46 protein-coding genes are annotated in these 57,671 nt (G+C 36.5%); 34 read left to right on the top strand and 12 right to left on the bottom strand.

The window, feature by feature from the left end:
- The first annotated feature begins 135 nt into the window (after nucleotides 1-135).
- The 8 genes from ACTWP4_RS16260 (at nucleotide 136) to ACTWP4_RS16225 (ending at nucleotide 11,036) form a co-directional block, all read left to right on the top strand.
- Complete coding sequence (locus ACTWP4_RS16260) at nucleotides 136-1,077, top strand: ABC transporter permease (protein ID WP_443129839.1); 942 nt, start codon at nucleotides 136-138, stop codon at nucleotides 1,075-1,077.
- Nucleotides 1,078-1,089: 12 nt separating this feature from the next.
- Nucleotides 1,090-1,962 (top strand): carbohydrate ABC transporter permease, encoded by an 873-nt coding sequence (locus ACTWP4_RS16255; RefSeq protein ID WP_443129838.1) that lies wholly within the window; start codon nucleotides 1,090-1,092, stop codon nucleotides 1,960-1,962.
- Between the two features lie 110 nt (nucleotides 1,963-2,072).
- A complete protein-coding gene (locus tag ACTWP4_RS16250) occupies nucleotides 2,073-3,710 on the top strand; it encodes an ABC transporter substrate-binding protein (protein WP_443129837.1) in 1,638 nt (545 codons plus the stop codon).
- A 278-nt stretch (nucleotides 3,711-3,988) separates the two neighbouring features.
- Nucleotides 3,989-4,690 (top strand): YesL family protein, encoded by a 702-nt coding sequence (locus tag ACTWP4_RS16245; protein ID WP_443129836.1) that lies wholly within the window; start codon nucleotides 3,989-3,991, stop codon nucleotides 4,688-4,690.
- Nucleotides 4,691-4,722: 32 nt separating this feature from the next.
- Nucleotides 4,723-8,127 (top strand): glycoside hydrolase family 2 TIM barrel-domain containing protein, encoded by a 3,405-nt coding sequence (locus ACTWP4_RS16240; protein ID WP_443129929.1) that lies wholly within the window; start codon nucleotides 4,723-4,725, stop codon nucleotides 8,125-8,127.
- Nucleotides 8,128-8,146: 19 nt separating this feature from the next.
- Nucleotides 8,147-9,301, top strand: a complete 1,155-nt coding sequence (locus tag ACTWP4_RS16235) for a Gfo/Idh/MocA family protein (RefSeq protein WP_443129835.1) — start codon at nucleotides 8,147-8,149, stop codon at nucleotides 9,299-9,301.
- Between the two features lie 502 nt (nucleotides 9,302-9,803).
- On the top strand, nucleotides 9,804-10,325 hold the full coding sequence (locus ACTWP4_RS16230) for a D-lyxose/D-mannose family sugar isomerase (protein WP_443129834.1): 522 nt from the start codon (nucleotides 9,804-9,806) through the stop codon (nucleotides 10,323-10,325).
- A 57-nt stretch (nucleotides 10,326-10,382) separates the two neighbouring features.
- Nucleotides 10,383-11,036 (top strand): SGNH/GDSL hydrolase family protein, encoded by a 654-nt coding sequence (locus tag ACTWP4_RS16225; RefSeq protein ID WP_443129833.1) that lies wholly within the window; start codon nucleotides 10,383-10,385, stop codon nucleotides 11,034-11,036.
- A 381-nt stretch (nucleotides 11,037-11,417) separates the two neighbouring features.
- Here ACTWP4_RS16225 and ACTWP4_RS16220 read toward each other — a convergent pair whose 3' ends face one another.
- Nucleotides 11,418-12,263: a lysophospholipase gene (locus ACTWP4_RS16220; RefSeq protein ID WP_443129832.1), complete on the bottom strand. Its 846-nt coding sequence runs from the start codon at nucleotides 12,261-12,263 to the stop codon at nucleotides 11,418-11,420.
- Nucleotides 12,264-12,282: 19 nt separating this feature from the next.
- Nucleotides 12,283-13,680, bottom strand: coding sequence for a Na+/H+ antiporter NhaC family protein (locus ACTWP4_RS16215; protein ID WP_443129831.1), 1,398 nt, complete (start codon nucleotides 13,678-13,680; stop codon nucleotides 12,283-12,285).
- 145 nt (nucleotides 13,681-13,825) lie between these two features.
- Between ACTWP4_RS16215 and ACTWP4_RS16210 the strand changes: the two genes are divergently transcribed.
- Nucleotides 13,826-14,713, top strand: coding sequence for an RluA family pseudouridine synthase (locus ACTWP4_RS16210; protein WP_443129830.1), 888 nt, complete (start codon nucleotides 13,826-13,828; stop codon nucleotides 14,711-14,713).
- A gap of 115 nt (nucleotides 14,714-14,828) precedes the next feature.
- Here ACTWP4_RS16210 and ACTWP4_RS16205 read toward each other — a convergent pair whose 3' ends face one another.
- The gene (locus tag ACTWP4_RS16205) at nucleotides 14,829-15,080 is read right to left on the bottom strand and encodes a YkuS family protein (RefSeq protein ID WP_443129829.1); all 252 of its coding nucleotides are present in this window, start codon (nucleotides 15,078-15,080) and stop codon (nucleotides 14,829-14,831) included.
- Nucleotides 15,081-15,225: 145 nt separating this feature from the next.
- Here ACTWP4_RS16205 and ACTWP4_RS16200 point away from each other — a divergent pair, with 145 nt between their 5' ends.
- From ACTWP4_RS16200 to ACTWP4_RS16170, 7 genes are all read left to right on the top strand, one after another.
- Nucleotides 15,226-15,435, top strand: a complete 210-nt coding sequence (locus ACTWP4_RS16200) for a hypothetical protein (protein WP_443129828.1) — start codon at nucleotides 15,226-15,228, stop codon at nucleotides 15,433-15,435.
- 92 nt (nucleotides 15,436-15,527) lie between these two features.
- The gene (locus ACTWP4_RS16195; RefSeq protein WP_443129827.1) at nucleotides 15,528-15,695 is read left to right on the top strand and encodes a hypothetical protein; all 168 of its coding nucleotides are present in this window, start codon (nucleotides 15,528-15,530) and stop codon (nucleotides 15,693-15,695) included.
- On the top strand, nucleotides 15,685-15,816 hold the full coding sequence (locus tag ACTWP4_RS16190) for a hypothetical protein (protein ID WP_443129826.1): 132 nt from the start codon (nucleotides 15,685-15,687) through the stop codon (nucleotides 15,814-15,816). Before ACTWP4_RS16195 ends, ACTWP4_RS16190 begins: the two co-directional genes overlap by 11 nt.
- A 199-nt stretch (nucleotides 15,817-16,015) precedes the next feature.
- A complete protein-coding gene (locus ACTWP4_RS16185) occupies nucleotides 16,016-17,032 on the top strand; it encodes a dienelactone hydrolase family protein (protein WP_443129825.1) in 1,017 nt (338 codons plus the stop codon).
- A gap of 124 nt (nucleotides 17,033-17,156) precedes the next feature.
- Nucleotides 17,157-17,774 (top strand): hypothetical protein, encoded by a 618-nt coding sequence (locus ACTWP4_RS16180; protein ID WP_443129824.1) that lies wholly within the window; start codon nucleotides 17,157-17,159, stop codon nucleotides 17,772-17,774.
- Nucleotides 17,775-18,304: 530 nt separating this feature from the next.
- Entirely contained in the window at nucleotides 18,305-19,300 is a 996-nt protein-coding gene (locus ACTWP4_RS16175; protein ID WP_443129823.1) for a hydroxyacid dehydrogenase, read from the top strand.
- 15 nt (nucleotides 19,301-19,315) lie between these two features.
- Complete coding sequence (locus tag ACTWP4_RS16170) at nucleotides 19,316-20,092, top strand: sugar phosphate isomerase/epimerase family protein (RefSeq protein ID WP_443129822.1); 777 nt, start codon at nucleotides 19,316-19,318, stop codon at nucleotides 20,090-20,092.
- Nucleotides 20,093-20,101: 9 nt separating this feature from the next.
- Here the strand turns inward: ACTWP4_RS16170 and ACTWP4_RS16165 are convergent, their stop codons facing one another.
- Entirely contained in the window at nucleotides 20,102-21,085 is a 984-nt protein-coding gene (locus ACTWP4_RS16165) for a LacI family DNA-binding transcriptional regulator (protein ID WP_443129821.1), read from the bottom strand.
- 136 nt (nucleotides 21,086-21,221) lie between these two features.
- Between ACTWP4_RS16165 and ACTWP4_RS16160 the strand changes: the two genes are divergently transcribed.
- From ACTWP4_RS16160 to ACTWP4_RS16120, 9 genes are all read left to right on the top strand, one after another.
- On the top strand, nucleotides 21,222-24,323 hold the full coding sequence (locus tag ACTWP4_RS16160) for a glycoside hydrolase family 2 TIM barrel-domain containing protein (RefSeq protein WP_443129820.1): 3,102 nt from the start codon (nucleotides 21,222-21,224) through the stop codon (nucleotides 24,321-24,323).
- Nucleotides 24,324-24,384: 61 nt separating this feature from the next.
- Complete coding sequence (locus tag ACTWP4_RS16155) at nucleotides 24,385-24,567, top strand: cold-shock protein (protein WP_443129819.1); 183 nt, start codon at nucleotides 24,385-24,387, stop codon at nucleotides 24,565-24,567.
- 313 nt (nucleotides 24,568-24,880) lie between these two features.
- The gene (locus ACTWP4_RS16150; RefSeq protein WP_443129928.1) at nucleotides 24,881-25,915 is read left to right on the top strand and encodes a LacI family DNA-binding transcriptional regulator; all 1,035 of its coding nucleotides are present in this window, start codon (nucleotides 24,881-24,883) and stop codon (nucleotides 25,913-25,915) included.
- 166 nt (nucleotides 25,916-26,081) lie between these two features.
- Nucleotides 26,082-26,717, top strand: a complete 636-nt coding sequence (locus ACTWP4_RS16145) for a YesL family protein (RefSeq protein ID WP_443129818.1) — start codon at nucleotides 26,082-26,084, stop codon at nucleotides 26,715-26,717.
- Between the two features lie 768 nt (nucleotides 26,718-27,485).
- Nucleotides 27,486-28,784 (top strand): ABC transporter substrate-binding protein, encoded by a 1,299-nt coding sequence (locus ACTWP4_RS16140; protein WP_443129817.1) that lies wholly within the window; start codon nucleotides 27,486-27,488, stop codon nucleotides 28,782-28,784.
- Nucleotides 28,785-28,853: 69 nt separating this feature from the next.
- Nucleotides 28,854-29,777: a carbohydrate ABC transporter permease gene (locus ACTWP4_RS16135; protein ID WP_443129816.1), complete on the top strand. Its 924-nt coding sequence runs from the start codon at nucleotides 28,854-28,856 to the stop codon at nucleotides 29,775-29,777.
- A gap of 13 nt (nucleotides 29,778-29,790) precedes the next feature.
- Nucleotides 29,791-30,636 (top strand): carbohydrate ABC transporter permease, encoded by an 846-nt coding sequence (locus ACTWP4_RS16130; protein ID WP_443129815.1) that lies wholly within the window; start codon nucleotides 29,791-29,793, stop codon nucleotides 30,634-30,636.
- A 36-nt stretch (nucleotides 30,637-30,672) separates the two neighbouring features.
- Nucleotides 30,673-31,707, top strand: coding sequence for a LacI family DNA-binding transcriptional regulator (locus tag ACTWP4_RS16125; RefSeq protein WP_443129814.1), 1,035 nt, complete (start codon nucleotides 30,673-30,675; stop codon nucleotides 31,705-31,707).
- Between the two features lie 10 nt (nucleotides 31,708-31,717).
- A complete protein-coding gene (locus ACTWP4_RS16120) occupies nucleotides 31,718-32,320 on the top strand; it encodes a YesL family protein (protein ID WP_443129813.1) in 603 nt (200 codons plus the stop codon).
- 400 nt (nucleotides 32,321-32,720) lie between these two features.
- Here the strand turns inward: ACTWP4_RS16120 and ACTWP4_RS16115 are convergent, their stop codons facing one another.
- Genes ACTWP4_RS16115 through ACTWP4_RS16100 form a run of 4 tightly spaced genes read right to left on the bottom strand, consistent with a single transcriptional unit; the run spans nucleotide 32,721 to nucleotide 38,191 of the window.
- Nucleotides 32,721-33,668, bottom strand: coding sequence for a substrate-binding domain-containing protein (locus ACTWP4_RS16115; protein WP_443129812.1), 948 nt, complete (start codon nucleotides 33,666-33,668; stop codon nucleotides 32,721-32,723).
- A 14-nt stretch (nucleotides 33,669-33,682) separates the two neighbouring features.
- Nucleotides 33,683-35,188: a response regulator gene (locus ACTWP4_RS16110; protein ID WP_443129811.1), complete on the bottom strand. Its 1,506-nt coding sequence runs from the start codon at nucleotides 35,186-35,188 to the stop codon at nucleotides 33,683-33,685.
- A gap of 2 nt (nucleotides 35,189-35,190) precedes the next feature.
- Complete coding sequence (locus tag ACTWP4_RS16105; RefSeq protein ID WP_443129810.1) at nucleotides 35,191-36,924, bottom strand: sensor histidine kinase; 1,734 nt, start codon at nucleotides 36,922-36,924, stop codon at nucleotides 35,191-35,193.
- A 25-nt stretch (nucleotides 36,925-36,949) separates the two neighbouring features.
- Nucleotides 36,950-38,191 carry a HAMP domain-containing protein gene (locus ACTWP4_RS16100; protein WP_443129809.1) on the bottom strand — a complete coding sequence of 414 codons (1,242 nt, stop codon included), beginning with the start codon at nucleotides 38,189-38,191 and terminating at the stop codon, nucleotides 36,950-36,952.
- Between the two features lie 290 nt (nucleotides 38,192-38,481).
- On the opposite strand from ACTWP4_RS16100, the gene ACTWP4_RS16095 reads away from it, so the two are divergent.
- From ACTWP4_RS16095 to ACTWP4_RS16070, 6 genes are all read left to right on the top strand, one after another.
- A complete protein-coding gene (locus ACTWP4_RS16095) occupies nucleotides 38,482-39,564 on the top strand; it encodes an ABC transporter substrate-binding protein (RefSeq protein WP_443129808.1) in 1,083 nt (360 codons plus the stop codon).
- A gap of 84 nt (nucleotides 39,565-39,648) precedes the next feature.
- Nucleotides 39,649-41,163, top strand: coding sequence for a sugar ABC transporter ATP-binding protein (locus ACTWP4_RS16090; protein WP_443129807.1), 1,515 nt, complete (start codon nucleotides 39,649-39,651; stop codon nucleotides 41,161-41,163).
- Between the two features lies 1 nt (nucleotide 41,164).
- Complete coding sequence (locus ACTWP4_RS16085; protein ID WP_443129806.1) at nucleotides 41,165-42,208, top strand: ABC transporter permease; 1,044 nt, start codon at nucleotides 41,165-41,167, stop codon at nucleotides 42,206-42,208.
- Nucleotides 42,205-43,191, top strand: a complete 987-nt coding sequence (gene yjfF, locus ACTWP4_RS16080; protein ID WP_443129805.1) for a galactofuranose ABC transporter, permease protein YjfF — start codon at nucleotides 42,205-42,207, stop codon at nucleotides 43,189-43,191. The genes ACTWP4_RS16085 and yjfF overlap by 4 nt, the downstream gene beginning before the upstream one ends.
- 146 nt (nucleotides 43,192-43,337) lie before the next feature.
- Nucleotides 43,338-45,551, top strand: a complete 2,214-nt coding sequence (locus tag ACTWP4_RS16075) for a family 43 glycosylhydrolase (RefSeq protein ID WP_443129804.1) — start codon at nucleotides 43,338-43,340, stop codon at nucleotides 45,549-45,551.
- Nucleotides 45,548-49,417, top strand: coding sequence for a family 43 glycosylhydrolase (locus ACTWP4_RS16070; RefSeq protein ID WP_443129803.1), 3,870 nt, complete (start codon nucleotides 45,548-45,550; stop codon nucleotides 49,415-49,417). Before ACTWP4_RS16075 ends, ACTWP4_RS16070 begins: the two co-directional genes overlap by 4 nt.
- Nucleotides 49,418-49,517: 100 nt before the next feature.
- Here the strand turns inward: ACTWP4_RS16070 and ACTWP4_RS16065 are convergent, their stop codons facing one another.
- From ACTWP4_RS16065 to pxpB, 3 genes are read right to left on the bottom strand one after another with little or no spacing between them, the layout of a single operon-like run.
- Nucleotides 49,518-50,246: a 5-oxoprolinase subunit PxpA gene (locus ACTWP4_RS16065; protein ID WP_443129802.1), complete on the bottom strand. Its 729-nt coding sequence runs from the start codon at nucleotides 50,244-50,246 to the stop codon at nucleotides 49,518-49,520.
- Nucleotides 50,234-51,205, bottom strand: coding sequence for a biotin-dependent carboxyltransferase family protein (locus ACTWP4_RS16060; RefSeq protein WP_443129801.1), 972 nt, complete (start codon nucleotides 51,203-51,205; stop codon nucleotides 50,234-50,236). Before ACTWP4_RS16060 ends, ACTWP4_RS16065 begins: the two co-directional genes overlap by 13 nt.
- Nucleotides 51,195-51,875 (bottom strand): 5-oxoprolinase subunit PxpB, encoded by a 681-nt coding sequence (gene pxpB, locus ACTWP4_RS16055; RefSeq protein ID WP_443129800.1) that lies wholly within the window; start codon nucleotides 51,873-51,875, stop codon nucleotides 51,195-51,197. Before pxpB ends, ACTWP4_RS16060 begins: the two co-directional genes overlap by 11 nt.
- A 253-nt stretch (nucleotides 51,876-52,128) precedes the next feature.
- Between pxpB and ACTWP4_RS16050 the strand changes: the two genes are divergently transcribed.
- Entirely contained in the window at nucleotides 52,129-53,853 is a 1,725-nt protein-coding gene (locus ACTWP4_RS16050; protein ID WP_443129799.1) for a methyl-accepting chemotaxis protein, read from the top strand.
- Between the two features lie 203 nt (nucleotides 53,854-54,056).
- Nucleotides 54,057-55,787, top strand: a complete 1,731-nt coding sequence (locus ACTWP4_RS16045; RefSeq protein ID WP_443129798.1) for a methyl-accepting chemotaxis protein — start codon at nucleotides 54,057-54,059, stop codon at nucleotides 55,785-55,787.
- Nucleotides 55,788-55,823: 36 nt separating this feature from the next.
- Here the strand turns inward: ACTWP4_RS16045 and ACTWP4_RS16040 are convergent, their stop codons facing one another.
- A complete protein-coding gene (locus tag ACTWP4_RS16040; RefSeq protein ID WP_443129797.1) occupies nucleotides 55,824-56,864 on the bottom strand; it encodes an FUSC family protein in 1,041 nt (346 codons plus the stop codon).
- Nucleotides 56,865-57,072: 208 nt separating this feature from the next.
- On the opposite strand from ACTWP4_RS16040, the gene ACTWP4_RS16035 reads away from it, so the two are divergent.
- Entirely contained in the window at nucleotides 57,073-57,525 is a 453-nt protein-coding gene (locus tag ACTWP4_RS16035; RefSeq protein WP_443129796.1) for an IDEAL domain-containing protein, read from the top strand.
- Nucleotides 57,526-57,671: the final 146 nt, after the last annotated feature.

Below are 57,671 nucleotides of genomic sequence, written 5' to 3'. Positions count from 1 at the left end.
GTTATACTAGAAAATACTAATGTAGAAGTTGTTTTTAGCATGATTATGTAAGCCTTTTCTTTGTTGAGGAGGAGAATTAGAAACCTTTTCTTCTAGATAATTATTCCAAAAAAATGCAGAAGGGGGAAGTAGTTAATGGAAGCAACTAAAAAGGCAAAAGAACTTAAAATTCCCAAAAATGAATTATGGACTAGTATAAAAAAAGATTGGCAACTGTATTCTCTGATTTTATTACCGGTAATGTATTTGATCATTTTTAAATATGGTCCGATGTTTGGTAACATTATCGCTTTTAGAAGGTTTATTCCTGGTGGAAGCATTATTGGGGAAGAATGGGTCGGATTACAGTACTTTCAAATGTTTCTGAATGATCCAACCTTTTATAAAGTTTTTGCTAATACATTTATTTTAGCTTTTTTATTATTAGTGATTACTTTTCCAGCACCAATCATTTTTGCCTTGCTATTAAATGAACTGAAAAATCAATTGTTTAAGCGATTTGTACAGACGGCATCTTACCTGCCACACTTTTTCTCGGTAGTTGTGGTAGCAGGTATGGTATTCGAAGTATTAGCTCTTAACGGTCCTGTTAACAGTTTGTTAGCAAGTTGGGGCTTTGAAAAAATCAGTTTCATGCAACTACCAGAGTGGTTTAGAACGATATTTGTAGGTGTTGACTTATGGCAAACGTTAGGTTGGGGGGCTATCCTTTATCTTGCAGCGCTAACAGGTATTAACGAAGAACTGTATGAAGCAGCAAGAATAGATGGAGCAAATAGATGGAAACAAACGATCCATATTACTCTCCCGGGGATTTTACCCACTATCGTCGTATTATTGATTTTAAACATTGGTAACTTCTTGCAAATTGGCTTTGAGAAAGTTTTATTACTTTACAACCCGTTAACATATGAAACAGCTGACGTAATTGCTACTTATGTATACCGGGTCGGTCTTCAATCAGGTAGTTTCAGTTACGGTACAGCTATTGGGCTATTTGAATCTGTCATTGGGTTAATATTAGTGTTAGGTGCAAATTATCTTTCTAAAAGAATTACAGATAACAGCTTATGGTAGGAGGGATAAATCATGAAGGAATCATGGCAATATAAAGTCTTTAGAGTTTTTAATATCAGTTTTTTAATATTTATTGTTTTTGTAACGTTGTTTCCTTTCTTTAACATCGTTGCACAATCCTTTAGTTCAGAAGCATATATAAATTCTGGTCAAGTTAGTTTATGGCCAAAAGGTTTTAATATCGAAACATATAAAGTGATTATGTCCGATACCATGTTCTGGATTAACTATAAAAATACAGTAATTTATACGGTTGTTGGGACAATAATTTCATTAATATTATCGACAATGATCGCTTATCCATTAGCTAAAACTAGATTAAGAGGTAGAAGATTTTTAACTTTATTCTTCGTATTTACCATGTTTTTTAACGGTGGTTTAATTCCTAACTATGTGCTTGTCACATCTTTAGGATTTGGGAATAGTATTTGGGCGATCGTCATTCCGAATGCGATTAGTGTATTCAATATGTTGATTATGAGAACCTTCTTCCAAAACATCCCGGATGAATTAGAAGAAGCAGCAATTATGGATGGTTCGAGTACTTTCGGAATTCTATTCAAAATTGTGTTACCGTTGTCAAAACCTATTTTAGCAACTATGATGCTATTTTATGCAGTTACACACTGGAATTCTTGGTTCCCCGCATTTATTTTCTTTACAGAAAAAGAATTATTTCCTGTTTCTATTTATTTAAGAAACATGATTAAAGGTGCGGAAGCGACAGTGGGAACTGGTGCAACAGCAGCAGATAACATGGTTCAAATTTCAGCAAATATAAAATCTGTAACAATGGTATTGACGGTTTTACCTATCTTAATGGTATATCCGTATATTCAAAAATATTTTGTGTCAGGTGTTATGTTAGGTTCAGTCAAAGGATAATAGAATGATAGGCATTTTAAGGAGGTGGTGGCTAAACAAAATAATTGGCCAAAACTGATAAAGTGCGATTATTTTACTTATGTTCAAATACGAATAGAGGGGGAAGTACCATGACAGAACAATGGAAAAAAGTGATGTTAGCAATCATGCTAGTATTTGTAGTTGGTGTATTAGCAGCTTGTAATGACTCTAGTTCATCTGATGACGTTGAAGAAGGTGATGATTCATCAAGTGAAGGTGCATCAGGAGTAGCAATGGAAGATTATAGTGTAGGTGATACATTTAAAGCAAAAGAACCTGTTACATTCTCTACGCTTTTCAGTGATCACCCGAACTATCCTTTGAAAGAAGATTGGATGTTTTTTGAAAAATTAAAAGAGAAGACGAACGTAACGTTAGATATTACATCAGTACCAATGAGTGATTATACGGATAAACGAAGCTTATTAATTAGTAGTGGTGATGCTCCATATATTATTCCGAAAACATACCCGGGTGAAGAAACACAATTCGTGTCTTCAGGTGCGATTTTACCAATTAGTGAGTACGTAGACATGATGCCGCACTATCAACAAAAAGTAAAAGAATGGGGAATTGAACCATTTTTAGAAGGTTTACGTCAACGTGACGGTAAATACTATGTACTACCAGGTATTCATGAAAAGGTATGGCCAGATTATAGTTTAGCAGTCAGAACTGATATTTTAGAAGAGCTTGGCCTTGAAGAACCAACTACTTGGAAAGAAGTAGAAGAAATGCTTGTAGCAATGAAAGAAGCATATCCTGATAAATATCCATTCTCTGATCGATTCAAGTTTAAAAGTACGTTAAATATTGCAGCAACTGGGTTTGGCACAAGAGCTGGTTGGGGACTAGGAAATATGTTGGAATATCAAAAAGATTCCGATGAATTTATTTTCGCACCTGCGACAGATGAATATCGTTCGATGGTTGAATATTTTAATGGTTTAATTGAACAAGAATTATTAGATCCTGAAAGTGTTACACAAGAAGATGATCCAGCAATTGAAAAGTTCACTTCTGGCGAATCTTTTGTTATTAATACTAATGGTCAAACGTTAACACAATATCGTAAGACAATGGATGAAACATTAGGCAAAGATAACTACTCTATCAAGAAAATTGTTGTTCCAGGCGGTCCTGCTGGACAATTAATGAATGGTTCTAAATTAGAAAACGGTATCATGTTCTCTGCGAAAGCAGCAGAAGACCCTAATTTTGAAGCAATGCTACAATTCATTGACTGGTTATTATACAGTGATGAAGGCTTAGAGTATGCTAAATGGGGTGTCGAAGGAGAAACATATACTAAAGAAGATGGAGAGCGTAAGTTAGCGGAAGATATTACATTCCGTGGAATGAATACAGGCGCTGACAATCACCTCCAAATTGATTACGGTTTCTCTCAAGGTAACTGGTCTTACGGAGGTTCAACTGAATTACTTCACTCCATGTTTTCTGAGGAAGAAATTCAGTTCCAAAACAAAATGCATGAAACTAAAGAACTAGTATTACCAGATCCACCAATTCGTTATGATGCAACACAGTTAGAGCGAGCTTCATTAATAAGCACTCCATTAAAAGACACAGTTGAACAAAACACATTGAAATTCATTGTCGGTGACAGAGATATGTCAGAATGGGATGCTTATATAAAAGAACTAGAAGCCAAAAATATGCAAGGGTATGTAGATCTTGCTAATGAAGTTTATCAAAACAATAAATAATTGAATAGTAGACATATAACACGGGGACTAAATTTCTCCGTGTTATGTTGCTTTTCTTTATCACGGTGGTTAATAAGTGTAAGAAAGACAAAATGGAAAACGTCAGGATATCCAAAATCAGCATATATAGAGGGGAAGCATTTAGAAGGCTCTTGCTAAATCTGCCTACCTCATTTCTTTCATCAGAAAAATAATATAGAAGAATTTGCGTATAACTTACCAATTCGAATAGGAATCATAGTAAAATGGGTGTAAATAGACAGAGAAAGGGTTTTTTGATGGATTACAATCAAGGTGGATTTTATCGTTTTTCAAATTATGTTTATTGGTTATTAATTTTAAATTTTTTGTTTGTTATCACCAATATTCTTTTATTTGCTGCGTTTATTTTGTTAATACCTAGCATCTCTAATGCTATCCTTTATTATATAGCAATTATTCCTTCTGGTCCGGCTTTTGCTGCTTTGCTTCACAGTTTGAGTGTATTGGCAAGAAACAACGAAGTCGCTCCAGTTGAAGAGTTTTTCAAAGCATATAAAACAAATTTCTGGGATGTATTAAAAGTGTGGTTACCAATTATAACTGGCTTTTTTATTCTAATTATCGATATTCAATATTTTAATCAAAATCCAACTGTATTGTATCAAATTTTAAATGGTATTTTTCTAGTGATATTGTTTGTTATGGTCATTTTTGCATTCTATGCTTTAGTTATTACCACTCACTATAAATTCAGATTAAGAGATATTTACCGGTTGTCACTATATTATTTTTTTACATGGATAAAAAGAACAACAGGAAACATGGGGATTCTGTTTCTGACGATTGTACTGATGTTTTTTACCTCTGATTTTATTATTTTGTTTATTAGTAGCTTGGTTGCTTGGTTATTAATACTAAATACAAAACCGATTATACAAGATATAAAAACAAGCTTTGTAAAAGATGGAAGTGGTCAGGATGACAGTATACATAATTAAATTTTCAAGGAAGTGACGGTGGAATCAAGATGATCAATCGAACGGAATTATTTAACGACAATTGGTTGTTTGCCAAAGGCGACTTAGATACAAAAACAAGTGTACAACTTGATTTTCGACCAGTGGAAATTCCACATGATTGGCTTATTTATAATACGAAACAACTCTATGAGAACAGTATCGGTTGGTATAAAAAAACAATAAATTACCAATCGATCCCTGAGCTTGATGTATTGTTATGTTTCGATGGTGTTTACATGGATTCGCAGTTATATGTGAACAATCAATTTGCTGGTGAGTGGAAATATGGATATTCGAAGTTTGAACACAATATTACGAAGTTCCTTCTCGAAGGGAAAAATGAGATATTACTAAAAGTTACTTATCAAAGTCCAAACAGCAGATGGTATACGGGTGCAGGTATATATCGTAATGTGTGGTTGAAAGAGCGAAGTCCTAATTTTATAGAAACAGATGGCATTTACGTATCTACCTTTAAGCAAAGCGATCATTGGAGAGTTGAACTAGAGACGAAGCTACAAGTGACTGAGTCATTACTAATAACACATTCTCTTGAAAGAGAGGGAGAAGAGGTTTCTACCGTTTCCGATCTAATTGAACAAGGGCAATCTTTCAGCGAATTATCGTTAAAGATAGACAATCCAGATTTATGGAATACCGATTCACCTCATTTATATAAGTTAATTACTACTTTACAGAAAAAAGATAGCTATGAAATAGTAGAGTCCCATACTCAGGATATTGGCTTTAAAGAGGTAACACTTGACCCAGATAAAGGTTTTTTCCTAAATGGGAAGCATATGAAATTATATGGTGTCAATGAACACCATGATTTGGGAGCATTAGGGGCAGCCTTTAATGTTCAAGCTTTAAGAAGAAGAATGCAAATTTTAAAAGATATGGGAGTTAATGCGATACGTACGGCGCATAATATGCCGGCAAAAGAGCTGATGGAGCTTGCGGATGAAATGGGATTTCTTGTCGTGACAGAGGCATTTGATATGTGGGAAAGATCAAAAACCTCTTACGATTATGCCAGATTTTTCAAACAATGGTACAACAAAGATATTGAGTCATGGGTAAAACGTGACCGAAATCATGTTAGTCTTTTGATGTGGAGTATCGGAAATGAAATCTACGATACCCACGCCGATAAACGAGGACAACAGCTAACACGGGATTTAATGGAAGCGGTTTATAGATTTGATCCAAAGCAAAATGCGGTGGTTACCATTGGTTCCAATTATATGCCTTGGGAAAATGCACAAAAATGTGCAGATATTATCAAAGTGGCCGGCTATAACTACGGCGAAAAATATTATGAGAAGCATCATCAAGAGCACCCTGATTGGGTGATTTACGGTAGTGAAACGATGGCCATTGTACAAAGTAGAGGTGTTTATCACTTTCCGTATGATCAGCCAATTTTAGCAGATGATGACCAACATTGTTCATCTCTTGGGAATAGTGCTACAAGCTGGGGAGCGAAGTCTGTTGAATCAGCATTAATAAAAGAACGAGATACGCCATTCTCTTTAGGTCAATTTATTTGGACTGGTTTTGATTATATTGGTGAACCGACACCATACCATACTAAAAATGCTTACTTTGGCCAAATTGATACAGCTACGTTCAAAAAAGATTCGTACTTTATTTATCAATCAGCATGGACGAATTATAAAAAGGCACCAATGGTTCATATTTTCCCATACTGGGATTTTAATGAGGGTCAAATAATTGATGTAAGAGTGGCAACAAATGCACCAAAAGTCGAACTGCTTTTAAATGGTACATCACTTGGCACACAAGAATTAGACCATCAAAAGGGGAATACCATTTCGGGTTGGTGGAAAGTTCCTTATCAACCTGGAAAATTAGAAGCGTATGCACATGACGAAAATGATGAGGTAATTAGCTATGATCAAAGACAGTCTTTCGAGGATCCAGCTGAAATTACATTAGGTACTGATCTAGAAGTACTACGAGCAAATGGTACAGACTTAGCTTTTGTTAAAATCGGCATGAAAGATAAGCAGGGCAATCCGGTCGAAAACGCAAACAACAGAGTTTACGTCGATGTATGTGGTGCGGGGAGATTGTTAGGTTTAGATAATGGCGATCAAACTGATTATGACCAATACAAAGGAGTAAGCAGACGATTATTTAATGGGAAATTAATGGCCATTATTGGATCTACATTGGAAGCTGGCCCGATTACCATTAAAGTATCTTCGCCTGGATTAGCCACTGCTTCTATACAATTGTTCGCACATGAAACGTCTAAGAATAACAAACAATCGATCATAGCTTGTAACGAACCAACAGAAGTAATAACAGGAAAAAGTGAAGAGATTCCTGTTCGGAAAATTGAGATTAGTTCAGATAGTGGTCAAACTTTAAATGAAGAGAAGCAACAGCTCAACGTGATTGCGACATTATATCCAGCCAACCCCGATTATACCGATGTGGAATGGAGTGTTGTAAATGACGTTGGAATAGCATCGAATATTGCGACGATTGAACCCAATGGCAAGAGAGCAAAAGTTACTGCATTTGGAGATGGTGATTTTAGAGTCCGTTGTACAAGTAAAAATGGAACAGACAAGATCAACTTAATTTCCGAATTAGAATTTAAGGCAGAAGGATTAGGTACTGCCTACAAAGATCCTTATTCCTTTATTTCAGCAGGCTTGTATGATGATAGTAAAGGAGAAGTGACAAACGGTAACGAGCGTGGGATAGCAACCAGCCGAGACGGTGAAACACAAGTAGGGTTTCGTAATGTTGATTTCGGTAAAGAAGGGTCAGACATTATTACCATTCCCATTTTTGCACTTTCAAGTGAATCATATGACCTCCAGATTTGGGAAGGAATGCCAGGTGAGCCAAAAAGTGAACTGTTAGCGGATACCATTTATCAGAAAGAATCGAAATGGAATGTTTATCAATCGGAAACATTTAAACTTTCCAAAAAACTAAAAGGCGTTACATCTATCTCTTTTGTAACAAATAAAAAGATGCATATTAAAGGATTTTCTTTTGAAAAACATAACCGTGCCTTTTCAAAAAATTACGTAGCAGACGCAGATAAAATTTATGGTGATACGTTCAAGAAGTTATCAGACAGAGTTGAACAGATTGGAAATAATGTATCTTTTGAGTTTGATAACTTTGACTTTGGAGACAAAGGTGCTAGCCAGTTAGTCATTAACGGGCATTCGCCAATTGATAAAAATTCAATTCATGTTCGTTTCTTTGATGGAGAAGAGGAAAGAGCTGAAATGGTTGAGTTTACACATACAGATAGTTATGAAGAAAAAAGATTTGAACTAGAAAAGATCAAAGGTGTGCAAAAGGTATCAATCATCTTTTTACCAGGATCTCATTTTAACTTTAGCTGGTTCCAATTTAAATAAGAAAAAGGAGAGAAGTGTCATGCTAAAAGTAGCAATTATAGGTACAGGAGCAATCTGTCCCTCCCATGTGAAAGGTTATTTGCAATTTCCAAGAAAGTGTAAAATCGTTGCATTATGTGATATTTATCAGGAAAAAGCTGAAAAAATGAAAGAGGATTTTAACCTTGATGCGAATATCTATGACAATTATCAGGATTTAATTGCCAAGGAAGAAATTGATTTAGTATCTATTTGTACACCACCGTATACACATGCAAATATTGCGATTGATAGTTTGGATGCAGAAAAACATGTACTCGTAGAGAAGCCGATGGCGTCTTCTTTGGAAGAATGTGACGCGATGGTGGATGCTGCAAAACGGAATAACAAAATTCTATCGGTTGTGGCTCAGAATCGTTTTACTACCCCAATGATGAAGTTGAAGCATGTGCTAGAAACAGAATTAATGGGACCTATCTTGCATACCCAAGTTGATTCATTCTGGTGGAGGGGACATAGCTATTATGACTTATGGTGGCGAGGGACGTGGGAAAAAGAAGGTGGTGGATGTACGTTAAATCATGCGGTACACCACATTGATATTTTCCAATGGATGCGGGGGATGCCTGCAGAAATTACCGCTGTAACTAGTAATACGGCCCATGATAACGCCGAAGTGGAAGATATCTCAGTTGCGATTGGTCGTTACCAAGATGGCAGTTTAGCACAGATCACAAGTTCTGTCGTCCATCATGGAGAAGAACAACAGTTAATTTTCCAAGGTAAGAAAGCCCGTGTTTCTGTGCCATGGAAGGTAAAAGCATCGACATCAAAGGAAAACGGCTTTCCAAACGAAGATCCGCAACTGGAACAGCGGTTGACAGAAGCTTTTGAAAGTAAGCCCGATTTAGAGCATGAAGGACATCAAGGTCAAATCGAAAATGTACTCGATGCGATTATCGAAAATAAACCAGTGTTAGTCGATGGGGTACAAGGGCGTCAAACGTTGGAGCTGATTACAGCAATCTATGAATCTGCCAATTACCAACGTACGGTGAAATTACCGTTGACGAAAGAGAGTCCTTTTTACTCGAGAGAAGGAATCTTAAAAAACGCGAAACACTTCTATGAGAAAGGTGCATCGATAGAGAATTTCTCTGATACAGAAATTACAACAGGTGGGAAATACGAATAAATTATTATTATAGTTAATAATAAAGAGTGTATGAAAGAAGGAAAGTCAATTAAAGTAGCACAGGTAAAAAGCGATGAAAATTGAAGAACATGTGTAAGTCCCTTGGAAAATACTATTTCTCCAAGGGTTATTTTTTATAAGACAAAAAAGTATATAATCGTTGGTATCACAGCCTATTCACTTTCACAGGGATAATAACCCAAGCTGACAAATGTTGTAGCGCATGCATGAAGCGCAGGGACAAAACCCCACAGAAAGGGGAGTGGGCAGCCGGAGTGGTGGTCAAACTGTCGATATATTACTTAATGGCTACTAATAGCACTCACCTTAGCATAAGTTGAGCTGGGTGGGTTTTGCCCGTTTTTTGTAACTTAGAGAAACATAGATAATTGGACAAACTATATCATCAAAACAATATTGGATTAATAAGGTTATTATGCTACTATCATATTATGTAAGCGTTTTGTTCTTTGCATTCCATGTTAGTTAGGTGGTGATAAAAATGGATCAAAAAGCAGCTCAACTTCAAACAATTGAAGCCTTAACAAAGGCAGGATTAGTGTTAACAGAAGATGAAAAGCAACGAGTCGAAATTGCTGATTTCGGACTGGACCGATTAGAGCAAGAAGGATTACAGCTGATTACATATGAAAATAATCATCATTATTGTGCAAAAGAACTTGTCTTGTTTCCAAATCAAACATGTCCAGAGCATAAGCATCCACCGATAGGTAAAACAGAGGGCAAGCAAGAAACATTCCGTTGCAGAGTGGGGAAGGTATATTTATATATAGAAGGAGAACCTACAGAGTCGATCAAAGCAACAATTCCGAAAGAAAGTGCAGCATACTATACCGTATTTCACGAAATCGAATTGAACCCGGGTGAACAATACACAATCCCACCAAATACGTTACATTGGTTCCAAGCGGATGATCAAGGAGCAATTGTTTCCGAGTTTTCAACGACCAGTCGTGATGAGTATGATATTTTTACCAATCCTGAGATCAATCGGGTACCATAAAAATGTCAAAGATTACATTTGGCTAATACCCAATAATTCATAACGGGAGGACAAAAAATGAAGCTGGAAAAAAATCAAAAATTGTTGTTCATAGGAGATTCCGTAACAGATTGTGATCGAGCAAAACCAGAGGGGGAAGGGTTATTTCAAGCATTAGGTACCGGGTATGTATCAATCGTCGATGCATTCTTACAATCGACATACCCTGAATTAGGAATTCGTGTGGTAAACAAAGGTATATCCGGAAATAACGTAACAGACTTAAAAGCGCGTTGGCAAGAAGATGTACTTGACCAAAAGCCGGACTGGTTAGTCATTATGATCGGCATTAATGATGTCTGGCGTCAGTTCGACTCACCGTTTATTCCAGATCGCCATGTTTATATTGATGAATATGAGAAGACTTACCGAGAGTTAGTGGAGCAAACACAATCAAAAGTAAAGCAGTTAGTCCTGATGACACCATATTATATTGAACCAAACCCAAATGATTCCATGCGTAATAAGATGGATCAATACGGGAAAGTCGTCGAGCAAATTGCTAATGAACATCATACATTATTTATTGATACGCAGGAAGCATTTAATATAGTTACAAAGGATCTTTATCCGGCAGCAATTGCCTGGGATCGAGTTCATCCGAATCAAACCGGACATACGTTGTTAGCGAAAGCATTCTTAAACGAAATTGGATTTGACTGGAGAAAATAAGAAAACCCAAGCACGGCTCTGATAGCTGATTAAAAGTACTGCGATTCCCTCCATAATATGGGTTAGGGACCACTCAGTAAGAATGCTATGCGGACATTTGTTCCGTTATTTGGTAAGATAACACCCTTTTTTAGAGGTTGGCGGACATCTAATCCCTTATTTGGCCACTTATGGTAAATTTTATCCGAATTTTGGGTGAATAGTGGAATAGATGTCCGCAAACCTCATCAAAACGACCATTTTGTCACAAATAGCGGAACAAATGTCCATCTTCGCTCTGATTACACAAACAAAGTATCTTGCAGGAGCGTATAAAGCTCGTATACCCATTTCACGTTACTTCGTATATTGTGTTTTTTATGTGTACTATTTTCAACTTCTTTATAAACGATGATCAATCCATTTTACGATATCGGATATTGTTGTTTCGTGATAATCGGGATGTAATAGGTGATGAAAACCGTCGTTAAATGATAACCATTTTTTATCCAATACATCTAACTTGTCCAAAAAATCTTGAATGATGACAGGCTGCACAATCGGATCCTTTTGGTCATAGACACAAAGCACCGGGTAGCGGAATGACGTTGCATCCGTTAGCGCAGTGATCCCGTTTTGTAGCAATTCTACCAGCCATTTAGGTGTAATCTCAGCAGTCATATGAGGGTCATATCTTAATGATTTTTCTTGTGGTAAGTATGGCGCTAACTGGCCCATTCGGCTAATAATTGGTTTCCATTTCATAGGATTAATTGATAATGTTGGTAAAATTCTTGAGGAAATTTCTAATACTTTTTTACCGATCATAGGTATTTTAAAACGCAATGCCAATGCAGGTGCGGATAAAATTACACCTTTTGTCTCATACGCATATAGTTGACTGTATCGGATCACAATTAAACCACCTAAACTGTGGCCGAATAAAAAGATGGGAAAATGTTCGAACCTTTTAGATACCAACTCGATTAATTGATGGAGGTCGTCTACATAATCCCGAAACGAATTAACGTGCCCCCGCACACCTTCTGATTGCCCAAATCCCCGTAAGTCAGGAGCAACTACAGCAATATCTTGTTTTACACATTGTTCACTAATTGGTTGATATCTGCCGGAATGTTCACCGGCACCATGAACAATGATAATTACCGCTTTCGGTTTGGGAGGAATCCATGTTTGATAAAAAAGGTTGATGCCATCTTTTGATTGGATAAAATTGCTCGAATGCATGATATACCTCCCCTTTAGATTATAAGATATATGTCATCACACCATATAAAACAGCAGAAATAACTAGTGCGATTAAAGCGGGAACTAATTTATATCTTGCGTATTGCATCGCATTAATATTCAACAATCCAGCAATCGTATTATTATTGTCACTTAATGGTGAAGCGATGGAACCAAATGATCCACTAGCAAATACCGCACCAATTACTAATGGTAAGGATGCATCTGCAGCTTGTGCTAAAGAAATACCAAGTGGCATCAGGATACCCCATGTTCCCCAGGAGGACCCAACAAAATAGGACACAAATGCACCGATTAAAAACATAACAGGAGGAATAAACATGGCAGGTACCCAATCTACGTTATTCGTAACAAACGTCGAAAAACCAAGGTCTTCTGTAACAGAAGATAACGCCCACACTACGGATAATAATAGGATAACTGACATTAAATTATTTCCAGCTTCAATAAATTCATGAATAATGGTTTTTAATGAATTTTTCTGGATGATTTGCATGACAATCGTTATTAATAAAGTGATAAATAATGCAACAACCATCGCCTGTAAGACATCGGCCTCAATAAATGCTTGGAAAAATCCATATCCTTGTTGGTTTCCATCCCACCAGGTAAGGAACAAAGTCAACAAAATCACCAATGAAACAGGGATGATTAAATTCCACGGCTTCGGAGATATATCATCATCAGGTTCGGCGTTGTTATTTTCATCTTCAATTTGCTCCGGATCTCGTTCACGTTGGTCAACCTCTTTTTGATGACGAAATATGACAAACAATGTACCAATCACAATCATCGAAATCGCAAAAAAGTTAAATGGAATACTGCGGATAAACAATGAATAAGGATCTGCTTCAATTCCTTGATTTTGTAATCCCATTTCGATGACGGAAACCATATAACCGACAAAAGCAGTAGCAATCGGAATTAAGACAATGACAGGTTGTGTACTTGTCTCAATCATAAAGGCAAGCTCTTTGCGAGTCATGTTAATTTTTTGTAATAATGCCTTCATAATTGGTGCTACCGTTACAATTCGAAAACTAGGAGCACTGAATGTACCTAAAGTGGACGCCCAGGTTAATAACAATGCTTCCCTTTTGGAGTTAATTTTGTTGGAAGTTAATTCGACAAAACCTTTAATGCCTCCAGAAGCTTTCATAATACCGACTAAACCTGAAAACATATATAAGAAAATGATAATTTTTAAGTTGTTGATATCTGTTAGGCTATTAACAATATATTGCGTCGCTTGTTCAATACCTCCAATTAAGGATGGTTCAACAATGTAAGCTCCAACGACTAATCCAAGCGTCAATCCTGGAAATACTTGCTTTGTTTTCATTGCTGTAACAATGACAACAAGAAAAGGGATAATTGCAAGCCAACTACCTTCCATATATAATTATCTCCTTTATCGAAATAGTATTGCCATTAGCTTGCTTTAAAGAAGAAAAAGTATACTTCATGTTTTTTAGCCATAACATATCATATCGATGATAAAAGGGGTATAATGAAATATAGAACGGAGGTAATAATAAATAATGAGTAATCAAAGACAGAACCCCAACATGGAACAATACAAGGTGGACAAACCAGCAGAACTCCTTCCTTTCTTACTCGCTATCATGTCCCAACGAAGCCGAAATTCTGTAAAATCAATCCTTACCCGTGGACAAGTATATGTAAATAATCAGGAAGTGACCAAACATGATTTTAAACTCGAACCTGGTTATACGGTCACGATTCAAAAAAATAAAGCAGCAAAAGCTGCCACTTTTGAAAAAATGAATATTCTCTATGAAGATGATTCGATTATTGTTATCGAAAAGGATACAGGTTTGTTATCGGTGGCAACCGAAAATGAAAAATCAGTTACTGCTTATAAGCAATTGATGACGTATGTTCGTAAAATCAATCCTAATAACCGTATTTATGTTGTACATCGACTAGATCGAGAAACTTCAGGAGTAATGTTGTTTGCCAAAAGTGAAAAGGTAAAGGAAACATTACAAAATGGATGGAAGGATATGGTGAAGGAGCGTTCCTACGTAGCTCTGGTTGAGGGCGTATTGAACAAACGAGAAGACACGATCACTTCTTGGTTATTGGAAAGTAAAACGTTTAAAATGTTCTCAAGTGACAAACCGAATGATGGAAAAAAGGCGATTACACATTACAAGGTAATTAAATCCAACAACAACTTGTCGCTGCTTTCTGTTTATCTAGAAACAGGGAGGAAAAATCAAATTCGAGTTCATATGTCTGACATCGGTCATCCGATAGTTGGTGATAAAAAATATGGCTCGAGAATAAATCCAATTGGCAGACTTGGCTTGCATGCAATCGTCTTAGCGATTAAACATCCAGTTACAGGAGAGTTATTGCGTTTTAAATCAGATATTCCAAAAGTGTTTTTGAAAAGAAGATAGATTAGTTTTTTCGATAAACGTAAACCAGCAGTCTCGGGGGAAGAGAACTGCTGGTTTTCTATGTTTCGAAAAATAAATATAGTTTGAATAATCGTAATTGTTTTCAGTATTAAAATTACTGTTGTTGTTGTAATCTTTTTTGTACTTCCTGACCAATGTCATTTGCACTTAGTCCTTGTGCGCTAATAACAGCACCTTGAATAGCTGTGTTTTGCATTCCCATTACATTTTCGTCTTGACCGGAAATGATGCAGCAATCACAGCCATTGGCATCTTCTTCTTGTCGTAACGGTATAACTTCATGACCATCTTCTTGTAATTTTTGTTGAACATCAGTTAAGGACTCTTCTACTCCAATACGTGCCATTTTTTGACCTCCTTGAATTATCGTCACTTCATACACAGTTTATTTTTAACTGAAACATAAATACTATTCCTAATTGGAAGCAATTTTTGTGTAACTTCTGCATGAAAACAGTCGGAAAGTAAAAGATAAAAGAGAGGTGATTATAATGAAAAAAGAAAGAAAAAAGAGCTTTCACATGCCCAATCAAGCAAATCAGGTTGGTGAAATTGGAATCAGAGTAGACATAGATCCAGCACATCTTGAAGATACAGTTGAGCGTTATGCAGGGGACTCCGTCAATGAGCATAAACAATTGGAAGAAGCAAACGAATATCTTGCTAAAAAAGAGATAGAACAAGTAAGAAATAACTCGTAATCAAGGGGATGTGCTTATAAGAAATTGATTTGATTGCAAAGGCCTAGTTTCACCTCGATAACTAAATCTGAAGTGTTAAGGGGGATATATAAATGAACGATAAGGAAAGAAAAAAAGTCGAAATTGAACAAGAGACAATACGTGAAATCAATCATGAAACACACCATCCTGATAGGGAAGAAACCAGACTTCAACAAACATCAATTGAACCTGGGAATGATTATCAAAATTTGGATACGGGTGTTCAAGATGAAAGATAAAGGACGATCAAAAAAAATAAAAAACAAGAAAGAGCATGAATTCGCTGAAGAACTTTCAGATGGCGGAGAAAGAGATATAATGGTGAGAAGACAAACTGGCAGAACTTGCGGTGGTTTATAAAAAGAGAATTCCTCCCGTCAAGTAAAAATATTTTAGGCCGACTTTTAATAATGAAGGTTGGCCGATTTTTTTAGATTCAAAAACTAACTTAACATTTTTTATTTTTTAAAAGAACAAAAATCGTATATAATAGAATTATATTTAAAACGTTTTCATACTACGTATATATTTAGCTAAGTTACTAAAAGGAGTTGGACATATGAATCAATTGGATCGATTGTTTAACCAATTTTATGACAATGCATTAGAAGAAACTGTTAAAGCGGTAGGCCCGGTCGAAAGAAAACTTACACTAAAAAGTAGTTTACTAGAGCTATTAGGTGACTTCTCTTATTTAGATGAAACGAGAGTGGAGATGAAACCTACTGTTATCGAAACAAAAGAATTTGAAGACTATACAAGGGAATTGATATCTCTCCCGGTGACAGATTTAATCTACATACCTGTCTACGTGTTAACACCTAAACAGGAACAACATACATATCCATCTGTATTAGCACTTCACGGTCATGGTTATGGTGTGAAAGAAGCGGTTGGACTGACTAAAGGTGGAGAAGAAGAGCAAGGAGAACCAGGTATCCACAATCAATTTGCAGTAGAGCTGGTCAAACGTGGTTTAAAAGTGTTCGCACCAGAAGTAATTGGATTTGGGGAGCGTCGTCTTACACGCGACAAGGAAGCTGGAAATCTTAATTCTTGTGAAGCGATGGCAACCAACCTTTTAATGGAAGGGAAAACATTAGCAGGACTACGAATTTGGGAAGCTCGCCGGTTATTAGATTATATGGAAGCCTGTTCAGATGTCAATACGGCAAGGATAGGTATGATGGGTTTTTCCGGAGGTGCTGTAATTACGACTTATACCGCAGCATTGGATCTTCGCGTTAGTGCAACTGTGTTAACAGGTTTTACGAATACTTTTAAGGGAAGTATTATGGCGATGCACCATTGTATTGATAATTATATACCAGGTATTTTAAATTACGCAGAATTACCGGAATGGATATCATTAATCTCACCGAGAAGTTTGTTTGTTGAATCAGGTGAAAAAGATCCAATATTTCCGAATAAGTTTGTTAAAGAAGCAATTGCACAATTAGAAAGGTATTACCACAACCGTCCGGAAAAATTTGCTTTTGATATATTTCCGGGAGTTCATGAAATAAGTGGAAGAAAGTCATATGATTGGTTGAAGCAGCAATTGCTACCCTCATAGAGGAGTTGGAGACCAGACATTAATGGAAACTTTGTGTAAATTATATGTTTGCGATTTCAGTTTCTCATGAATATGATATACTCATGAATAAAGACAGATTTGTAGCAGGGGGAGTAGTTGCGCGATGAAAAAATTATGGGAAACTTTGAAAACGATGTCTTTTAAGGAAGCAGTAGATTATATCTGGGAATATTATAAATTACACATTATTGGTATTGTGTTAGGAGTAACTTTTCTTGTATCTATTTTAACTACAATTTTTGAGGACAAACCAGAAACTTATGAAGTCATGGTTGTTAGTCAAATACCATATGAAGTTACAGAACAATTCTCTAATCAGGTAAATGAGAAGTATTTTGATGATTTTCAAGTATCCGTAAATAACCTCATGTCTGGTGGGGATTCTATTAAAGATTTGTCCTATGCTGATGTACAAAAGCTATGGGCGAATATTGGTGCTAATATGGTTGATATCATAGTAACCGATAAAACATTTGCTAAGCAATTAGTGGAACGAGAAGGGATTCTCAAAATAGAAGAAGCTATTGATTTGTCATTATTGGAGAAAAAGGGAGTAGAATTATATAAATTTGGAACTAAAGCTGCATATGGAATTGATACTAATCAATTAGATGTTTTCGATGATATCGAACTCTTCCAGGACAGAGTGTTAATTATACCTATTAACTCCAAAAACCAGGATAAAACCACACAATTTTTAGAAACATTATTAGGATCCTAAAAAGAAAATCGACAAGAAAAACTTGTCGATTTCTCATTTAAAAGTGAATATTGTGCACAAAATACATAAGCTGCGAAATAACTCTTAAGGATTTGTTTTCTTCCGTTCTTTCACAGGGAGTGCTGGAATACCGCTTCGGCAGAATACTGCGCTTTCCGAGGGCACGGCTTCAGCTAACTTGGTAAAGAAAAAACACTTTACCAAGTGGATCTTCAGCTCGTGCTGTTCCCACAGGAGTCTCCGTATTCTGCCTACGCCTATAATATTATTCTTTCTTTTTAAAGTGGAAATACTCGGAATCTAATTCCGGTGTATTACTTCTTTCAAAAACTAGAGCACTACCCACAGCGAAGTATCTTGCCGTAGCGTATTTAAGCACTCAACATACATCAGGATGGAAGGAATTTAAAGTATTCAATTGTTCAAAGTTTTGATCAAATACGATTCAGATTAGCTAACAGTGGCAAGAGGGTTTTGCCTGATTTCATGAAGTATGTGATTGAAAAATCTTTAATAGAAAGGTGTTAACTATGAAAAAGGCAATGTATGTAATGGATCAGCGTTCATTTGATTTAGTATATCCAAAGTTTGTTAGAGAAGAGATCGGGGAATTAGTTGATATAGAAGTGGAGCCTATGAACAAGGAGCAATTGTTGAATGATTTATCGATACTTGAAGAAGTCGAGATTTTACTAACTGGCTGGGGTGGACCTACGTTAGATGAGAGATTGCTAGAACATGCACCAAATCTGAAAGCAGTTTTATATGCAGCAGGATCGATCAAATCGATTGCAACAGACGCAGCTTGGGAGAGAGGTATCCTTTTTACCACTGCAGTTACAGCTAATGGGCGTCCAGTGGCAGAGTTTACCTTATCGCAAATTTTATTCTGTTTGAAAAATGGTTGGCAATTTGTACGTGATATTCGATCGCTAGAACGATATCCAGCAAAACCTTTTGAAATAAAAGGTGCTTACCGAAGTACGGTCGGATTAATATCTTTAAGTACAGTCGGAAGGCATACGTTAGAACTGCTAAAACCATTCGATATGGATGTATTAGCCTTCGATCCGTTTGTTACCGAGGAAGAAGCAAATAGATTAGGTGTTACAATGTGTTCATTGGAAGATATTTTCCGAAAGGCAGACATTGTTTCCCTGCACACACCGTTATTGAAGGAAACCATTGGCATGATTACCGGTGACCATTTTTCTTTAATGAAAAATGGTGCCAGTTTTATCAATACCGCCAGAGGGGCGATTGTTCGGGAGAAGGAAATGATAGAGGTTTTACGAGATAGAATAGATATCACAGCTGTATTGGATGTAACAGATCCCGAACCACCAGAGCAAGGATCAGAGTTATATCAAATGGCTAATGTTGTGTTAACACCACACTTGGCAGGAAGCGAAGGAGAAGAGTGTGGAAGAATGGGTGCCTATATGTTAGAGGAATTAAAGAGATATATCAACGAAGAACCACTTCAATGGTCTGTATCTAAAGAACAATTTCAAAAAATGGCCTGAGAAAGGAGATTAAGCATGAAAATTGGATTATGCTCGGTAACATTTCGAGATAAAAACCCGGAACAAATAGTAGATTTAGCAATGGAAGTTTCGTTAGATGGCATTGAATGGGGAGGAGATGTCCATGTTCCCCCGGGAGATTACGAGAATGCAAAAAAAGTAGGAGAAATAACAAGATCACGCGGATTAGAGGTAAGTTCTTACGGATCTTACTATCGATTGGCAGATCATACCGGTAATGAATATGACTTCACGACCATTCTTGAAACGGTAAAGAAATTACAAGCACCAGCAATTCGTGTTTGGGCAGGCATGAAAGGAAGTAAAGAAGCGGATCAGTGCTATCGCAAAAAAGTAGTTGAGGATGCCAGAAGGATAGCAGATTTAGCTTTAGATGAAGGTATAAGTGTTCATTTAGAATATCATGATAATACGCTTACGGACACAAAAGAAAGTGCCAGACAGCTGATGGAGGAAATCAACCATGATAATCTCTTCTTATATTGGCAACCATCAAATGGTGTTTCTGTCGAAGAGCGATTAGCAAGTATCGATTTAGTGAAGGCATGGATTACCAATGTTCATATTTTTCATTGGCATTCGTTCGACGACCGCTTGGAATTGATAAGTGGTGAAGGGGAATGGCAACATTATTTAGAAGCGATCCAGAAGGATGGTCGTGACCGATATGTATTAATGGAATTTGTCAAAGATGATGATGAAAGACAATTCTTGAAAGATGCACAAACACTGCATATATTAAAAGATACAGTAACAAATCAAACAACCTGATAACAAATATCAGGTTGTTTCTCGTTTTATTAAGCTAGTATCAATGTAAACTTTCTTGCAAATTTGCCGATCATCTCGTAAACGTTCCATGATGAGATCTACTGCTGTTTTTCCCATTAACTCTTTTTCAATACGAACACTAGTTAATGCAGGATAAACATACTTCGATACACTGATATCATTAATCCCGATTAAACTGATATGGTCAGGTATCTTAATGTTAGCCTCATTTATCGCTTTTAGTGCTCCAATGGCAAGTGGATCATTTGCAGCGATAAAACCTGTGTTGTTTGCCAGAGGCTTTTCCAGAAATTGATGCATTAACTCATAACCACTGTCAACATTAAAATGATCTAATAAGATCAGGTCTTCATTTAATAATGCCTTCTCTGTTAAACATTCGCGGAAATAGTATTCTCGAATATCCTTAGCAGGAGTAGCTGTTCCTTGTAACCTTTCTTTCCCACCAATAAATCCAATTCTCGTAATATCCTGATCTAAGAGATGATCAACAGCCTGCTTAATGACGGTTTTAAAATCTGTTAATACTGCATCACACCCGTCATGTTCAATGTCTGAATCGACTAGAACAACATGCTGTGTCAGTTGTTTGAATTGCTCTATTTGTTTTTTACTAAAACGTCCGACAGCAAGGATCCCATCTATATCATTCGGTATATCATGCAGTTCATGTATCGTATATTTTAATAAGTGCAGATGATGTTGGTCAGCTTGTTCTTCAATTCCGTGCCGAATCCCCATGTAATATAAATCGGTAAGTTCTTCTCTTTCGGTAACCCAGTGTACAAAAGCTATTCTCCTCGTCAATTTTTTCCGAGGAGCCTTTTTTTGATAGGACAGGGATTCTGCGATTTCAAAGATTCTTTTTTTCGTTTCATCACCTACAGATAGTTTCGGATCGTAATTTAAAACACGGGAGACCGTTGCAATCGAAACACCTGCTTTTTCAGCAATTTCTTTAATCGTTGCCATAACATTCACTACCTTTAAGTAAAATAAGTAAAATTTAACTTGACTAGTTTTACTAATTATTTTATTATACTACCTAAGAAAACTCAATATTTTAGTACGAAATGTATCCGATTTCAAACCGAGGAGGGGCTTTTTCATGTTAAACAAATCAAAATTAAGCTACACACCACCGGAAAATGGTTATCCGGAATGGAATAACAATCCTGAAATATTTCAATTAAACCGAATGCCACAGCATGCTTTAGCAATTGCCTATCAAAATCGTGAGCAAGCTTTGTCACAACGGAAAGAAAAGTCACCGTATTACAAAAACCTTAATGGTAAATGGCATTTTCACTTTTCGGAAAATCCTGATACAAAAGTGAAAGACTTTTACCAAACAGATTATGATGTGTCTGATTGGGACAAAATTCAGGTGCCGGCTCACTGGCAATTAGAAGGGTATGATTACCCTCAATATGTCAATACACGATATCCTTGGATTGAACATGAAGACATTGAAGCACCATTTGCTCCAACCAATTATAATCCGGTTGGTCAATATGTGACAACCTTTACGTTACCAGATGACTGGACTGATCAGCCGGTCGTATTACATTTTGCCGGAGTCGAAGTGGCTTTTTACGTATGGTTAAATGGGGAACTTGTCGGATATAGCGAAGACACATTTACACCTGCTGAATTTAACCTGACTCCATATTTACAAAGTGGAGAAAATAAATTAGCAGTAGAAGTCTATCGCTGGGCAGATGCAAGCTGGTTAGAGGATCAAGATTTCTGGCGTATGAGCGGGATTTTCCGTGATGTTTACTTATATGCTTTACCAGACATTCATCTATATGACCATCGTGTTCGAACTACTTTTGATCAAAACTATGAAAATGCAGAATTGGAAGTACAAGCAAAACTGCTCAACTATAATCAAAAGTCATTCTCTGCCAGTCGTTTGGAAGTAGAATTATTGACGGATAACAATGAGGTCGTATCAAAACAGTCGGTGGAACTTGATATCACTAAAAAAGACAAAGCAGAAGTAACTACTAAGACTACAATACGAAATCCTAGAAAATGGAGTGCAGAGGATCCGTATTTATATACGCTCATTTTTACATTAACAGGTGACAATGATGAGGTGCTTGAAGTTTTTGCAACAAAAGTTGGTTTCCGTCAATTTGAGTTGATCGACAATATCATGCATATTAATGGAAAACGAATTATTTTCAAAGGCGTCAATCGACATGAGTTTACAGCAGACAGAGGACGATCCGTAACAGAGCAGGATATGATCGATGACATTGTCCTCATGAAACAATACAATATTAATGCAGTTCGAACATCACATTATCCAAACCATCCGAAATGGTATGATTTATGTGATCAGTACGGATTGTACGTAATTGACGAAACGAATCTTGAAACACATGGTACTTGGCGATATGGACAAGAAACATTGGAAGATTCACTACCAGGCAGTAAACCAGAATGGACAGCTAATGTGTTAGATCGTTGTCAATCGATGTATGAACGAGATAAAAATCATCCATCTGTTATTATTTGGTCACTTGGCAATGAATCATTTGGTGGAGATAACTTCTTGAAAATGTATGACTATTTTAAAGAGGTAGATCCGACACGTCTTGTTCATTATGAAGGGGTATTTCATTACCGTCCGTCTGATGGTGCATCTGATATGGAAACGACGATGTATCGCAGTCCACAGGAATTAGAATTTTATGCGAATCAACCTGGTGATAAAAAGCCGTATATCTTGTGTGAATACAGTCATTCCATGGGGAACTCAACAGGTAATCTGCACAAATATACAGAGCTATTTGATAAGTATCCTTCTTTGCAAGGTGGGTTTATTTGGGACTGGAAGGATCAAGCTCTAAGACATCAAACAAAGGATGGTACGGAATTTCTCGCTTATGGCGGTGACTTTGGTGAATCACCACATGATGGTAACTTTGCCGGAGATGGTTTAATATTTGCTGATGGTACTGTTTCTCCAAAACTGATAGAGACTAAAGCATGCTACCGCAATATTGACTTTGCAACAGTCAATTTGAAGACAGGTGAATTTAAAGTTATTAATAAAAATCTTTTCCAAAGTTTAAAAGAATATAAATTAGTTTGGACGGTGGAAGAGAACGGAGAAGTACTAGAGTCTGGTATTCATCCATTAGATGCAGATGCCGGAAGTGAGCAAATTGTAAAATTATCTTATCAAAGTGAACAATTTCAACCAACAAAAGAACATATAGTAACATTGCAGGTAATTTATGATCATGCACCATTCTGGGCAGAAACGGATCATGAAGTTGCTTTTGAACAATTTGTTATCCCTGCTGCTTCAGTTAAGGAACCGGTCGATGGTAAGGTGAATATTGAAGAAGATGCTAATGTCTATCGTATTACTGGTGAACAATTTGCGGTTACATTTGAAAAGGAATCAGGATTATTATCCTCCTATCAAGTGAATGATATCGAGTTTATTAAACAGCCACTTGTACCTAATTATTGGCGAGCAATGACAGATAATGATCGAGGTGCAAAAGTTGATCAAACTAGTCAACAATGGCGATCAGCAAGTATGGAAAGGCAATTAATTCATTTCAAAGTCAATAATGGTGAAAGAAATGTAACGGTAGAAGCAAGTTATCGCCTGCCAACTTCTAGCATTTCAATGGTGAAAATAACATACTCAGTTAATCCGACAGGTACAATTGAAGTAGAACAACAATTACTACCTGGAGAAGGATTAGCAGATATACCAGAGATAGGTATGCGTTTTGAGACCGATGCTACTTTTGAAAATATCACATGGTATGGAAAAGGCCCTCATGAAACATATTGGGATCGACAAAAAAGCGGAAAGGTTGCTATTCATAATGGAAAAGTAGCAGATCAACTACAGCCTTATTTAAAGCCACAGGAAAGTGGAAATAAGTGTGGTGTCCGCTGGTTAGAGCTTTTCGATGAGCAAGGAAATGGTTTGAAGATAACAGGAGATCCAACAGTTGAAGTAAATGCTCTATCCTATACGCCGTTTGAACTGGAGGAAGCTAGTCACCATTATAAACTCCCTGAGTCTGATAAAGTTTCTGTTCGTGTAAACGGCTGGCAAATGGGCGTTGGAGGCGATGATAGTTGGGGACAACAGGTTCATCCAGAATATCGTTTACATGCCAATCGTTCTTACAATTATCGCTTCACTTTGAAAGGTTTTTCCGGATAACTTTGTATTTATGGATAAATAAGCGTATAATAGAGGTATAACCCACGAAAGGGAGTGCCCTATGGCTTATTTTAATAACCAGAAAGAACCCGTACAAAAAGTCGAGACTAATGTTTGGTCTTGTGTAAGTGATGATTGTCAAGGCTGGATGCGTGAGAATTATTCATTTGAAGAAGAACCAGCATGTCCAATATGTAAATCAGAAATGAAGAAGGAAGTAAGAGTAATTCCAGAAATGAAATAATAGATGAGAAGCTACTCTCTGATAAGGGAGTAGCTTCTTCATTATCCTAGTATGAAGAAGCATTTGCTTAGGAAGTATTCCTTGGATGCATGATGTTAACATGTGGTCACGTTGCTTGGCATAGGAAAAGCTTCTACTTATACGGTCAGGTTGTGTTAGGTAGATTAACGGAAAATAATCTATCGAATATGTTGAATACCGTACCATTAATCATTATTATTGTATGATTATTTACTTTCTAGCTTGACAGAAGGGGCAGTAAAAAGCTAAAAATAGAGTAGGAAATGTTTTGATTGTTCGGACATTTAACTAGATAAAGAGGCAGAGGGATAAAATCATGAAGTTGACGATAAGAGAAATTGCAAAAATGGCAGGGGTTTCACCAGGAACTGTTTCAAAAGTAATCAACCAAACTGGCAGCATTAGCCCTAAGACGATTCAAAAAGTAAAGAAAGTTATAGAAGATACAGGTTATCAACCAAGTTTTTCAGCAAAAGCTCTAGCAACGAAAAAATCGAATATGATTGGTCTTATATATGCAGGGGAAGTACATGTAGAATTCAATCATCCTTTTTTTAACCAAGTTATTAATGCCTTTAAAAATGCGGTAGGGCAGCTCGGTTACGATATTCTCATTTTTTCGAACCAAGCGTTTAATATTGGGAAAGAAGACTATGTTGCACGAGCAAAACACTATCAATTAGATGGTTGTTTAATCATTGCAGGGGAACATATCGAAGAAGCGATCTATCAATTAGATCAAAGTGATATTCCAACAGTTGCTGTCGATTTAGAATTGTCTGGAGAGCGTTCCAGTTATGTAATGACAGATAATGATAAGATATCAAGACAGGTTGTCGAATATTTTTATTTGAATGGCATCCGAAAAATGGCGTTTATTGGTGGACAAAAAGATTCGACTATATCTAATGTGCGTAAAGTGTCGTTTGTTCAATCGATGCAAGATTTTGGAATGGACCTCCGAGATGAATGGATTAAATACGGTAACTATTTTGAAGAAAGTGGCTATGAAAAAATGAAAGAAATTCTACAGGGAAAAAGTATACCGGATGCAGTCTATGCAGTGTCTGATATGATGGCGTTAGGAGCTATGAAAGCGGTTAAAGAAGCGGGGTTATCGGTTCCGGAGGACATAAAAATAATTGGCTGTGATGATATTGAGGCATGCAGATATAGTGACCCAGCATTGGCAACCGTCAAACAGGATCAAGTTAAAATCGGCAGGCTGGCAGCCAATATCCTGCACGATATAATTAACGAAAGAAAAGTACAAAAATCTGTATATGTTGACCCTGAATTAATTATTAGAGATTCCGGTGAAATTTAATCAGCTAATTCTCATAAGGTACGTTTATTATTTTAGAAAACGGCTATAATGTTAACAAAATAATTCATAGAAAAACTTGACTTATCGTTAGCGCGAAAGCTTTAGTTTTTCTTATACTACAAACTACATTATAGTGTAAAATAATAAATGAGAAATGGGTGATGGGATGAACCAGGCTGAAACAATGCTGTTTCGTATTTTACATGTGTTTGCTTCATTTTTGGCATTACAGTTGTTATGGTTTTTCTTTTCATTAGGAATTGTTACGGTGATTCCCGCAACTGTTGCTATGTATGCTGTCGTCTTGGAATGGTCGAAAAATGGAGTAGATATTATTGGGGTATGGAAGACATTTTTTCAAGCTTTTAAAATGAATTTTAGAAATACGCTATTTCTTGGAATTAATGTAGGTGTGATTGCGATTATCATAGCTGTAAATGTAAGCATTATCCCGACATTTAACGGATTTATACACGTTTTAATGCAAGTGATTTGGTTGTTTGCAGTAAGTATCTTCATTTCTATCTTAATAGCGATGCTCCCATTAACCGTAACGTCTCATTTAAAAGGGTTAAAGTTATGGAAACATGCTTGGATTGCGTCGATTACCATATTACCAGATATTTTGTTAATAGGAGCTATAGGAGCTATATTTGCAATTGTCGGTTTGTATTTCCCAATGTTAATTATTGCAGTTGTAAGTCTTTTTGCATTTGTTCATATTAATATATGGCAAAGAGCTGTCAAAAAACTGCCGCAAGATTTTTTAGACCAGTGTTTATTAAAATATCGTTATCGATAGGGGCAGGGTCAAATTAATTGTTTCCACTCCAAAGGCGAATAATGAAATAAATTAAAATGAACATAAAAAGGATTATGCGCAGTAACTGATGAGGTGTAACTATTGATCAAAGTGGGTGCCTGCTTTCACTCCTGTGGGAATGTTTTGTTTTCTTTGAAGATAAAACCCCACGGAAAGGGGAAGCTGGCACCAGAGTTACTAGACGTTATCTTCCTATTATGCAATTGAAAAATCTGAACGATTATGCGAATTTCTAATTGTAGAAATTCACATAATCGTTCGGATTTTATTTTTATCAAATAACTTTTGTCACAGCCTATTTACTTATTTTAGAGTAAATAGAGTTAGTTAGAGTACTAAAGAAGTCTTGGAGAGGGGTGGAGGAGGTGGGTTAGTCGACAAAAGCTTAGAGGTTCAGATGTTAAATTTCTTATTAACTTGTTACCATATCTTAATTGTTAATCAGAACTATAAAATTCATCGGAAAGGAAACCGATTTCTTTATAAGAATAATTTACAAAGAAATATTACAAGAAAACTATTGATTTTGTAATGTTGTAGTAATATAATGAACTGAGAAAGCGGATTCAATATGCTGCAGCGTAATTATTAAGTTATTTTTTTCGCTTTTAAGGAAACCGATTTCTTTTTCTAGCAAAATACAACACTGTATTCTACAAAAAAAGTAAGTAGAGGTAGGAAGTCTTAGTAAAATTCTTTATTGTTGTTAGGCTTTTATAAATTATACAAATACGGGGGTTAGTAATCATGAAAAAATGGTTAATGTTAGTTGTATTTTCTTCACTATTAGTCGCTTTAGTTGCTTGTAGTGATGACAATGAGAGTGCAGGAAGTGATGATAGCGGTGGTAGTGATGGTAGTGGTGGCGGTGAAAAAGTATCGTTAGATTTTTGGATCTTTGGTAGTACAGGTTATGGTGAATTAGTAGACGAATACATGGAAGAACATCCTAACGTTGAAATCACGATTAACGAAGGTGAAATGAATGATATGCACAATAACTTGTTTACATCTATTTCAGCTGGAAGCGGTGCACCAGACATTGCACAGATTGAAATTAGCCAGATTGAAAAATTCTTAGAAGCATCAGATCAATTCTACAATTTAAACGACTATGGTGCTGAAGATGTTTCTGGAAATTTCCTTGATTGGAAGTGGGCTCAGGCTCAAAATGTTGACGGATCTTTCCAAATCGGTTTACCAACTGATATTGGACCAACAACAATGTTCTATCGTACGGATGTAATGGAAGCAGCTGGACTTCCAACGGATCGTGAAGAACTTGCTGCAGAGATTGATACATGGGATGCGTATTATGAGGCAGCTAAAAAAGTAAAAGCTGAAACAGGTAAACCTATGGCAGACGCTCCACAGCTTGTGTTCAATGCAATTAGAGATCAACAAGATCAACAATATTTTAATAAAGACGGTGAATTGATCATCGAAGATACTGTTAAAGAAGCTTATGATTATACTACTAAAATGATTGAAGAAGGTTTAATCGGTCAAAATGAACTTTGGACTCCTGAATGGGGAAGTGCAATGGCGGAAGGAAGTTACGCTACAATGCCTGGTGCTCCTGGTTGGATGGTAGCTAATGTGAAAGGTAATGCACCAGACGCAGGTGGGAAATGGGATATTGCATCTATTCCTGAAGGAGCTGGTAACTGGGGAGGTTCTTTCTTAACCATCCCGGCAGAATCTGAATACCCACAAGAAGCATTTGATTTCATTTCTTGGTTAACAGCACCAGAGCAACAATTGAGATCATTTGAAATTGCTGGATTATTCCCTTCTACACCTGATGTATATGAAAATGAAGAATTCCTAGCAACTACTGATGAATACTTCAATGGTGCTCCGACTGCGAAAATCTTTGCAGAGGCTGCTCAATCAGTGAAAACGGTTTATATGGGTGTTAATTATTCAATAGTTGACACAGAACTGAATACAGCTCTTACAAATGTTGCTGTCGAAGGTACAGATCCTCAGGAAGAATGGGATGCCGCTGTCGAACGTATTAACACACAATTAGAGAGACAATAAGGATGATTATCAAACGGTCTATGGTCTTCATTCATAGACCGTTTGAAATCAGTGAAAGGAGAGAATGAAATGTCTCGAACAGACGTATCAATAAAAACGCACAAAAAAAAATCATCCTTGAGTGAGAAAACAAAAGAAGCTATCTCAGGCTACTTATATGTTTCCCCTTTCTTTATATTGTTTGCTATTTTTGGACTATTTCCAATTCTTTTTAGTTTTTACCTAGGGTTTCAAAAGTGGAACGGTCTAGGAGAAATGGAATATATCGGTTTGCAAAACTTTAAATGGGTGCTTACTGATGAAATATTTTGGACTTCTTTAACTAATACGTTAATTATGTGGATATTAGGAACACTCCCACAATTGTTAATAGGTATTATTTTGGCATATGCGTTAAATTCAGCATTAATAAAAATGAAAAGCTTTTTCCGAGTGTCCATATTTATGCCTTATGTAACGTCGACAGTTGCAGTTGCAATCGTTTTTGGAATTATGTTTAATAGTCAGGAGTTTGGCTTATTTAACGTAATCCTTAGTTGGTTCGGAGTGGATCCTGTTAATTGGGGAACGTCGTGGTGGGGGGTAAAAATAGCAATCTCCACAATGGTCTTTTGGCGTTGGGTTGGTTACAACACCATTATTTATCTTGCGGGTCTTCAAGCTATTCCGAATGAACTTTATGAAGCCGCTCAAATTGATGGGGCTACAATTAGACAGAAAATACAGTATATTACTATTCCTATGTTACGACCAATTATTATTTTAACTGTGTTTACTTCAACAATTGGTGCATTGCAACTATTTACCGAGCCTTTAATTTACATTGGTCGATCTTTCAGAGAAGAAGGAATAACCGTAGTGCTCTATTTATATCGTGAAGCATTTACTAATTTATCATTCGGTCCAGCTTCAGCAGCTGCGATTATCTTATTTATTATTATTATTATCATATCCTCAATTAACGTATTTATTGCAAATCGGATTGGGCGATAAGGAGGGTTAGTCAATGAGTGAAAAAGTCGGATCTAATAAGGTTTCAATTTCGAAGATGTTTGTGTATGCACTACTTGCCATTGCTACCTTTCTATCCATATTTCCGTTGTATTGGATGTTTGTAATGGCAACAAACCATAATAGTGCGATTAATAGTGTTCCGCCGGCGTTTATTCCAGGAGCAGAATTAGTGACAAACTTTAAAAAAGTAATAGATACCATTGATTTCTTTGGTGCTATTTGGAACTCGCTTATTGTATCAACTGTTACAACAATAGGTGTATTGTTTCTATGTTCTCTTGCAGGTTTTGCGTTCGCTAAATTTGCTTTTAAGGGTAAAGATGTCTTGTTTATTTTTATCCTAGTAACGATGATGATACCACCACAGCTTGGCTTAATTCCACAATATTTCATCATTACAAAACTAGATTGGTTGAACGATTTAAAAGCAATTATTGTACCGGGATTAATTGATGCGTTTGGTATATTTTGGATGAGGCAGTATATTAGTAGTAATGTTCCGTATGAACTGGTAGATGCTGCTAAGATTGATGGTTGCTCTAACTTTAGAGTATATTGGAACATTGCCGTGCCAGTTATCATTCCGGCGTTTGCAACCTTAGCGATTATTAAGTTTATGTATATCTGGAATGACTTTCTATGGCCACTTGTTGTCCTGCGAGAAGAATCATCGTTCACCATCCAAGTTGCTTTACGTGGTTTAATCGATAACTACGTTCGTGATAATGGTATGATCTTGTCTGGAACTTTTTGGGCTACTGTACCGTTGATTATCGTGTTCTTGTTATTAAATAGACTATTTATTCAAAGTCTAACTGAAGGTGCGGTGAAAAGTTAAGATAGTACATCCAATATAAAAAATAGAGGGATTCACATGAAACTAACAATTAGAGAGATAGCCATTATGGCAGGAGTGTCACCAGGTACCGTATCAAAAGTAATCAATAAAACCGGTAGTATTAGTCCGAAAACGATAAAAAAAGTCAATAAAGTAATTGAAGAAACGGGATATCAACCTAGTTTTTCAGCGAAGTCATTGGCGACAAAAAAGTCAAATCTTATTGGTTTGATTTATGCTGGAGAAGTTCATGTGGAATTTAGTCATCCTTTTTTTAATGAAGTGGTCAATGCTTTTAAGAATGCAATAGGAAAACTAGGATATGATATTCTAGTTTTTTCTAATGACAAATTTAGTAGGATGAAAGAGGATTATGTATCCAGATGTAAACATTTCCAACTGGACGGCTGTGTCATTATTGCTGGGGAACAATTAGAGGAAGCTGTTGATGAATTAGATCAAAGTAATGTACCTTGCGTAGGAGTCGATATTGAACTGAAGGGACCAAGATCAAGCTATGTGTCTACAGATAATGGAAAGGTATCCGCGAAAGTCGTAGAATATCTTTACTTAAACTCTATCAAAGAGGTGGCGTTTATTGCAGGTCCGGAGGATTCGATCATATCTAATCTTCGTAAAGAGGCTTTTACTCACTTTATGAATCTTTTCGGAATGTCTATTAGACCAAATTGGATTCAATATGGTAATTACTTTGAAGATAGTGGTTATCAAGCGATGAAACGAATACTAGCTGAGAGACCATATCCAGAGGCGGTTTACGCAGCTTCTGACATGATGGCGCTAGGTGCATTAAAAGCGTTGAAAGAAGAGGAATTGCATGTACCTAACGATATAAAGCTAGTAGGTTGTGATGGTATCGAAGCTTGTCGTTATAGTGATCCTCCACTTTCTACTGTAAAGCAGGATAAGGATAAAATGGGAAAGTTAGCAGCTTATATGCTGCATGATTTAATAAATGGAAATACTGATCCATGTTCAGTATTAGTAGATCCTAAATTAGTAGTCCGAGATTCCTCTTTAAGCAGTAAAAATATAACTATGTACAAATGAGGGTAATGATATGAACAAATCAGAAAACATTTTCTTCCGCATACTTGATATTTTCGCCTACTTTGTATTACTCAATGCAATTTGGATTATTTGTTGTGTACCAATTTTAACTATTTTTCCCGCGACAACAGCTTTGTTTGGCGTTGTTCGTAAATGGCATTCAGAAGGTACAGATGCCGGATCGATTCGATTGTTTTTTTCACTATTTAGGGAAAACTTTAAAAGAAGCTTTATTATTGGCGTCTTATGGACGATTGCGGGGGTGATTTTATTTGTTGATTGGTCCATTCTGCAACAAGTAGAGTTTACTGGAAAGATTGTAGTATTTGCCTTGTTGATATTTTCCATTATGCTATTTATTTTTATGACCATTTATATCTTTTTTGTTTTAGTGCATTATGAACTTTCAATTTTACAAACACTTAAGAATGCTTTATTTCTATCGTTAGGTTACTTTATTCATACACTATTGCTGTTAGTAACAATAGTTGGAGCAATCACGATTACTATCTTTGCACCGATTTTTATCATGATCTTCGGGAGTATTCTAGCATTTTCGATGTATTTTATCTTTCATAAATTATCTATCAAAGTTCAACAGCAACTTGTATGAAATTGAGAACCCTTAAGTAAAATTCACTAATGAGTCTGGGACATAAACATTATTCTCCACTCCAAAAGCGAATGATGCATACATGTTGATGCACACAAGGAGAATTTTGTTCATAAACATGTGCGGTCATTTTGATATGATGTTTGGTGCTGAGCAAGCGATCCGGTTGTCCGCTCCCCTTTTCACGGGATTTCTCCTAAGCTAACTTTGGAGAAAATCATCCCATAGGAGTTGAAAGCGAACGACCTTCGCTATATGGATGTTCTACACCTTTAGCATGAAAAAATTGATGATGGCAATGACATCCAATAATCCAAACGATATCGAATACTATTCGATTAATCGTTTGGATTTCTAATTTTAAAACACTTATGTCACAGCCTCTGTATATATAATAAAATCACTTTTGAATGCTATTAATCTCTATCGTTTCGGTATATTCTTTTTCATTAACTGTCTTGCCATTGATTAATTCAGATAATCGTTTGACGATGAGTTCTCCCCATTTTCCTTGGTTTTGTGAAATAGTGCTTGTAATTTGTCCATTCTTCACTCCTTCCAAAATAATGGGTAAATCATCAAACGTAACAGCTGTTTTATCAAAACCGTGAGCTTTCCATACCGTAATGGCAGCAGGACCAGCCAGCGAATCAATGCCAACAAAACCATCGAAATTAGGATGAGTATCTACCATTTTTTCAATATTTGTCAGTGTATCAGGGGCTGTTCCGTTACTGTAGGCAATGGTTTTTATTGATAAATCAGGGTATCGATCGATGACAGCTTTCAGCCCTTCTATTCGAAGACGCAAATTTTCCATTGTTGGTAATCCGCTACTTACAATTAATTCACCTTTATACTCTAAATGCTTAGCTACTGTTTCGCCTAAATGCAGGCCTGCTAAATAATTATCCGTTCCTATATAGGCATAACGATTACTTTTTGGTGCATCCGTATCAAAACAAACAATAGGTATTCCACGTCCTACTGCTTTATTGATAATAGGAGTTATCGTTTTCGGATCTGTTGCACCTATTGCAATTCCATCAACCTCTTGTTCGATATATGCTTGTAGAATTTTCGCCTGGTCTTCAGCTGAAGCGATTTTCGGTGCATCGATAATAATGTTAATACCTATATTAGAGGCGTGTTCACGAGCTGTTTCTGTTACCTTTTCGAAAAAAGGATGTGCGACCGGATAAATAATTGCAAATGTATAATTTGAGGATATTTGTTCCTCCTCCTGTGTCAGTTCCTCTTGTATCACAGGCCGGTTTGTTCCAGAAAATAAAATGAAAATACTACTGCAAATGCTAATTCCGATTAAAATAAAAATCCACTTTCGCATGTCTATCCCTCATTTTAAGTGATACTAGTTGTTGAAAGAGTTTTAGCTAGTTGATTTTTGTATTCCTTGGTCGTCATGCCTGTTACTTTTTTGAATATATGACAAAAGTAATGGGAATCATTAAAGCCCACCTTATATGCAATTTCATATGTTTTGTTGTTTGTTGTTTGTAACAATTCTTTCGCATGGTCCATTCTTGTCTTGGTTAAATATTCTGTAATCGTCTGGTCCATCTCTTTACTAAAAATATTACTAAGATAGGAAGCACTAATATTAACATTCTTCGCAATCTCCTGCAGTGACAGACCAGGTTCATGATATCGTGTAGTAATTACTTGTTTCACTTGTTTTATCACCTTTCCATATTTACTGGAATGGTGATCATGATGAACTAATAAAGGATGTAATATTTCTTTCATGAAGTGGATCATTTCTTCCTTCGTTCGAACTTGGTGGATCTTATTCTCTAATGGTTTGATCATTTCTTTACAATCGTTGTCAAACTGATTGGATTCGTCAAGATGATGTCGGATTGTAATTGTAAAATCTAGCAAAAAATAATAGAGAAATACATTGGATAGATCCTGTTTTTGGTGAATAAAACTAGCATAGGATTGAATAAATGTATCAAGTTGATGGAGTTGCCCGAATTTTAAAAAATGAATGAGTTTTCTTCTGTCAAAGGACTGCATTAATTCTCGATGCACATCTTGATGAGCTTGCAAAAAGGTATAAGATTGTATCGCACGACTGTAACTAAAAGCTTCTACTGCATTTTCATAAGCTATCGTAATATGTTCAGTTCTTGTTTCGATGGAACCCAACCCGAATAATAGCGGTTGATGATGTGATGTTAAAAAATGTTTTATCTCTTTTAATTGCTTTAGTAGCATATGCTCTAAATCATGTTTTAAAATGAGGACCCATTTGGTTTCTTTTACAAAGAGTAAAGGTTGATAGCTAGATAATGTTTGTTTGATCATTTCCTCACTTTTTTCAATTACAAGGACCGTGTAATAACTAGCCATTAAATCAACTTGCAGATTTTTGGCTTGATGAATAATTTCTTCTGTTGATAAGGAGCCTTTGCAAAGCTGCTCATATAGCTCTTCCTTTGTTTCGATATTAGTAAAAAGTGTTCTATTATTCTCCATTTCTGTTTTTACTTTTCGCAAAATAGTTATTAGATCCTGACTGCTGACAGGTTTTAGACAATACTCTTCTACTTGTATTCGTATTGCTTGCCTAGCATACTCAAACTCATCATGACCACTTAAAATAATGATTTTAACATGTGGCATTTTTTCTTTGACTATTTTTGATAATGTTAACCCATCCATGAAAGGCATTTTAATATCCGTAATCACAATATCTGGTTGGTGTTTTTCAATTAATGGTAAGGCCATTTCTCCATCAGATGCATCACCACAATAGATAAATCCCTCGTTTTCCCAATCAATTTTTTGTGCAATCCCCCGTCTAATTACAGCTTCATCATCAACTAAAAATACTTTTTTCAACTTTATTCGCCCCTTTTTGGAATTGTAATCGTTATTCTTGTACCAGAGCCTTTCCAGCTATTTATCGTTAATCCATACTTTTTGCCGTAATATAACTGTATTCGTTGTTGTACGTTAATAAGTCCAAATCCATTTTTGGAATCTGGAACTACTTCGCCAGAGATTAAGTGATTTCGCAACTTTTGTAATCGCACTTCATCCATTCCAATGCCATTATCGATAACTTCAAAACGAATCTTATCATCATCTTCGAATGCTCCATTTATCCGTAAAAATCCCTTGCCCCGTTTATTTTTAATGCCATGATAAATGGCATTCTCCACAATAGGTTGTAATAATAGCTTTAAAATATGATAACGATAAAGGTCCTCATCTACATCAATCGTTACATCTAAAATGTCTTCATATCTGGTTTGTTGAATATATAAATAACTATCGATATGGGACATTTCATCTGCAATTGTGATCCAGTCTTTGCCTTTATTGAGAGAGATTCTACTGTATTGTGATAATGCTTTTGTTATTTCGATAACAGATTCATGTTCTTTAGCTTCAGCTAACCAGACGATAGTATCTAGAGTGTTATATAAAAAATGTGGATTAATTTGTGCCTGCATGGTACGAAATTCTGCTGCTTTTAATTTTTTTTGTTCTTCAATACTTTGGTCTAGAAGCGATTTTATTTTTGAAATCATTTGGTTGAAACTATGGCCTAAGGTAGCAATTTCATCTTCTCCAACTGGATTTACTTTTGCTTTTAGGTTACCCTCGGCAGCTTGTGTCATTTTTGTTTTTAATATTTGGATCGGAAATATTAACTTATTTGAAATAAACATATACAGTCCGATGGTAAAAATAATACTGCTGATAACTGTTAAAAAGATTAAGCTACGAATTTCATTGCTATCCTTCATAATTTCACGGATTGGCGCCTGACCGATGACTTTCCAATCTGTCATTTTCGATGTTTCATATACATAAAATATGCCATCATTCGTGTAATAGCCCTGCTCTTTTTCAGAAATGCGTTCCAAATCGAAATAAACTTGGTCTGCAGTATTATGTTGTTTTTGTTGAAAAAAGATATCACGATCGGTCGATGTAATAAAAAAGGAACTGCTCTCCGTTAAATGGACATCATCTAGCACAGAGGTGATCGCAGAAGCATCAATCGTTATTTTCAACATGCCGATCACAGAATCGGTTATATCCCAAACAATAGCATCGGTCATCACTAGTGTAGGGAAACCATTTCGATAAATTATTTCCATTTTTGTTTGTGTTGGATCTTCGGCTAGCCATTCCTCTGTTTCAATGTCGTTCCGTTGATAAACGCCTCTCGTATTGCTGATTGTTTTACCCTCTAAATTCATGATTTCAATGTCAAAAATATCCTCACCTGATAAATAACTTTTTTGATAAAAATCAAACAAACTGAGAATTTCTTTCGCTTCTTCATAGGTTTCTCCTTGGTGTAACAGGAATTGAACGGTACTCTGCTGTTTCCCTATCTCATTAAAGCGATGAATGTCTTGAAAAAGGACATCAATTTCTCGAGTTATTTGGCTCGTTTTAATTTGTGCCAAGCTGTAAGCTCGCTCTGAAACAATATTAGAAGATTTCATATAAGATATGAATCCGATTAAAACTAGTGGGAAGACTGTTAATAAAACAAACATAACGAGCATTTTAATACGTAAGCTTTTGTCTAACCATTTGAACCCATTCCATTGCATGGCATATCATCCTTCAGATTTGCAGTTAAATCGTAAATTGTCTTAATTGCTCCTGTAGTTGATCTAAATAGGCAAGTTGCTTATCAGAGTTTTCCGCAATTTCCTCAATCGTAGTCAGTTGTTCTTCGCCTAGTGCCCCGATCACTTCCATATTTGTAAAGCATTTCGTGATTTGTGTTTTAAATTCCTCCATATTTTTTTGTAGTTGACTGATCATGGTGATTGTAATAGAAGTATGTTCATGGATGAGATGGTGCTCATCTGGAAGATTAATTAATTGTTTTTGAAAGCTTATTTGTTTCTGCAATAACCTTTCATTTTCTCGTTGCAACTGTTGCAATTGTAAGTGTTGTTGTTGCAAGTCGTGGGTAATGAATTGGCTAGTAGATGTCATTTGTTCACCAGCAGCCAAATTTTCTTCTGTACTTTGATGAATTTGTCGAGAGGTGTGAATGATTTCATTACTTGTATGATGTACTTGGCTAATAATATGCTTCAAATAATTGGTCATTAAATGAAAACCGTTATATAGATCATCGATTTCATTGGTTGCAGTTACCGGGTTAATCAAGACATTTAAATTTCCTTTTGCAATTTCTTTTGCATGGTTTTGTAAGGAATAGATCGGTTTTAACATGTATTTTGATACGACCCAGATAATCAAGAATGTAATTACTAGTAATAATATGTAGACTGTAATACTTGTACCGATATCACGATTGATTTTTTCTTTTATCGCTTCTTTTTGTCTTTCACTTTCTTGCAAGTTTTTTTGGAGTAATGTCTGGACATGTTCATTAATTAATCCAGAGGCTATACCAATATATTCTTGCGTCGTATATTTTTCTTCAGCTGGTACATTAAATTTAATTTGATGACCAAGCCGGTCAACATATTCGGTTGTTGTTTCTAGAATGGTTCTTACCTCTTCTATTTCGTTTGTAAAAGGTTGTGCCATTTCTTTACTTGCGACAGTATTTAGATGATCCTCCATTTGGTTTAAAATTTGATACTGTCTGCCATCTTCAAAATATACTTTGCCATAAACTATATCTCGAATTTCTTCTTCTAACTGATCTCTTAACTGACCATGAATCGAATTAGTCAAATGGATGGTTTCCGTCATTTCGTTGTATTGCTTGATATAACTAATAAAATAAAAAAGCTGTACAAGCTGTATAAGACCAAACCATATAAAAAGTAAAACAAATAAAATAAGAAATTTTGAGCGAATCGATAATTTACGAAATTTTGAAAACGCATTCATTTTAAATCTACTCCTAACTGATGGATTATATGTAGAAGATACGCTCGTTGTTTATTAAATTCTAAAAGAACCTTTCATATATTTTAACTTATTAGAACAAGTTTCTATAGTCTATTGTACGTATTTTAAAAAATAATACAATTTTAGTAAAAAAATTGAACTAAAAAATAAGAATTTTATAAATATTTAATTTTTTTCAAAAAATTTTCTATTACATCTAAGATGGAAGCGTTCTAAAATAAAGCTATACCAACATTTATTGGTGAAAATAAAGGGGAGGTTATACGAACATGAAGAAATTTTTAGAAGCTAAGGGGTTATTAATATTACTATTCGCTCTTTTATTACTGTTAGCAGCCTGTGGTTCTGCAGACGAAAGTGGAAGTAATCAAGAGGGAGCAGGTGACAACACAGAACAGACAGAGGAAGAAAATGATGCAGAAGAGACAGAAGGTGATTCAGAGGAAGAAGAAAGTGATGGGCAAGCTGGTGAAAAATTAGTGATCGGTTTTTCACAAGTAGGCGCAGAGAGTGAATGGCGTACTGCCAATACAAAGTCGATTCAAGATGCAATTAAAGATGCTGGTCACGAGTTAAAATTCTCTGATGCGCAGCAAAAACAAGAAAACCAGATTAAAGCAATTCGTTCTTTTATTACCCAAAAGGTAGATGCAATCGTTTTTTCTCCAGTAGTTGAAACTGGATTTGAAACAGTACTTCAAGAGGCAAAAGACGCTGGTATTCCAGTGTTTCTAGCAGACCGAGCTGTCGATGTTGAAGATGATTCTTTATGGGTTACGTTTCTAGGCTCTGATTTCGTAGAGGAAGGACGTAAAGCAGGAAACTGGTTAGTGGAAGAAATGGCAGATGAAGAGGGACCTATCAATATCGTTGAACTACAAGGGACAGTAGGTTCAGCACCAGCCATTGACCGTAAACAAGGTTTTGAGGAAATTATTAGTCAAGAAGATAAATTTGAAATTATCAAATCACAAACAGGTGATTTTACAAGAGCGAAAGGTAAAGAAGTGATGGAGGCATTCCTGAAATCAGAGGGGGACAACATTGATGTGCTATATGCACATAACGATGATATGGCGATTGGTGCCATTCAAGCAATTGAAGAATATGGTTTAAAACCGGCAGAAGATATTACGATTATTGGTGTAGACGCTGTAAAAGGTGCTTTCGAAGCCATGGCTGATGGCAAAATGAACGTAACGATTGAATGTAATCCATTGTTTGGTCCTCAATTAGTAGATTTAATTGAACAGCATTTTGCTGGTGAAGAATTAGATAAACGTATCGCAGTAGAAGAAAGCATGTACACAATGGATCAAGCGGAAGAGCTCTTACCAACTCGTGAATATTAAGAAATAGAGATAAAGCAATGAAGTAGCCTAAAGTAATACCGACTTGCTTTAGGCTAACTGATTTGTAAGAAGGAGGTAAACAACTTGCCTAAACAACAACCAAGATTAGTAATGGAAAATATCGTGAAAGAGTTTCCAGGTGTTAAAGCTCTTTCCAATGTGCACCTTTCGCTCTTTCCAGGGGAAGTTCATGCCTTAATGGGTGAAAATGGTGCGGGAAAATCAACATTAATTAAAGTATTAACAGGTGTTTATTCGATTGATCAAGGGACCGTAACACTTGAAGGAAAGCTTGTTGATATTAATAGTCCGCTAAAAGCACAGAAACATGGGATAAGTACTGTGTACCAGGAAGTGAATCTATGTTCCAATCTTTCTGTAACCGAGAATGTTTTTATCGGTCGAGAAATTAAAAAATACGGCAGATTGGCTTGGAAAGAAATGCATCAGCGTGCAGAAAAATTATTAGAAAAATTACAGCTTAGGATTGATGTAACGAAACAATTATCCGCCTATTCGGTAGCTATTCAACAAATGGTTGCAATCGCCCGTGCTCTTAATGTATCGGCCAAAATATTAATTCTAGACGAGCCGACATCTAGTTTGGATCGTGACGAAGTACAGCAGCTTTTTACAGTAATGAGGCAGTTGAAAGAAGAAGGGCTCGCAATAGTGTTTGTCAGTCACTTTTTAGATCAAATCTATGAGATTACCGATCGCCTAACTGTATTGCGAAATGGTGAATGGGTTGGCGAATATAAAACAAAGGAAATCGACCGTATGGAGCTTGTTTCGAAAATGATTGGGAAAGAGTTGCAGGAAATGGGAGCTATCACATCCAAAAGTTCAGTGAATCAAACAGAAATTCCAGCATCTTTTCTAAAAGCTGACGAGATTGAATTAAAGGGAAAAATTGATCCTTTTGACCTAGAAATGCGTAAAGGCGAAATCGTAGGGCTTGCGGGATTACTAGGTTCAGGACGAACAGAGATGGCTCGTGTTTTATTTGGAGCAGATAAAGCTGATAAAGGAATAATGAAAGTAAACGGTAAAGAAGTCCACTTTTCTTCACCAAGAAGTGCGATTTTAAATAACATTGGCTTTTGTTCAGAAAACCGAAAAACTGAAGGGATAATCCCGGACTTAACGGTAAGAGAAAATATGATTCTAGCCATCCAAAGTGTTAATGGCTGGTTTCGTTATTTATCAAGAGCAAAACAAATGAAAATTGCTGACGAATATATTGAATTATTAAATATAAACCCAGCTAATCCAGAGCAATTAATCAAAAACCTTAGTGGTGGTAACCAGCAAAAGGTAATGCTTGCAAGGTGGCTGGTGACAAATCCTGATTTGTTAATTCTGGATGAGCCAACACGTGGTATTGATATTGGTGCAAAAACAGAAATTATGAAATTAATGACACAACTAAGTAAAGAAAATAAATCGATATTATTTATTTCATCTGAAATAGAGGAAATATTGCGGACCTGTGACCGAATAGCAGTACTTCGAGATAGAAAGAAAGTGAAAGAGTTTGATAATGATAAAGCGTTAACACAACAAGACGTAATGAAAGAAATGGCCGGGGGAATGTAAAATGTTCAAATCTATGTTGAAATCAAGACTATTTTGGCCAATTATCGTATTATTACTTATTTTGATAATCAATTTATTTTTTGATAGTAGCTTCTTTTCCATAGAAGTGCGAAATGGCCGTTTAACAGGAAGTCTTATAGATATTCTTAACCGTGGAGCACCTTTAATGTTGATTTCGATCGGTATGACACTTGTGATTGCTACGAAGGGGATTGATTTAAGTGTAGGTTCTGTGATTGCAATGTCTAGTGCGATTGGTGCCATGACAGTTACAAGTGCGGATGGTACAGGACTAGGTCCTTTTTTTATGGCGGTTGGGCTATCATTGTTAATTTGTACATTGGTTGGTAGCTGGAATGGATTACTTGTGTCAAGAATAGGTGTACAACCGATTGTGGCGACATTAATTTTAATGGTTGCCGGGAGAGGGATAGCCCAGTTAATTACAGGTGGGCAAATCACAACGGTATATTATGACCCCTATTCTTTTATTGGTGGTGGCTATTTATTAGCATTACCATTTTCCGTTTTTATCGTGGCATTTGTTTTTCTGATTGCGGTCTTAATAACGAGAAAAACAGCACTTGGGCTTTTTATAGAATCAGTTGGCTCAAACCCTGATGCAAGTCGATTATCCGGGATAAATTCAAAAAATATTATGCTGATGGTATATATGTTTTCCGGATTTTGTGCTGGAGTTGGAGGCTTGATTTTATCCTCCAATGTGATGAGTGCAGATGGAAACAATGCTGGATTATGGTTTGAATTAGATGCTATTTTAGCAGTTGTTATTGGTGGTACCTCCTTAATGGGTGGTCGATTTTATTTAATGGGGACTGTTATTGGAGCATTAATTATCCAAAGCTTAACAACTACCATATATTCCATTGGTGTCCCTGCGGAAACGAATTTAGTAGTGAAGGCGATAGTAGTATTGCTTGTTTGTTTATTACAATCTCCGGAATTCCGCCAAAAAGTATTTGGTTTTGGTAAGGTAAAACGGACAGGGGAACAAAAAGAAAGGGAGGGTGTGCCATTATCATGATTAATCGATTATCACTAGATTATAAACAACTTCCTTTACTTGCGACCATTTCTTTATTTGTTCTCATGTTTAGCTTTGGATCACTTCGATACACTGGTTTTTTCTCCACTCAAGTATTTCTCAATCTATTTATTGATAACGCATTTCTTATTGTAATAGCGATAGGAATGACATTTGTTATTTTATCTGGAGGAATTGACTTATCGGTTGGTTCAGTTATTGCTCTGACAAGTATGGTTGCTGCAAGCTTAACAATGGAAGCACAATTATCACCGTGGATTGTCGTACCCATCAGTTTGTTAGTAGGTACTGTGTTAGGTGTTATTCAAGGTTCTTTGATTCATTTTTACAATTTACAACCCTTTATTGTGACATTAGCTGGAATGTTTTTAGCTCGAGGACTTAGCTATGTGATTAGCATCGAAACGATTGCAATTGATCATCCTTTTTTCAGTTATATGGCAAGTACACAAATTTCATTACCAGGAGATAATTTTATCTCCGTAAGTGTGGTTATTGCTTTAATTGTTGTCGTTATTGCGATATTTATTGCTCACTTCACCAATTTTGGCAGGACGGTTTACGCAATAGGTGGAAGCGAACAATCAGCAATGTTGATGGGCTTACCAGTTGGAAGGACGAAAATACTAATCTATACATTAAGTGGTTTCTGTGCATCGTTAGCAGGTCTGATTTTCACTTTTTATATGCTATCTGGTTATGGCTTACATGCGAATGGGATGGAGCTAGATACAATTGCAGCAGTTGTCATTGGTGGCACTCTTTTAACCGGGGGTGCAGGTTATGTAGCAGGAAGCGTAGTTGGTGTGTTGATTCTAGGTATTATTCAAACTATTATCGTTTTTGAAGGGACTCTTAGCTCGTGGTGGACCAAAATTGCAATCGGAGTATTGTTGTTGTTATTTATTGTGTTACAACGTGTCATTGTATTGAGAAGTGAGAAAAAGCAAGGAAACAATTAAAAATGTTATCTTCAAGGGAAGGAGTTTTCCAATCGTATAAAACTATCATAGGTGGATCATGTAGCAGATAAAGGCTTAATTGTTCTATCTTTTTCTTTACAATTGATTGTTTTTTGGTACACACAAAAAAAGGAGGGAGAAGAAATATGTTTAAAAAAATAGTAGTTTTATTATTTTTACTGTCATTCACCAGCTTTGTTACGACAACATACGTACACGCAGATAATCCTATCATTAAAGATGAATTTTCAGCTGATCCAGCAGCAATTACACATGAAGGAAAAGTGTATCTTTATACCGGACATGATCAAGCAGAAACAAGTGGCAATGACTATGTACTTAAAGAGTGGAGTATCTATTCATCTGATGATTTAGCAAATTGGGAATTAGAAGGAAGGGTGCCCCGTGGCATTTTTGATTGGGCAATAAATGATACCGCCTGGGCTTCTCAAACTATAGAGAAGGATGGAAAATTTTATTGGTATACAACTGTTGAAAATAAAGATAGTTCAGCACCTGGAATGTCTATTGGAGTTGCGGTATCGGATCATCCTGTTACAGGTTGGGAAGACGCTATAGGTGCTCCATTAGTAAAGAGTACCGATACAGAAAACCCTGGTAATATGGGTGCTTGGTCCTGGGATGATATTGATCCAACAGTTTTCATTGATGACGATGGTCAAGCTTATCTTTACTGGGGGAATACGCATGTATATTATGCCAAATTAAAAGATAATATGATTGAATTGGATGGTAATATCCATCGTTTTGACATTCAAAATATGCCAGGCACATTTACCGAAGCACCATGGCTTCATAAACAAGACGGCATTTACTATTTACTTTTTGCGATGAATTTCCCTGAAGAATTGGCTTATGCGACAAGTGATAGTCCAGAAGGTCCTTGGGAATACGGTGGTAAATTGATGGATGAATTACCTTTTACAGGGACTAGTCATCCAGCTGTATTAGAATTCGAAGGGGAAACATATATGGTTTACCATAACGCAGCATTACCTACTGGTGGTGACTACAGAAGGTCCGTTGCGATTGAAAAATTACACTTTACACTTGATGGGAAAATAAGAAAAGTAACCCCTACTGCTTCTGGTATTACGCATGACAGTTTTGCTATAGAGTCGTATAAAAAATCAAGCTATATCCGTCATTTAAATAATAGTTTAAGAGTCGATCCGCTCGAAGGAGATACCTATGATTTTAAATGGCATATCGTTGATGGATTAGCCAGTGATGATAAAGGTTTCCTTTCCTTTCAATCTGAAAATAATCCAGGTTTTTATCTTGTCAGGGATGGTTCTTCTCTAAGCTTAGCCAAACATGATGGTACAGCTAGTTTTGAAGAACAAGCCACTTTCAAGGAGGTTCCAGGATTAGCAGATGAATCTTGGAGTTCCTATGAAACATTTCATGATTCATTGTATCTTTCCAGGGCAAGTGATAACACGTTACAACTAGTAACGAAAAATAGTTTAGAGAATGAGGGAAATGCCACGTTTCGGTTAAGCAATGCAGATGCAAAAGAGGTAAGCGTTTCCGAGGATGCGCTGGCTATGTTAGAGAACTCTACTGCAACCGTTTCTGCAACCGTTTTGCCAGAAGAAGCATTAAGAAAAGAACTAGAGGTATTTGTTAAAAATGAAGATATTATTGACGTAACAACTGATTATCAAAATCAAACAGATGAAACGAAGCTAACAATTAAAGGAAAACAAGAAGGTATGACAACTATTACATTATCGACGCTAGACGGTAACTATCAGGCTACGATTGATGTAGAAGTCAAGCCGATCGACAATACTCCTGCTTCGCTAGAGGATGTCATTGCCTCTGCCAGTTCTGAAACCAAAAACGTTCAGATAACCGGAACACTTGGAGAGACAGCAGGTAAAAACGTAACATTAAAAGTAGAAAATCCAAATGGTGAAGTGGATTATCTAGATCAGGTTTCGTCCAATGATGCCGGAGAATTCAGCTTTAACTTTATGTTGAAAAGTGAGTTAACTGGAGATTATCACGTGTTTTTAGGTGCAAATGAAAATGATCCCTATGAAACTACCTTTACGATAAAAAAACAAAATTCAGCAGATAAAGATCGGGATAAAGAGGAGAAAGATAAGCAAAAAGAAAAAGACAAAGATCATAACGAGTCTACTTCATCTAGTGATCACGATTCATCATCTGGTCCAGAACAAAAAAATGATAGCAAAAAACAAGGGAATCAAGACTTACCAGATACAGCAACCAATCTATTTAATTTGATGTTGCTTGGTGGGCTCCTTATCATAATAGGACTTATTGCCATACTTGTTGTCAGAAAAAGAAAGGAGGAAGCGAGATGAAACAAGGCTTGAAAAGAATCACCATTTTGCTGATGATTATTACTTTGGTTGTCAGTCCCTTCCCAATGACAGATCTATCCAATGTGATAGCGGAAGAGATGCAGTTGGAGGATGGACTGTTATTACATTATGATTTTGAAAACGAATCAGGAAATGTCATAGAAGATAAGAGTGGGAACGGCCATGATGGTGAGTTAATCAATGATGCCACACTTGTTGAAGATGAGAAAGGTGGTGCCCTATCATTAGATGGTGATCAGGACTATGCATTATTACCAACTAACCTTTTTGATGGCTTAGAGGACATGACGATAAGTACTTGGGTGAAGATTGACAATCATAAAGATTGGGCAACGCTTTACTCCTTAGGTAACTTTGATGAAGAGAATAATGATTATGCGATTAACTATGCCGCAAAAACAGCTGATTCTGAAAATGGAGCACTCGAATTGTTTGGACCATGGCCATTTCCAGCTGTTGAGACAGGATCTGTTGCTGAAGGGGAATGGGTTCATGTTGCAACCATGATTCAGGATCAGGAACTACATCATTATATTAATGGCATACATCAAGGATCAGTTGAAATTGATTTGGATGCAGGAGACATTCATGTAGCAGAAAATCGTTTTATTGGATATCATGCTATGCCTCATGAACAAGGCGAAGGTAAAGGGCTGGAAGGGCTAATTTCTGATTTTCGTATGTATGATCGGGCTTTGTCATTAACAGAATTACGTACATTAGCTGATTTTAATTTCGATATATCGGAAATTGAGGCTGTAAATATTAATATAAGTGCAGGTTCTCTTCCGGTATTACCTGATCAAGTAACTGTCCATTACCCAAATGGATTGACAGAGAGCGTGACTGTTACATGGGATGAAATAAACCCAGACGACTTTCAGACTCCAGGTGAAGTAACAGTGGAAGGTACTGTTGCAGGAACAACTATGAAAGCAATTGCGAATATTACGGTGGTGGAAGACCGAACAATAAAAGAAATAGAACCTGTTATCCTTTACACACATGAAGGTTCACAACCGGAATTACCTGAACAAATTCAGGTAACATACGCCGATAATGAAGCAGAGCAAGTATCTGTTGAATGGGGAGAAATACCGGCAGAACAATTAGAAAGGGCAGGCGTTCATTTTACAGTCGAAGGCACGATTGAAAATACAGAAGAAATTGCAATGGCTAAGGTGTATGTGACATCAGATGTAGCGGCTGATTTCATATCATGGTATAGCTTTGATGAGACACAAAGCGATAATGTATTCGATATTTCAGGCAATGAACAACATGCAACACTTGTTAATGATGCAGCCTTAATCGATTCAGATAAAGGTGGTGCGGTTGACTTAGATGGAGATCGCGATTATGTTCAAATGCCTACTGATCTTTTTGAAGGTACTGCCAATATTACAATTAGTAGTTGGGTCAAAGTAGATACAGCGAAAGATTGGGCATCTTTGTACGCCTTAGGAAACTGGGATCAAGGTAATGCAATAAACTTTGCTTTAAAACAAGCAGGTACGGATGAAGGCATGCTTGAATTATTTCGACCAGGTCAATCTTTTTATCAACTAACAACCGAACCGATTGCGGAAAATAAATGGGCACATGTTGCAACAGTTATCAAAAATCAGCAAATGACGCATTATATTAATGGAGTTTCTCAAGGTACTGTAGACATAGATATGGATGCCAGAGATATCGAAGTAAATGCAAATCGGTTTATTGGTTTTCATGCAATGGCACATGAACAAGTGGAAGGGAAAGGTTTAGACGGTCAAGTTGCAGATTTCCGTATTTATAATGATGGTTTAAGCGAAAATGATCTGCAACAAGTGATCAATGAATCATTAACAGATCAGGAAGCAGTTGAAAGAGCTGCTGCCACGTTTGAATTAGGAGATTTGTCAGAAGTAATTACTGATATTGAATTACCAAGTTCAACTGGAAATGGTGTAGAAATCACATGGGAATCGAGCCATTCAGAGATTATTAACGCTTCAGGTGAAGTGTCAAGACCTGGACAAGATCAACAAGACACAGTCGTCACGTTAACCGCAACCTTTGCAAGAGGAGACAGTAGTCAAACAAAATCATTTGAAGCAAACGTCTTGGCAGATAATATCGAAACGGTAGATGAGATCAGTGTGATTACCCCTCCTCATCATCCGCCATCATTACCGGAGAAGGTAGAAGTGACCTATTTTGATGGTAGTACTGGCACGCGAAAAGTAGATTGGGAGAATATAAATAGTGACGCATTATCAGAAACTCAATCACCCTATACCGTGAATGGTGAAGTTTATGGCACAGACATTCCAGCAAAAGCGGTAATTCATGTAGCTGAGTTGGACTATGTTGATGAAGTGCATGTCGAGACAGAAGTAGGAGTAGAGCCTGAAATGCCAACTACCGTTACTGCCCATTATACCAATGGCATGTCAGATGAAATTGCGGTTGATTGGAATGACATAGATCCGAATCTCTATAGAGAAACTGGGTCCTTCACCGTAAAAGGAGAAGCAGCAACATATCATTATACAAATCCATTAATCGAACAACGGGCAGACCCTAACATTTATAAGCATACAGATGGCAATTATTATTTTACGGCATCTGTACCGGAATACAATCGAATTATTATGAGAAAAGCTAAAACTATTCAAGGTTTAGCATCAGCAGAAGAGAAAGTTATTTGGGAAGCCCATGAATCCGGAGATCAAGCGGCTCATATTTGGGCACCAGAAATCCATTATGTCGATAACAAGTGGTACATTCATTATGCAGCAGGTGCTTCTGATAATGTTTGGCGGATTCGTCCATATGCGTTGGAAAATACGAGTTCAGATCCGCTGGAAGGTGAATGGGTAGAGAAAGGTATGATCCAAAAGTCTCCGGAAGATACTTTTTCATTCACAGACTTTTCATTAGATGCAACAATTTTTGAGCATAATGGTAATAATTACTATATTTGGGCTCAAAAAGTTAACAATATCTCTAATTTATATATGGCAGAGATGGAAAACGGTTATACGATAAAAGGAGAGCCGATGCTGTTATCAACACCGGATTATGCATGGGAGCGAATTGGTTTTTGGGTAAATGAAGGGCCTGACGTAATTAAACGCAATGGAAAAATTTTCGTTTCTTATTCCGCAAGTGCAACAGATGATAATTATAAAATTGGTCTGTTAACAGCAGACGAAGACAGTGATATCATGGATCCGTCCTCTTGGACTAAATCACCAGAACCTGTGATGGAAAGTAATGAAGCAACCGGTCAATATGGTCCAGGACACAGTACTTTTACGGTAGCAGAAGACGGGGAAACGGATATTTTAGTATATCATGCCCGTTCCTATCAAGAAATTGAAGGGGATCCCTTATACGACCCTAACCGTCACACTCGAGTAAAAGTATTGAATTGGAAGGACGACGGAACACCAGATTTTGGTGTTCCAAATGGGGATGGTTTAGTAAACGGTCCGACCGTGGAGGTTAGCGCAACCGTAGAAGTGAAAGAAGCAACAAATTTTAAAGTAAGTCAAAAGTTCAGTCACGATCAACTTGTAGCGAATGAAACACTAACAAGCGAATTGGTGATAGCAAACCAATCGGAATCAGATGAAACGGTAACTGCGATAATCACGCTTTATAATCAAGCTAAGCAAATGGTCGAATGGAAAGAAGAACCAATCACGATTAAAGCAGGTGAAGAGGCATCAACAGAGATCACCCTTGATTTGCCTGATGATGTCAAAGATCATATGGTAAAGGTAATGATCTGGCACGGTGAAGGAATCGGTAATACTTCAATGCAACCTATTTCAGAAGTTTTTTCACTAGAATAAAAAAGAGACTGTCTCAAAAATCAGTTTGCTGACGATTGAGACAGTCTATTCTTTTTTACTAGTGTCCAGATTATGTCATAAAATGTCCAGATCCATTTACTTATCCAGTTATTTCTCGGATTCTCTGCACAAAATGTAATGCTTCTATTGAATCGCCATGCACACAAATAGTATCTGCTTTGATATTGATGTTGTCTCCATTAATTGTAGTGACTTTTCCTTTTGTGACGATTTCATTAACTTGTTTCATAGCTTGTTCTATATCACGAATAACTGCATTTGGTTCACTTCTAGGTGTTAAGCTGCCGTCTGGTTGATAAGTTCTATCAGCAAAAACTTCATTGGCTACTCGTAATCCTTTTTCCTCTCCAGCATTAGTTAACTCGCTATTAGCAAGTCCGACTAGAGTTAAATTCGGATCGACATCATAAACCGCTTGTGCAATGGCATCAGCAAGCGCGCGTTTTTTACATGCCATATTGTATAATGCACCATGTGGTTTCACATGAGCTAATTGCACACCATGTACTGTCACAAATCCGCGTAAAGCACCTAGCTGGTAAACAACGAGATCATAGGCTTCTTCCGGAGATATATTGATATTTCTTCGACCGAAACCTTGTAAGTCCTGAAAACCAGGGTGTGCACCAATGTTAACCTGATATTTTTTGGCTAACTGTACCGTTTTATTCATCGTATGAGGATCGCCGGCATGAAAGCCGCAAGCAATATTCACCGCATCAACGAGCGGAATGATCGCTTCATCATTGCCGATTCGGTATGTACCAAAACTTTCCCCTAAATCACAATTCAAGGTTATTCTTGCCACAGTTTAATTCCTCCCCATTTTTCCTGGACAAACCGATGAATAGTCCGAAGTAATTGATCTCTGTTAGCTAAAAGGTTGATTGCATCTTTGACGGTTATTTTTTTGAATCGAAAAGGTTGACCAGGTCTTAATTGGCTTATTTTACTCAAATCCACTCGTGCAACCTGACCGATTTTAGGATAACCTCCAGTTGGTTGACCATCTGCCATTAAAATGATTGGTTGTCCGTTCGGTGGTACTTGAATCGAACCGAAAGTAGTTGCCTCCGTTAAAAGCTGTTCTTCTTTGCTTTTGGTAATAGGCGTTCCTTCCAAGCGGTATCCCATTCGGTTTGACTGGGTGGAAGCAACCCATGTCGTATGTTCAAAACTGTCGTTATCAAACCAGTCATACTGGGCTCCTTCCATATATCGTATTGTTGTTACTGGCTGTTCAATATATCTAAAAAGAGAAGGAGCGATTCCCCAGTTGAGCTGATTATCCGTATAATACGAATGGGAAAAAGGAAGAATGTCCCCGACTGAAAGTTTTCTATCTAACAATCCTTCTATATCCGCTCTTACCACTGTACTGCGACTTCCGAGAACTTTTCGTATATCAAGTCCACCTTTAATTGCGATATATCCAAATCCACCTGTTTTCACAGTACGAAACTGCAAAATATCGTTCTTTTTAACTTGAAGAGGTTGGGCAAGTGGAACTGGCTGTTCATTTAAATTAGCGGACATATTTCCACCGGTTATCGAAATAATCGCTTGTTGATGAAATTTAATAGTTGGACCAATAAAGCTCATCTCTATTACTGCTTCATTGGGATCATTATCAACAAGTATGTTCGCTATCTTGGCGGCAAATTCATCCATCGGTCCACTGACCGGAAACCCATAAGATTGATAACTTAAACGTCCTTGATCTTGGATGGTAGTATGTAATCCTTCTTCTATTATTTCAATTGCCATTTTTTATACGCTCCTCTTTCTGAAGCTGTTGAAATTCTATTTTGTTGATCGGATAAAATTTAATCTGGTCTCCTGCTGTAAATAACGTTGGCTTCTCTTCATTTAATGGTAATAGATTGACTGGTGTACGCCCAATGATCTGCCATCCGCCAGGAGAAGTACTAGGATAAATCCCTGTTTGGCTACCCGCAATACCAACGGATCCTTTTGGTACTTCTAATCTAGGATTGTCTTTCCTCGGTGTTGCAAGTCCCTGATCCATCCCTGTCAAAAAAGGAAACCCAGGGGAAAACCCTAAAAATGAGACATTGTATATTGGGGTAGTATGTAATTCTATGACTTTTTGTAATGATAACTGGTGTTCCTTCATTACATTTTCTATATCCAAGCCAAACATTTTGTCATAACAGACAGGGATATGATGTAAAGTACTATCCACTTGATCTGGCTGTTGATGTTTGCTTGCAACAGTAACTATTTCAATTATCTCTTGGTGATGAACTTGTAATGGATCGAAATATATGGTTATGGTTCTATATCCAATTACTGTTTCTAAAATGAGTGCATGATTGTCCAAGTATCGCTTGAATGCTATTAAATAAGGGGTTAAATCTGGAGAGTATGGTAATGTCATCATAATGGCATTTTCCGAAATAGATTGAAGACGCATCTTCAGCAACCTTCTTTCTTTTCATAAACTTGTACTTATATTGTAACGAAGTTCTTTCATACAAGAAAATAAAAACTCCTACGCAGGCAGTTTCATAACTGAAAACTTACAATGTGATGGGACTTTTGGAATAACAAAGAGTGTAAAAGACCTACAAAAAGTAATAGAAATGTATACGTTTTCGTGATAAGATAGACTCATGTTGATATTGTTCTTATTTATTTTATACTAGCTGAGAAACGAGGGAATGCACGTGAAGACTTTTTTGAGAAAATGGAAATGGTCCAATTTTAAAGATGTTAAAGTTGGGTCAAAATATGGCATTATTTTATCGATTGTTCTAGCACTATTTTTAATCTCAACAGGTGTTGTCTGGTACTTTTTGCAGAATGTCCAATCTGAAATTGAAGCGATGGAAAGAAGAGGGGATCGATCTGTATATGTAACTGAAATGGGATCTCTTCTTCGCGCTAAAAGTATTAATATTTTTCAATATATTGATAACTCCTCTACTGAAATAGATGAGGCATATAGTTCTCGTAAAGAGGAATTTGAAGCATTGAAAGAACAATTAGAACCTAGAATGAATACTGAAAAAGAAATTGCTTTATTTCAACAAATTAGCGAGTTGGATGATCAATTGAATCGAAAGTTTAACGAAGTAATTGGATATATGAGACAGGATGAAGTAGAGATTGCTTCTTCTACAGCCCAAGATGCAAATCAAATAGCTGGAGAAGCTGTCCAAGCATTAGAACAGTTGAAAACAGTGGTAAATGAACAGCGAATACTTGCTGCACAAAATGCAAAGTCAAGTCAAATGTTCGCAATTAGTGTACTGGTTGGTTCGATTGCTGTTTCGCTTATAGTAAGTGTTATTCTTATTACGTTTACTAATCGTAAACTATCGAAAAATTTGAATAAAGTGGTAGATTTCAGCAACCAAATTGCAGATGGTAACTTACTTGTCGAAAATATAGAATATAAAAGTAAGGATGAAATAGGCCAATTAGCAAAAGCAATGAATACAATGAGTGCCAGCTTGCGTAAAATTATTGAGAGAGTTGCAGATGTTTCCAATACGGTGAGCGCTCAAAGTGAACAACTAAATAATTCAGCACTTGAAGTAAAATCTGGAACCGAGCAGATTGCTACTACAATGGGAGAACTAGCAAATGGAACCGAAACGCAAGCAACCCATGCAGGTGATGTTGCTTCCAAGATGAGTGACTTTTCCCAAAAAGTACTGGAAGCAAACGAAAATGGTGGCAAGATTGAATCAGCATCTAGCAATGTTTTAGCGATGACAAAAGATGGTCGTGAAATGATGGCATCCTCTGTAACACAAATGGGACGTGTCCATACGATTGTAAAAGATGCAGTTGAAAAGGTTCAAGGATTAGATGGACAAACAAAAGAAATATCTAAGCTGGTTGCTGTCATCAAAGACATCGCAGAACAAACAAATCTATTAGCATTAAACGCAGCGATTGAATCAGCTCGTGCAGGAGAACACGGCAAAGGTTTTGCAGTCGTAGCAGATGAAGTTCGGAAGCTAGCCGAACAAGTAGCAGAATCCGTCACGGATATCACAGGAATTGTTACGAACATTCAAAGTGAATCCTCCAATGTATCACAATCATTAGAAGAAGGTTACGGTGAAGTAGAAGCAGGTTCTGAACAAATTGAAAAAACGGGAGAGACATTTGAGCAAATCAATAATGCAGTAACAGATATGGTTGCAAGTATTCAAACTGTAACAACCAACCTATCAGAAATGACAACTAGCAGTGAAGAAATTAATTCATCAGTTGAAGAAATTGCATCGATTTCGGAAGAGTCAGCTGCTGGTGTCGAGCAAACATCAGCATCTGCTCAACAAGCAAGCAGTTCGATGGAGGAAGTATCTTCTAATTCAGAAGCACTGGCAAAACTCGCAGAAGAACTGAATGGATTAGTGAGACAATTTAAGATTTAAAGATAAAAAAACTCCCAATAGCTTGGGAGTTTTTTAATTGCCTAATTTTATATTGTGTGGAAGATTCCAGAAGAAAAATAAGGACATAAGTACTACTATGATACTATAGTATTATGCTTATAGTCATGTTAAAATAATCTTGTGCTAAGATTCTGACTTATTTATATTCTCATCAAGTAATATACATCAATGGAGGGATGATAATGGAAAATTTTTTAAAATTTTTAAAAATAAAAAATTTACGGTTTAAAAATGTTAAGATCGGTAAAAAGTATGGGATCATTCTAAGTGTTGTTTTAGGGCTATTTATAATTTCTGCAACAGTTGTTTTTTTCTTATTGCAAAATGTTCAATCGGAAGTTGATGCAATGGAGAGAAGAAGCGATAGAGCAGTTAAAGTTACAGATATGGGGTCCTTAATCAGAGCTAAAAGTATTAGAGTGTTTCAATATATGGAAAACCCAACATCTGAAGTAGTAAAGGAATTTAATCAACGTAAAGAATTAGTATTGAATCTAGAAGATGATTTAGTTGGAGAATTGAAAAGTACAGAAGCAAAGAAGCTAATTGAACTGACAAAAGCATTAGACGATGAGTTTAACCTTGAGTTCAATGAAGTAGTTAGTTTTGTTGGACAAGGTGATATGGAAATGGCTTCTTACCATGCAGACAGGGCTCAAAATATCCAGTCAGAAGCTGTAAAGACTTTAGAAAAATTAAAAGAATTAGTGGAAGCAGATAGGTTGGAAGCTGTTAAATCTGCGGAAAAAAGCCAAACAATGGCTATTACTGCACTTATTATAGCGATTGCGGTATCTATCATTATAAGTATCATATTACTTATTATCGTTAATCGTATTGTTTCACAAAATCTAAATAAAGTAGTAAATGTTAGTAACCATATTGCTGATGGAAATTTATTAGTCGATAGTATAGATTACCAGGGAAATGATGAAATTGGCCAACTTTCTAATTCCATAAATAAAATGAGTGAGAATTTAAGAAATATTATTCAACAAGTATCAACCGTTTCTGATACAGTAAGTGCTCAAAGTGAGGAATTAAATCAGTCAGCAAATGAAGTGAGGTCCGGAACTGGGCAGATAGCTTCGACTATGCAGGAGTTGGCCTCAGGTGCCGAAACCCAAGCGAATCATGCAGGTGATGTTGCATCTAAGATGAGTGATTTCTCTCAAAAAGTATATGAAGCTGATGAAAACGGAAATAAAATTGAAGATGCATCAACTAATGTGTTAACTATGGCGGAAAATGGCCATGAAATGATGAAATCCTCAGTTGCACAAATGGGTCGAATTCATTCTATTGTACAAGATGCGGTAGAAAAAGTTCGTGGTTTAGACAATCAATCACAAGAGATTACAAAACTAGTAGGGGTTATCAAAGACATCGCAGAACAAACAAATCTATTAGCATTAAACGCAGCGATTGAATCAGCTCGTGCAGGAGAACATGGAAAAGGTTTTGCAGTAGTAGCAGATGAAGTTCGGAAGCTAGCCGAACAAGTAGCAGAATCCGTCACAGATATCACAGGAATTGTTACGAACATTCAAAGTGAATCCTCCAATGTATCACAATCATTAGAAGAAGGTTACGGTGAAGTAGAAGCAGGTTCTGAACAAATCGAAAAAACGGGAGAGACATTTGAGCAAATCAATACTGCAGTAACAGATATGGTTGCAAGTATTCAAACTGTAACAACCAACCTATCAGAAATGACAACTAGCAGTGAAGAAATTAATTCATCTGTTGAAGAAATTGCATCGATTTCAGAAGAGTCAGCAGCTGGTGTCGAGCAAACATCAGCGTCTGCTCAACAAGCAAGCAGTTCGATGGAAGAAGTATCTTCTAATTCAGAAGCACTGGCAAAGCTCGCAGAAGAACTCAATGGATTAGTAAGACAATTTAAGATTTAAAGATAACAAAACTCCCAAGCGACTTTGGGAGTTTTGTCATTTGTTTATTTCATTTTCACTAATTAATATCTTTTCTACAATATTATAAATAGACAATAATTCATATAAAATAATTACTTCTGGTGTAAAAAGGGTAGGGTTTTTATCGTCATTTGGCTTTTTACTTTCCCAGAATTGATTCATTAATTTTTTTACCTGTTGCCGGTATGCACTCGCTTTATAATGATCAGGGTATTTCATAAAATCAACTAACGTTTCCACCATTTCCATAAGGTCTTGGCACTCCTGTTTGGACCAACAGACATGCTTGATTGGCGTATTAATTAAATTTCCAATATGATAGTGGATTAGTCGTAATCTTGTCAGGTTTTTTCTTTCATAGTCAAACACACTTTTTGTTTGCTCGTCCAATCGATGATATTTCGATTCATCTGCTTGAAAGTGCAACAATTTATCAGTTTGATCCAACGTATTTTTTAAGGTGAGAAAACGCCTGTCTATCTCTGTCTTTTGGTTAGCTAATTGGCCTTTGCCAACTAATTGCTTCAAGATAATCTCTAATTCTTCCGCCGTCTGTTTCAATAAATCATTGATATTTGTCATTATTTTTTTCGTATAATTAGGCGGTAAAATAAACATGTTGACTAATGTCGATACTAGCAGTCCCACAGTAGTTGTTCCGAGCCGAATAATGAACGAGACAAATAAATTTGTATGGATTACTTCAATCATCGCAACAGAAGTTAATGTTGCTACAAGAAGACCTGAATGAAGACCTAACCGATAGCACGTTATAATGGTTAATAATGCCGATAGTGTATATGTAATGGGCGAGTCCCCAAAAAAGAAAATAAATAAAACGGCATAAGCTGAACCAATCGCTGATGCTGGGAAACGAACAATTCCTTTTTTTATAGAATCGGCAACAGTGGGCTCGATGGTGACAATCGCCGTAATCACAGCGAATACTGGCGGCCAACCAATCCATTCGCATAATAGAGAGGTAATAAAGACGGCCAACGCGGTTTTGATTATCCGTCGACCAAAAAAACGATACCGTAACTTTGACAATTTCATTAGAGACATTCTCCTTCAAGGATTCTATGCATAGTATAACGTAGAATGCTTAAGCTTTCCATGTTGAATTCTACCAGATGGGAGGAAATCTTTGACATACCAAAAAATTCTTTTATAAATTGTTTGTAAACGCTTTCTTATTTCTTGCATATGATGTAAAATAAGAATATATCTCAGTCAGAAGAGTTTGTTGTGAATTTTTGAGGAGGTGTTGAACTTGCTTTCCGTTAAAATGTTAAAACCATATTACGTAAAAGAAGAAGGCAAATACATTCGGGTGGTACTTGCATATCAATATTTTTCACTATTAATGGATGACGAAGTGTATCATTTTGTCCCGCTCGAAGCTCGAGAAATCCGAATCAATCGTGATACACAACACATTGAAAATAAAAATGATGTTTTTGTTTTCCAGAAAGGGAAAAAATATAATCGGATAACATTAGCAGATCTGATAAAAGTAAAAGACTTTCAACAACATATATCCACGATACTAAGCCCATATATGATCATGTCGGAAACCGATGAAAAAAATGATAATATCGACCATGTGATTATGGAGTTAGAGAGAAGTAATTTATTAAGACTAATTGATCGAGCTTTAGATGATAAAAATCCAGAAGACTTCCACTTATATACAACAAAATTAAATGAAATGTAGCAGTTGCTTGAGCGACTGCTTTTTTTTGTTCGCCCGGCATGGGCGAACTCTAACGGGTGAAAGTCCTGAGTGCGACCTAGTAGCGGTAAGCACATAGCCAAAAGCAACGGTGTCCACGGTGACGTGGAATCGGAAGGAAGCTCAAG

The sequence above is a fragment of the Gracilibacillus sp. D59 genome (assembly GCF_052246695.1).
Taxonomy (GTDB): domain Bacteria; phylum Bacillota; class Bacilli; order Bacillales; family Amphibacillaceae; genus Gracilibacillus.
This window is presented reverse-complemented; position numbering and strand designations above follow the sequence as displayed.

Bases quoted from the DNA above. Each gene is read 5' to 3' on its own strand.
- ACTWP4_RS16100 (WP_443129809.1), bottom strand. From the start codon at position 38,191: ATGAATGCGTTTTCAAAATTTCGTAAATTATCGATTCGCTCAAAATTT.
- ACTWP4_RS16125 (WP_443129814.1), top strand. From the start codon at position 30,673: ATGAAACTAACAATTAGAGAGATAGCCATTATGGCAGGAGTGTCACCA.
- ACTWP4_RS16070 (WP_443129803.1), top strand. From the start codon at position 45,548: ATGAAACAAGGCTTGAAAAGAATCACCATTTTGCTGATGATTATTACT.
- ACTWP4_RS16255 (WP_443129838.1), top strand. From the start codon at position 1,090: ATGAAGGAATCATGGCAATATAAAGTCTTTAGAGTTTTTAATATCAGT.
- ACTWP4_RS16225 (WP_443129833.1), top strand. From the start codon at position 10,383: ATGAAGCTGGAAAAAAATCAAAAATTGTTGTTCATAGGAGATTCCGTA.
- ACTWP4_RS16215 (WP_443129831.1), bottom strand. From the start codon at position 13,680: ATGGAAGGTAGTTGGCTTGCAATTATCCCTTTTCTTGTTGTCATTGTT.
- pxpB (WP_443129800.1), bottom strand. From the start codon at position 51,875: ATGCGTCTTCAATCTATTTCGGAAAATGCCATTATGATGACATTACCA.
- ACTWP4_RS16205 (WP_443129829.1), bottom strand. From the start codon at position 15,080: ATGGCACGTATTGGAGTAGAAGAGTCCTTAACTGATGTTCAACAAAAA.
- ACTWP4_RS16060 (WP_443129801.1), bottom strand. From the start codon at position 51,205: ATGGCAATTGAAATAATAGAAGAAGGATTACATACTACCATCCAAGAT.
- ACTWP4_RS16105 (WP_443129810.1), bottom strand. From the start codon at position 36,924: ATGCAATGGAATGGGTTCAAATGGTTAGACAAAAGCTTACGTATTAAA.
- ACTWP4_RS16220 (WP_443129832.1), bottom strand. From the start codon at position 12,263: ATGCATTCGAGCAATTTTATCCAATCAAAAGATGGCATCAACCTTTTT.
- ACTWP4_RS16250 (WP_443129837.1), top strand. From the start codon at position 2,073: ATGACAGAACAATGGAAAAAAGTGATGTTAGCAATCATGCTAGTATTT.
- ACTWP4_RS16140 (WP_443129817.1), top strand. From the start codon at position 27,486: ATGAAAAAATGGTTAATGTTAGTTGTATTTTCTTCACTATTAGTCGCT.
- ACTWP4_RS16135 (WP_443129816.1), top strand. From the start codon at position 28,854: ATGTCTCGAACAGACGTATCAATAAAAACGCACAAAAAAAAATCATCC.
- ACTWP4_RS16145 (WP_443129818.1), top strand. From the start codon at position 26,082: ATGAACCAGGCTGAAACAATGCTGTTTCGTATTTTACATGTGTTTGCT.
- yjfF (WP_443129805.1), top strand. From the start codon at position 42,205: ATGATTAATCGATTATCACTAGATTATAAACAACTTCCTTTACTTGCG.
- ACTWP4_RS16260 (WP_443129839.1), top strand. From the start codon at position 136: ATGGAAGCAACTAAAAAGGCAAAAGAACTTAAAATTCCCAAAAATGAA.
- ACTWP4_RS16200 (WP_443129828.1), top strand. From the start codon at position 15,226: ATGAAAAAAGAAAGAAAAAAGAGCTTTCACATGCCCAATCAAGCAAAT.
- ACTWP4_RS16235 (WP_443129835.1), top strand. From the start codon at position 8,147: ATGCTAAAAGTAGCAATTATAGGTACAGGAGCAATCTGTCCCTCCCAT.
- ACTWP4_RS16130 (WP_443129815.1), top strand. From the start codon at position 29,791: ATGAGTGAAAAAGTCGGATCTAATAAGGTTTCAATTTCGAAGATGTTT.
- ACTWP4_RS16160 (WP_443129820.1), top strand. From the start codon at position 21,222: ATGTTAAACAAATCAAAATTAAGCTACACACCACCGGAAAATGGTTAT.
- ACTWP4_RS16045 (WP_443129798.1), top strand. From the start codon at position 54,057: ATGGAAAATTTTTTAAAATTTTTAAAAATAAAAAATTTACGGTTTAAA.
- ACTWP4_RS16180 (WP_443129824.1), top strand. From the start codon at position 17,157: ATGAAAAAATTATGGGAAACTTTGAAAACGATGTCTTTTAAGGAAGCA.
- ACTWP4_RS16185 (WP_443129825.1), top strand. From the start codon at position 16,016: ATGAATCAATTGGATCGATTGTTTAACCAATTTTATGACAATGCATTA.
- ACTWP4_RS16210 (WP_443129830.1), top strand. From the start codon at position 13,826: ATGAGTAATCAAAGACAGAACCCCAACATGGAACAATACAAGGTGGAC.
- ACTWP4_RS16190 (WP_443129826.1), top strand. From the start codon at position 15,685: ATGAAAGATAAAGGACGATCAAAAAAAATAAAAAACAAGAAAGAGCAT.
- ACTWP4_RS16120 (WP_443129813.1), top strand. From the start codon at position 31,718: ATGAACAAATCAGAAAACATTTTCTTCCGCATACTTGATATTTTCGCC.
- ACTWP4_RS16175 (WP_443129823.1), top strand. From the start codon at position 18,305: ATGAAAAAGGCAATGTATGTAATGGATCAGCGTTCATTTGATTTAGTA.
- ACTWP4_RS16165 (WP_443129821.1), bottom strand. From the start codon at position 21,085: ATGGCAACGATTAAAGAAATTGCTGAAAAAGCAGGTGTTTCGATTGCA.
- ACTWP4_RS16195 (WP_443129827.1), top strand. From the start codon at position 15,528: ATGAACGATAAGGAAAGAAAAAAAGTCGAAATTGAACAAGAGACAATA.
- ACTWP4_RS16245 (WP_443129836.1), top strand. From the start codon at position 3,989: ATGGATTACAATCAAGGTGGATTTTATCGTTTTTCAAATTATGTTTAT.
- ACTWP4_RS16040 (WP_443129797.1), bottom strand. From the start codon at position 56,864: ATGAAATTGTCAAAGTTACGGTATCGTTTTTTTGGTCGACGGATAATC.
- ACTWP4_RS16230 (WP_443129834.1), top strand. From the start codon at position 9,804: ATGGATCAAAAAGCAGCTCAACTTCAAACAATTGAAGCCTTAACAAAG.
- ACTWP4_RS16170 (WP_443129822.1), top strand. From the start codon at position 19,316: ATGAAAATTGGATTATGCTCGGTAACATTTCGAGATAAAAACCCGGAA.
- ACTWP4_RS16155 (WP_443129819.1), top strand. From the start codon at position 24,385: ATGGCTTATTTTAATAACCAGAAAGAACCCGTACAAAAAGTCGAGACT.
- ACTWP4_RS16085 (WP_443129806.1), top strand. From the start codon at position 41,165: ATGTTCAAATCTATGTTGAAATCAAGACTATTTTGGCCAATTATCGTA.
- ACTWP4_RS16095 (WP_443129808.1), top strand. From the start codon at position 38,482: ATGAAGAAATTTTTAGAAGCTAAGGGGTTATTAATATTACTATTCGCT.
- ACTWP4_RS16075 (WP_443129804.1), top strand. From the start codon at position 43,338: ATGTTTAAAAAAATAGTAGTTTTATTATTTTTACTGTCATTCACCAGC.
- ACTWP4_RS16115 (WP_443129812.1), bottom strand. From the start codon at position 33,668: ATGCGAAAGTGGATTTTTATTTTAATCGGAATTAGCATTTGCAGTAGT.